The sequence below is a fragment of the Alteromonas aquimaris genome, assembly GCF_026183695.1.
GTDB lineage: Bacteria > Pseudomonadota > Gammaproteobacteria > Enterobacterales > Alteromonadaceae > Alteromonas > Alteromonas aquimaris.
The window spans coordinates 1-48,063 of record NZ_JAPFRD010000010.1; the positions used below are offsets into that span (position 1 = coordinate 1).

The 48,063-nt window shown below is 42.7% G+C and carries 47 protein-coding genes; 26 read left to right on the forward strand and 21 right to left on the reverse strand.

Translation table 11 applies throughout. The features are described 5' to 3' along the window. Window positions 1-48: 48 nt before the first annotated feature. Window positions 49-249, reverse strand: a complete 201-nt coding sequence (locus OPS25_RS07715) for a hypothetical protein (protein ID WP_265617099.1) — start codon at window positions 247-249, stop codon at window positions 49-51. Window positions 250-566: 317 nt separating this feature from the next. Here OPS25_RS07715 and OPS25_RS07720 point away from each other — a divergent pair, with 317 nt between their 5' ends. Together OPS25_RS07720 and OPS25_RS07725 are read left to right on the forward strand one after the other, a co-directional pair. Continuing rightward, entirely contained in the window at window positions 567-728 is a 162-nt protein-coding gene (locus OPS25_RS07720; RefSeq protein WP_265617100.1) for a hypothetical protein, read from the forward strand. A 470-nt stretch (window positions 729-1,198) separates the two neighbouring features. Then, window positions 1,199-1,474: a hypothetical protein gene (locus tag OPS25_RS07725; RefSeq protein WP_265617101.1), complete on the forward strand. Its 276-nt coding sequence runs from the start codon at window positions 1,199-1,201 to the stop codon at window positions 1,472-1,474. 270 nt (window positions 1,475-1,744) lie between these two features. Here the strand turns inward: OPS25_RS07725 and OPS25_RS07730 are convergent, their stop codons facing one another. Continuing rightward, window positions 1,745-2,083, reverse strand: coding sequence for a DUF4156 domain-containing protein (locus tag OPS25_RS07730; protein ID WP_265617102.1), 339 nt, complete (start codon window positions 2,081-2,083; stop codon window positions 1,745-1,747). Window positions 2,084-2,673: 590 nt separating this feature from the next. Here OPS25_RS07730 and OPS25_RS07735 point away from each other — a divergent pair. The 12 genes from OPS25_RS07735 to OPS25_RS07790 all read left to right on the forward strand — a co-directional run bounded on the left by OPS25_RS07735 (window position 2,674) and on the right by OPS25_RS07790 (window position 15,811). Continuing rightward, complete coding sequence (locus OPS25_RS07735; protein ID WP_265617103.1) at window positions 2,674-3,867, forward strand: hypothetical protein; 1,194 nt, start codon at window positions 2,674-2,676, stop codon at window positions 3,865-3,867. An 11-nt stretch (window positions 3,868-3,878) separates the two neighbouring features. Beyond that, window positions 3,879-4,301 carry an STAS-like domain-containing protein gene (locus OPS25_RS07740; protein WP_265617104.1) on the forward strand — a complete coding sequence of 141 codons (423 nt, stop codon included), beginning with the start codon at window positions 3,879-3,881 and terminating at the stop codon, window positions 4,299-4,301. A gap of 6 nt (window positions 4,302-4,307) precedes the next feature. Then, window positions 4,308-5,105 carry a hypothetical protein gene (locus OPS25_RS07745; protein WP_265617105.1) on the forward strand — a complete coding sequence of 266 codons (798 nt, stop codon included), beginning with the start codon at window positions 4,308-4,310 and terminating at the stop codon, window positions 5,103-5,105. A 254-nt stretch (window positions 5,106-5,359) separates the two neighbouring features. Beyond that, complete coding sequence (locus tag OPS25_RS07750; protein ID WP_265617106.1) at window positions 5,360-6,025, forward strand: hypothetical protein; 666 nt, start codon at window positions 5,360-5,362, stop codon at window positions 6,023-6,025. Between the two features lie 70 nt (window positions 6,026-6,095). Beyond that, complete coding sequence (locus OPS25_RS07755; protein ID WP_265617107.1) at window positions 6,096-6,743, forward strand: MarC family protein; 648 nt, start codon at window positions 6,096-6,098, stop codon at window positions 6,741-6,743. Window positions 6,744-6,807: 64 nt separating this feature from the next. Then, window positions 6,808-7,647, forward strand: a complete 840-nt coding sequence (locus OPS25_RS07760) for a sulfurtransferase (protein WP_265617108.1) — start codon at window positions 6,808-6,810, stop codon at window positions 7,645-7,647. Next, complete coding sequence (cobB, locus tag OPS25_RS07765) at window positions 7,640-8,362, forward strand: Sir2 family NAD+-dependent deacetylase (RefSeq protein WP_265617109.1); 723 nt, start codon at window positions 7,640-7,642, stop codon at window positions 8,360-8,362. The genes OPS25_RS07760 and cobB overlap by 8 nt, the downstream gene beginning before the upstream one ends. A 3-nt stretch (window positions 8,363-8,365) precedes the next feature. After that, window positions 8,366-9,004: a LysE family translocator gene (locus tag OPS25_RS07770; protein WP_265617110.1), complete on the forward strand. Its 639-nt coding sequence runs from the start codon at window positions 8,366-8,368 to the stop codon at window positions 9,002-9,004. Window positions 9,005-9,093: 89 nt separating this feature from the next. Further along, window positions 9,094-9,849 carry a hypothetical protein gene (locus OPS25_RS07775; RefSeq protein WP_265617111.1) on the forward strand — a complete coding sequence of 252 codons (756 nt, stop codon included), beginning with the start codon at window positions 9,094-9,096 and terminating at the stop codon, window positions 9,847-9,849. Continuing rightward, on the forward strand, window positions 9,842-10,633 hold the full coding sequence (locus tag OPS25_RS07780; protein WP_265617112.1) for a glucosaminidase domain-containing protein: 792 nt from the start codon (window positions 9,842-9,844) through the stop codon (window positions 10,631-10,633). Before OPS25_RS07775 ends, OPS25_RS07780 begins: the two co-directional genes overlap by 8 nt. Continuing rightward, window positions 10,630-11,265, forward strand: coding sequence for a DUF2987 domain-containing protein (locus OPS25_RS07785; RefSeq protein ID WP_265617113.1), 636 nt, complete (start codon window positions 10,630-10,632; stop codon window positions 11,263-11,265). The genes OPS25_RS07780 and OPS25_RS07785 overlap by 4 nt, the downstream gene beginning before the upstream one ends. A gap of 139 nt (window positions 11,266-11,404) precedes the next feature. Continuing rightward, entirely contained in the window at window positions 11,405-15,811 is a 4,407-nt protein-coding gene (locus OPS25_RS07790; protein ID WP_265617114.1) for a hypothetical protein, read from the forward strand. A gap of 25 nt (window positions 15,812-15,836) precedes the next feature. On the opposite strand, the gene rssA is transcribed toward OPS25_RS07790, so the two are convergent. The 10 genes from rssA to ccoN all read right to left on the reverse strand — a co-directional run bounded on the left by rssA (window position 15,837) and on the right by ccoN (window position 24,715). Next, on the reverse strand, window positions 15,837-16,733 hold the full coding sequence (gene rssA, locus OPS25_RS07795; protein WP_265617115.1) for a patatin-like phospholipase RssA: 897 nt from the start codon (window positions 16,731-16,733) through the stop codon (window positions 15,837-15,839). Between the two features lie 3 nt (window positions 16,734-16,736). Next, on the reverse strand, window positions 16,737-17,663 hold the full coding sequence (gene ttcA / locus OPS25_RS07800) for a tRNA 2-thiocytidine(32) synthetase TtcA (protein ID WP_265617116.1): 927 nt from the start codon (window positions 17,661-17,663) through the stop codon (window positions 16,737-16,739). An 80-nt stretch (window positions 17,664-17,743) separates the two neighbouring features. Next, window positions 17,744-18,409 (reverse strand): sulfite exporter TauE/SafE family protein, encoded by a 666-nt coding sequence (locus OPS25_RS07805; protein ID WP_265617117.1) that lies wholly within the window; start codon window positions 18,407-18,409, stop codon window positions 17,744-17,746. Next, window positions 18,402-18,593 (reverse strand): cbb3-type cytochrome oxidase assembly protein CcoS, encoded by a 192-nt coding sequence (gene ccoS, locus OPS25_RS07810; protein ID WP_265617118.1) that lies wholly within the window; start codon window positions 18,591-18,593, stop codon window positions 18,402-18,404. Before ccoS ends, OPS25_RS07805 begins: the two co-directional genes overlap by 8 nt. 9 nt (window positions 18,594-18,602) lie before the next feature. Then, window positions 18,603-20,969 (reverse strand): heavy metal translocating P-type ATPase, encoded by a 2,367-nt coding sequence (locus tag OPS25_RS07815; protein ID WP_265617119.1) that lies wholly within the window; start codon window positions 20,967-20,969, stop codon window positions 18,603-18,605. Between the two features lie 6 nt (window positions 20,970-20,975). Next, complete coding sequence (locus tag OPS25_RS07820; protein WP_265617120.1) at window positions 20,976-21,455, reverse strand: FixH family protein; 480 nt, start codon at window positions 21,453-21,455, stop codon at window positions 20,976-20,978. Between the two features lie 79 nt (window positions 21,456-21,534). Continuing rightward, window positions 21,535-22,485 (reverse strand): cytochrome-c oxidase, cbb3-type subunit III, encoded by a 951-nt coding sequence (ccoP, locus tag OPS25_RS07825; RefSeq protein ID WP_265617121.1) that lies wholly within the window; start codon window positions 22,483-22,485, stop codon window positions 21,535-21,537. A 4-nt stretch (window positions 22,486-22,489) separates the two neighbouring features. Next, a complete protein-coding gene (locus OPS25_RS07830) occupies window positions 22,490-22,663 on the reverse strand; it encodes a cbb3-type cytochrome oxidase subunit 3 (RefSeq protein WP_169211595.1) in 174 nt (57 codons plus the stop codon). A gap of 1 nt (window position 22,664) precedes the next feature. After that, window positions 22,665-23,270 carry a cytochrome-c oxidase, cbb3-type subunit II gene (gene ccoO, locus OPS25_RS07835; protein ID WP_265617122.1) on the reverse strand — a complete coding sequence of 202 codons (606 nt, stop codon included), beginning with the start codon at window positions 23,268-23,270 and terminating at the stop codon, window positions 22,665-22,667. 11 nt (window positions 23,271-23,281) lie between these two features. Next, complete coding sequence (gene ccoN / locus OPS25_RS07840) at window positions 23,282-24,715, reverse strand: cytochrome-c oxidase, cbb3-type subunit I (protein ID WP_265617123.1); 1,434 nt, start codon at window positions 24,713-24,715, stop codon at window positions 23,282-23,284. Between the two features lie 228 nt (window positions 24,716-24,943). Between ccoN and OPS25_RS07845 the strand changes: the two genes are divergently transcribed. Next, window positions 24,944-25,414: a hypothetical protein gene (locus tag OPS25_RS07845; RefSeq protein WP_265617124.1), complete on the forward strand. Its 471-nt coding sequence runs from the start codon at window positions 24,944-24,946 to the stop codon at window positions 25,412-25,414. On the opposite strand, the gene bfr (OPS25_RS07850) is transcribed toward OPS25_RS07845, so the two are convergent. From bfr (OPS25_RS07850) to OPS25_RS07860, 3 genes are all read right to left on the reverse strand, one after another. Beyond that, window positions 25,411-25,878: a bacterioferritin gene (bfr, locus tag OPS25_RS07850; protein WP_265617125.1), complete on the reverse strand. Its 468-nt coding sequence runs from the start codon at window positions 25,876-25,878 to the stop codon at window positions 25,411-25,413. The genes OPS25_RS07845 and bfr (OPS25_RS07850) overlap by 4 nt on opposite strands. After that, on the reverse strand, window positions 25,878-26,354 hold the full coding sequence (bfr, locus tag OPS25_RS07855) for a bacterioferritin (protein WP_265617126.1): 477 nt from the start codon (window positions 26,352-26,354) through the stop codon (window positions 25,878-25,880). Before bfr (OPS25_RS07855) ends, bfr (OPS25_RS07850) begins: the two co-directional genes overlap by 1 nt. Before the next feature lie 140 nt (window positions 26,355-26,494). Beyond that, window positions 26,495-28,078, reverse strand: coding sequence for a cation:proton antiporter family protein (locus OPS25_RS07860; RefSeq protein ID WP_265617127.1), 1,584 nt, complete (start codon window positions 28,076-28,078; stop codon window positions 26,495-26,497). A 302-nt stretch (window positions 28,079-28,380) separates the two neighbouring features. On the opposite strand from OPS25_RS07860, the gene OPS25_RS07865 reads away from it, so the two are divergent. Continuing rightward, the gene (locus OPS25_RS07865) at window positions 28,381-30,027 is read left to right on the forward strand and encodes an FMN-binding glutamate synthase family protein (RefSeq protein ID WP_265617128.1); all 1,647 of its coding nucleotides are present in this window, start codon (window positions 28,381-28,383) and stop codon (window positions 30,025-30,027) included. Between the two features lie 10 nt (window positions 30,028-30,037). On the opposite strand, the gene OPS25_RS07870 is transcribed toward OPS25_RS07865, so the two are convergent. Beyond that, a complete protein-coding gene (locus OPS25_RS07870) occupies window positions 30,038-31,276 on the reverse strand; it encodes a Zn-dependent hydrolase (protein WP_265617129.1) in 1,239 nt (412 codons plus the stop codon). Window positions 31,277-31,419: 143 nt separating this feature from the next. On the opposite strand from OPS25_RS07870, the gene OPS25_RS07875 reads away from it, so the two are divergent. From OPS25_RS07875 to OPS25_RS07895, 5 genes are all read left to right on the forward strand, one after another. Further along, a complete protein-coding gene (locus tag OPS25_RS07875; RefSeq protein WP_265617130.1) occupies window positions 31,420-31,848 on the forward strand; it encodes a hypothetical protein in 429 nt (142 codons plus the stop codon). Next, the gene (locus OPS25_RS07880; protein WP_265617131.1) at window positions 31,841-33,253 is read left to right on the forward strand and encodes a sodium:solute symporter family transporter; all 1,413 of its coding nucleotides are present in this window, start codon (window positions 31,841-31,843) and stop codon (window positions 33,251-33,253) included. The genes OPS25_RS07875 and OPS25_RS07880 overlap by 8 nt, the downstream gene beginning before the upstream one ends. A 119-nt stretch (window positions 33,254-33,372) precedes the next feature. Continuing rightward, a complete protein-coding gene (locus OPS25_RS07885) occupies window positions 33,373-34,446 on the forward strand; it encodes an aspartate/ornithine carbamoyltransferase family protein (protein WP_265617132.1) in 1,074 nt (357 codons plus the stop codon). 37 nt (window positions 34,447-34,483) lie between these two features. Beyond that, window positions 34,484-36,493 (forward strand): asparagine synthase (glutamine-hydrolyzing), encoded by a 2,010-nt coding sequence (asnB, locus tag OPS25_RS07890; protein ID WP_265617133.1) that lies wholly within the window; start codon window positions 34,484-34,486, stop codon window positions 36,491-36,493. A gap of 138 nt (window positions 36,494-36,631) precedes the next feature. Continuing rightward, entirely contained in the window at window positions 36,632-36,988 is a 357-nt protein-coding gene (locus tag OPS25_RS07895; RefSeq protein WP_265617134.1) for a diacylglycerol kinase, read from the forward strand. A 36-nt stretch (window positions 36,989-37,024) separates the two neighbouring features. Here OPS25_RS07895 and OPS25_RS07900 read toward each other — a convergent pair whose 3' ends face one another. Further along, complete coding sequence (locus tag OPS25_RS07900; RefSeq protein WP_265617135.1) at window positions 37,025-37,381, reverse strand: hypothetical protein; 357 nt, start codon at window positions 37,379-37,381, stop codon at window positions 37,025-37,027. Between the two features lie 245 nt (window positions 37,382-37,626). On the opposite strand from OPS25_RS07900, the gene egtB reads away from it, so the two are divergent. The 3 genes from egtB to OPS25_RS07915 all read left to right on the forward strand — a co-directional run bounded on the left by egtB (window position 37,627) and on the right by OPS25_RS07915 (window position 40,991). Next, on the forward strand, window positions 37,627-38,904 hold the full coding sequence (gene egtB, locus OPS25_RS07905) for an ergothioneine biosynthesis protein EgtB (protein ID WP_265617136.1): 1,278 nt from the start codon (window positions 37,627-37,629) through the stop codon (window positions 38,902-38,904). A gap of 24 nt (window positions 38,905-38,928) precedes the next feature. Further along, window positions 38,929-39,903: an L-histidine N(alpha)-methyltransferase gene (gene egtD / locus OPS25_RS07910; protein ID WP_265617137.1), complete on the forward strand. Its 975-nt coding sequence runs from the start codon at window positions 38,929-38,931 to the stop codon at window positions 39,901-39,903. A gap of 98 nt (window positions 39,904-40,001) precedes the next feature. Further along, window positions 40,002-40,991 carry a YihY/virulence factor BrkB family protein gene (locus tag OPS25_RS07915; RefSeq protein ID WP_265617138.1) on the forward strand — a complete coding sequence of 330 codons (990 nt, stop codon included), beginning with the start codon at window positions 40,002-40,004 and terminating at the stop codon, window positions 40,989-40,991. Window positions 40,992-41,027: 36 nt separating this feature from the next. Here OPS25_RS07915 and OPS25_RS07920 read toward each other — a convergent pair whose 3' ends face one another. The 3 genes from OPS25_RS07920 to OPS25_RS07930 form a co-directional block, all read right to left on the reverse strand. After that, window positions 41,028-42,746: an InlB B-repeat-containing protein gene (locus tag OPS25_RS07920; protein WP_265617139.1), complete on the reverse strand. Its 1,719-nt coding sequence runs from the start codon at window positions 42,744-42,746 to the stop codon at window positions 41,028-41,030. A 948-nt stretch (window positions 42,747-43,694) separates the two neighbouring features. Next, complete coding sequence (locus OPS25_RS07925) at window positions 43,695-44,144, reverse strand: cupin domain-containing protein (RefSeq protein ID WP_265617140.1); 450 nt, start codon at window positions 44,142-44,144, stop codon at window positions 43,695-43,697. 208 nt (window positions 44,145-44,352) lie between these two features. Beyond that, a complete protein-coding gene (locus OPS25_RS07930) occupies window positions 44,353-45,231 on the reverse strand; it encodes a DMT family transporter (RefSeq protein WP_265617141.1) in 879 nt (292 codons plus the stop codon). A 422-nt stretch (window positions 45,232-45,653) separates the two neighbouring features. On the opposite strand from OPS25_RS07930, the gene OPS25_RS07935 reads away from it, so the two are divergent. Further along, window positions 45,654-46,313, forward strand: coding sequence for a hypothetical protein (locus OPS25_RS07935; protein ID WP_265617142.1), 660 nt, complete (start codon window positions 45,654-45,656; stop codon window positions 46,311-46,313). Between the two features lie 356 nt (window positions 46,314-46,669). Continuing rightward, complete coding sequence (locus OPS25_RS07940; protein WP_265617143.1) at window positions 46,670-47,164, forward strand: hypothetical protein; 495 nt, start codon at window positions 46,670-46,672, stop codon at window positions 47,162-47,164. Between the two features lie 524 nt (window positions 47,165-47,688). Here the strand turns inward: OPS25_RS07940 and OPS25_RS07945 are convergent. Beyond that, window positions 47,689-47,979, reverse strand: coding sequence for a GGDEF domain-containing protein (locus OPS25_RS07945; protein WP_265617144.1), 291 nt, complete (start codon window positions 47,977-47,979; stop codon window positions 47,689-47,691). Between the last annotated feature and the right edge of the window lie 84 nt (window positions 47,980-48,063).

Below are 48,063 nucleotides of genomic sequence, written 5' to 3' on the forward strand. Positions count from 1 at the left end.
TGGGGAATACGTTACTCTCTTGTTCATTGGCTAATTCTCTCAAGATAATTAGCCTCCGACAAACCCGGTTTGATTCATATAGCCACCCTTTTGCAGCTTCAGCTTTTGCGTCTCAAGTGGCTCATACATATAGAACGGTAGCTGCTTATCCGGGATAAAGTGTGTGGCTTTCCAGTATAGGTCTTTTTGGTAGGTGACGGTTTGAACGTGGTTACCGTCTTTGAATATTTTAAGTTTCTTTTGCTTCATTGCTGTATGTTAATACAGTTGGATTTTATTCAACAAAGAAAAAACAATTTTGTCAGAAAAATGTAGCGAAATTTGGCTAGTAGAAAGGTGTGAGTTGGATACTCCTGACACTTCCCTCAAACCATTCCAGTAACTGCAATTTTGTAATTACCTATAAGGAGATAGGTGAAGCGCAAGTTAACTAATATGCCCATAAGCATTACGATAAGGGGAAGCTCTGAGCTAAAAAACAGTACTCTTATTCAGCTAAAAAGAACTGGTTTAGTGCTTTATCATTTAAGGTGAAATTTAGTATATGATTGGTATAAGGGGTAAGCATGGAAAATAGCAAAGTCGAACAGTCAGAAGTGCTTTTGACGAACCTGATTGCGCTGCAAGATATAAACAATGAGAAGTTTACTATTCCTCATGATGACGTTGTAGTTACACTCAAAACGGTGATCTCTTTACTCGTTGCGACTCAATCTGAAGTTATCTGATAAGGGCAAGATTAGGGCAAGGGCGATAAAAGGGCGAGGTTGTGAAATTTAGGTTCTTTTGCTCAATATCGATACGGGTAATTATCAGCGCAGCTTATACAGTGTGCGTGCGTTTTCAAGTCATAGTCAACAACAACGTTAATTTCCTCATGCCTTTTAACCATATAGCCAGCACGACACTAACATTGCAATGTACAGCGGTGAACAAGGTCAAGATTACATCAATGGTAGGTTGAGATTAGGGTAAGGATGGTTAGGAGTAGACACACATTAAGGGATATTTCGGGAAAAAAGGGGTATTGGTATAGCAAATTCTTTGTAAGATGAGTTTTTTAGTATTTCGCTAAAAGCTCTAAAACCACGTGAGTATAGATGAATAAACTATTGCTTTATCACGACTATTTTAGATAATATAAAGTTCATTGTTGTGCTACCCACTTATGAGAATAAGAATAAATTGTAGGTATAAAGTGAAAGTATCAAAAATAGAGATGGCGGCAAGTGTGATAGTTTTCGGTTTAGGTCTATTGAATCTCTTCAATGAGGGGATTGGGCCAGCAATGCTATTTTTTCTCGCGATGTATTGGGGGATAAAAGTTGTTACGCCGGAGCTTTTTTCTAAAAGAAGGAAGTGGCAGATTGCAAAAGAATTGCTTTCATATAAAGAGTTATTTGAAAAAGGAATTTTAACTGAAGCAGAATATGCGGAAAAGTCTAATACCTTGAAAGAAGAGCTTCTAAAATGATTTCTGGGACAGGTTAAAAGGAGCTAACTACTAGCGATGGCACAAAGTCCTTTGCGCTCTATCCTTACGGGGACATTGCATTGCAGAGTACAAATTGTGCGTTTTTCAGACGTTATATCAGTGACAACATCGATTATCGATTAACCTTCTCGGTATGCCCTAAAAGACATGCGTCTAGCTATTAAAAGGTTAGCCCAGGTCGAGAACACATCAATATTAGATAGGATTAATATAAGGGTGATAAGCGTTTTTAATCCTTATGGATGAATGTCACCTACAACGATAGGCTTTACCAACAACTGTTGTGTTTGTCGTTCCTAATGAGCCCCAAGCATTGGTATTACTCATATTTTGCACATGGACAACATTGCCTCCTAATTGATAGGCCTTATTCCGTAGTTCGTTTCTTGCTCCAATTATTAAATTTTCATTTGAAGTAAAATCACCTGTAAACCAGTTTCCCTGAGAGCCAACTATCTCCCCAAGGTATCTACAACGTGATTTATCTGGTACTTCATTAATTAGTTCAACGTAACTAGCTTGTGGTATCGCGCGATTTGCTGAACAAGCACTTAGAAGAATGATAAGTGGGATTATAGTCCGATTCATATCAAATTCCTTTTTGAAGTATTTTTTTATGATTTTTATAGTTTGTAAATTTAGTTAAATCAAATTATTGCATTATTTATATTCATTTAAACAAACTTTTGGGGGCAGCCATTTAGTCCCCGTGGTAGATCTACTCTTCACTTAGCAAAACTTAACAAAAGTAGGTACTTTTTAGAGCCCTGTACCTCAAAGGTAGTCAGCAAAGCTAGGGCTGGCCGTTAATCAATCTATTTTCAAGAATAGTTGTTTAGTTATCAAGCCAAATCATACACGATGAATAGATTCAAAACTTCTAACATGCCAACCTGACAAAACCTTACATGAGGAGGGGGGGGAATTTGGAGGTAATCAGTACTAGTGCCTCGGGATCAACTTTTATACGCCCCGCTACTTCAGAATTGAGTATTAGCATTACCTATTTTTAAACCAATCAGACATTGCGATTCTGGCTATATGTGTAAGCCTTGCTTTTCTAAATAAAAACATTATAAATGATGTGGTGAAAATACAACTACCATGGCAATCAGTTAGTGATGGAGAGTGTAGAACGTCCGTAGTCTGCCACTGGAAAATATATAATAAGAATAAAAATGAAGAAAAAATCAGAAGTAAAGCGTTTAAGAGATGTAAGAAGAACTTTAAGAGAGAGGTATAACAAAACCTCGAAAGTACGCGAGTTCAATACCGGCATTATAAAAAAAGAGACCAGCTCATTTGATTGGCTTGCTATAAACGAATGGGTCCAAGATGAGTGTAAAAAAGGGTTAATAATTTCGCATAGTCTAAATGGTAAGAAACTTAAACGAAACGGAATAGTCTTACAACTCCCCCCAAATATGAACTTTTCTAAAGATTATGACGGCACTGTCCAGTGTTTAACTGCTATAAGAAAACTTGCATCATTATTTGAAAATATCAAATCTAATCTACCTAAAAAGGCGCTTAAACTTGCTAGTGTGAATTTTGACAATCTTTGTAACATTTCAACATCAGCTGCGCTCGTGTTGACAGCTGAAGTTTCGAGATGGGACACAACCCTTAGAAAAAAATTGGTTCCAAATGTTAAAAGATGGAACGATGATATCTTTATACAATTTGAGCAGCTTGGATTTTTTGACTTATTTGAGAATAAACCAAAACATATAAGTTATTCTGGGGGCTCACAAAGTCAACTGGACTTTGTGAGGTACGTCAAAGGTTCATGCGGTAATTTAGAAGAAGGGAAAGAAAAAAAGAAACTATTAAAGAAAGAAATCATGAAACTTGTTGGGGATAAGATAGATAAATGGACAATTCTCCATAGTGGTCTCTCAGAAGCCGTTACAAATGTAACTCATCACGCTTATCCAGCCAATGATTCCTGTGAAGACAAATCTTGGTATTTGACCGGTTCGTATAACAAGCAATCTAAAGAAATGAAAATTGCATTTTTCGATCAAGGCGTCGGTATACCAAATTCTTTGCCTGTATCTCAAATTTGGGAAAAAGTTTTAGACCTCTTTTCAAAGTGGAATATCCCAAAAGCAGAGTTTGAAAAGCATGCTACTCTTCTTGAGGCAGCAGTAAAAATTGATAGAACTAGCACAGAACAAAATGATAGGGGTAAAGGTTTACAAGATTTGTTAGAATTCATCAGGGAACGAAAAGAAGGATATTTGTCCATATTCAGTTATCATGGGTTGTACAAGTGCTGGATCAAAGGTGGAAAAGAGTATTCTAAAGCTGAGAGCATGGAGAGACCATTATTTGGGACGCTAATAATTTGGAGTGTAAGTCTTAAGTGACGGAAGGGCAGATGCGTACATTGTACATTGGTAAAGATTTTTCAGACGATCCCTCTGGTCGTTTTTACACAGATGGTGACGGGAGTGGTGAAGAGTTTCGCGAAGAAATTCTTCGTCCCATAATTGCTAGTGGCAAAAAGTTTAAGTTAAATATTGATGAAAATGTAGAAGGCTACGGGTCATCATTTCTTGTTGAAGCTTTTGGTGGGCTAATTAAGTTCGGCTATTTTACTAAAGCTCAAGTTGAAGATTCTTTTGATATCGACTACGACGATCTTGACTTCGAGTTTTACGAAAAGAAAATCAACCAATATATAAACGAAGCTTTATATAATTCACAAAAATATGTTTCAACAAAAGACGAAGCTATTGCCGAAGGAAGATATAAAGAACTGATTGATAAAACGTTCGTTGAGGAGTTCTGCAAGGGATAAGCTGTGATGGAAGTAATTGATGTGGTCGAAAATGATGCTTCTGTTGGAGATAAGGAAGTTGTCAAGAGTTTACCTGCTTTAAAGCATAATATTCAAAATCATCGTTCGCTGAATGAGCAAATTGTTGACGAACCAAAAACGATGTCAACTTCCAATAAGGAATCTCAAGTCGTAGCGGAAAGTTATTCCGCGGATGAACGATTGATTCAGAGCCTAAATGAAATACGGGACGCTGCTATTGAGTTAAGAAAAGCCTATATTTCAAGTAACCCAAATTTGATAAACGGTGTCAGTACAATACCTGATGGCTCGTATGGTTTAGAAATAACAGCTGGCATCATTGGTGCGATTATTGCGGCGGTAGCAGTTTTTACATCCAATAATATTTATTTCAGCAGGGTCAATCGTCACAATAAGAAACCCCATTATGCTAGCATTGCCCTAAAGCTTTTAGAAAATTTTGAAGGGTTGGTGACAGAATATTGGATGACTGAGAGAATTCTGGATAAAAGAAGGAAAGATGAGAATTCTAACGATATGAAATTACAGGAAATTCGTATAAAGTCTGAGTTTGTCGTCCTCAGGAAGAGTGTTGATACTTTCTGCGAGCTATTGTCTAAAAATAATGAAAAAAGAGATAAGGACAATCTTTTAGTTAATATCGGTACTCTATATGATGTAGCTTTGGGGGGGGAATTTGAAAGTGATAATAAGAAGGTAGATGTTAATACTACTCAAAAGCTATCAAGACTAATTGCTAACTTGAAATTTCTTCTTATTAAGTATTCTCAACAAGTGAAGTGATTATTATTTTCATCTATACAAACTTACAATAAAGTTTTTTGTAACACTAGAAGTAACATTTCAATGTTTTCTGTATTGTCACTAGTCGATATTTCAGTAATATAAAGAACGAGTTAAAGTCCGGCCCCGGGCACCATTTACTTATACTCTCCTATACCCCAAACCCCTTCTCGATATTGACAAAAATTCAGGTTAGCGTAACGTTATACCGGATATTCGAATAAAAACATGTGCTTTATGTCGAAGGAATGTAAATGAGGTTTTTTGTACTATTGACAGCATTGTTGGTATGTTCCTGTTCACTCACTGAGTTTAAAGAGTGGGCCATTCCCGACAACAATGTTCCTGCGACTTCAACTGATGAGATAAAATCCGTAATTACGCCCCAGCCTTTGCCTGCAGTCGTTAACTTAGAATCAAGTGTCAAAGATAAGTATTCGTGCCCAATGAATGCCTCATCCGTCGAAGCAATCAACTTCATAAACAGGTTTAGTACGGCCACCTATCATGAGAAAAGTGCTTTAAATGAAAAACTTGTCAATCAACTTAATGAAGAGCTCATTCAGTTTGTTGATAGCGATTATGTGGAAAAGCACTACCTTTATAAGTCACTTTACGTGTTTCCTTTTTACGATAACGAATCTGTTACGCCGGAGGTGACTTGTGTCACCGAGGAAGGCAATCTGATTGCGGTGTACGTAGCACTCGATGATGCCGCCACTGATTCCGTGCAAGTGAGTAAGTTTATGTTACAACGGAAAAAACAGGGCGGCTTGAGTATTATCCCACAGCACCCTCCCATTGTGGTGCCCAAAGGGGCGTTCCCATCTAAGCAGGAACGTACAAACTGGTCACCAAGACTGTACCTGCAAGTGCCCGAAGTCGTCTATAAAGATAATCTGAGCGCTCAACTACAATAAATATTTCAGCTACTTAGCAGACCTGTTACACTTTCCGACAATTTTTGAATATCCGACGGCAGGCGTTGTCATGCAAGAGTTGTTGCCCTACGCATTACTGTGTTTTACCTCTTTTTTCACTTTAATTAATCCCTTGGGCGTAATGCCGATATTTATGACCCTCACCTCTGAACTGACGGCTCAACAACGCATTAAAACGGCGAGAAAGGCTTTGGTTGTTTCATTTATAACCATTTCCTGCTTCGCGCTGGGCGGGCAGTTATTGTTTGCATTTTTTCATATTTCAGTGGACAGCTTTCGAATCGTGGGGGGCATCATTTTCTTAATCATGGGCATGGACATGCTACAAGCTCGATTATCACGAGTGAAAGTAGGCAAAGACGAGGTTAAAAGTTACGTTGAAGATATTTCGGTGACGCCTCTTGCTATCCCAATGATTTGTGGCCCTGGGGCATTAACCAATGCAATAGTATTGATGGACGATGCGTTTGATTTGCAAAGACAGATAGTATTATTTTCCGTCGTCTTTTTGGTTTTATTTATTACCTACTGGGTTTTATATTTTGCCAGTGCGCTGATCAGGCTTTTAGGTGATACAGGTATCAAAGTAATGATGCGTTTAATGGGGTTGATTATTATGGTTATTGCTGTGGAATTTATTATTGCAGGGATTAAACCTATTATTTTTGATATATCGCAACAGCTAAACGCTACCTGACTCTATACAGTGGTATAAAGCCAATTGTATGATAAGTGAATCATAATAACATTTGAGTAATGTCATGGATCCCTATCTCATTGAACCCCCGCAGCTAAGCGATGAACTGTATTCCACCCGTGTAGTATTGTTACGGGCGGTGATGAAGCACCCTTTTCAGCATGAAAGCGACCAGGACAATCATGACTATCTTCCTCAGGCTCGCAATTTTGATTTGGAGGGGCAGGGCAGTGATAGCTTATCGTCATTGCCGCACACATTGCCCACAGTAGAAAAACTAAGTCACTATCTTGGCTCGCTAGGCATTGCCATTACTACACCTGTGGTGATTTATGATGATACCGGTATATTCAGTGCACCGCGTGTATGGTGGATGTTAAAATCGATCGGCCACGAAGCAGTGAGCGTGCTTAATGGCGGAATGCCAGCCTGGAAAAACGCAGGATTTACATTAAATGCCGAACCAGCATCACCTGGCCGAAACCGTTTGTATGAAGCCCAACCTCAAGCTGGCTGGTTTGTTGATAAATCAGCGGTTCTTGATGCGATATCCTCATCGGTTCAAATTATCGATGCTAGGAGCCCAGACAGGTTTGCTGGACGAGCAAGAGAACCCAGAGCTGGCGTGGTAAGTGGCCATGTTCCAGGCTCGAAAAACCTGCCTTTCGCTATCTTGCTTGAACAAAACAAATTTAAATCTGCCAGCGAACTTGCCACGCTATTTTCTCGCGCAGGCATTGATATAACGCAACCTATGATTGTGCTATGTGGCTCTGGTGTAACGGCGTGTATCGTTGGCATGGCAGCATTGATATGCGGCGCGAAACAGGTCAGCGTGTATGATGGATCTTGGTCGGAGTGGGGAAGCTGTGACGAATGTCCAGTGGAGACGCTGGGTGACTAGTCTGCCGAATATTGTTGTTCTCACTGGCGCTGGTATTTCCGCAGAATCAGGTCTTAAAACGTTTCGTGACAGTGGAGGTTTATGGGAAAATTTTCCTATAGAAGATGTCGCCACCCCAGAAGCATTTTCCACCAACCCCGACCTGGTCTACGAGTTTTACAATCTACGTCGAAGACAATTAAAACAGCAAACAGTGCAGCCGAATTTGGCCCATCTTGCGTTAGCCGAACTGGAAGGGTACTTGGGCGATAACTTTACGCTCATAACGCAAAATGTGGACGATTTGCACGAGCGTGCAGGTAGCCAACGGGTTCTTCATATGCATGGGACATTACGTTCGGCAAGGTGTTTAACCAGTGGAAAAGCGATACCGTGGGAGAATGACTTTGATGCACAAACCCTCTGTCAATGTTGTACGCCTAAGAGTGCAATGCGACCAGACATCGTCTGGTTTGGTGAATTGCCAATGCATATGGACGAAATCTATCAAAAATTGAGCCATGCGGATGTGTTTATTTCCGTTGGAACTTCGGGGCAAGTTTACCCTGCAGCAGGATTGGTTGAATTGGCTAACAACGTGGGTGCTGATACGATCGAATTGAATCTTGAAGCTGGTGATCAACATACCAATTTTAACCAGTCCATCTATGGGAAGGCATCGCAAGTGGTTCCCCAGTTTGTTCACACACTCTTAACTTCACTAAAGGATAAGTAGTTAATGCCATGGTTAGATGAATTTATCACCATCGCCCTGGTTCACTTAGTGGCGGTGGCCAGCCCAGGTCCCGACTTTGCGATTGTGGTTCGCAATAGCGTGGCGTTCGGTCGTCGTGTTGCCATGTGGACAAGCATCGGCATCGGTTTAGGGATATTGTTACACGTGGCTTATTCGTTAGTGGGGTTGAGTGTTGTCATTCAAACAACGCCATGGTTATTCGCCACCATCAGTTATTTAGCCGCTGCCTATTTACTTTATTTGGCGTATGGCGCCCTGCGTAGTGGTCCTGGAGGCGAAAGTCCGGTCATGCAGAACACGAAAACAGGAGAAAACGCCTGTGCTCGGTTAAGCGCTAAGAGGGCTTTATGGATGGGATTTTTGACCAACGGTCTTAATCCCAAAGCCACATTATTCTTTTTATCGTTGTTTACCGCCATAATTAGTGTGGACACTCCGCTTGCTGTCAAAACGTTTTACGGTGTGTATTTAGCGATTGCCACCGGCGCGTGGTTTTGTTTTTTGTCGTATTTATTGAGTACCAGTAAGGTAGCCAATTTGATTGGTACAAAAGGATACTGGCTGGATCGCATAATGGGAGTATTGTTGATCGGCTTAGCAGCGAAACTTGTTTGGATATAACTGATATAATTACGCCACGCTGGAACATTTACGCTTTCATCATGAGATAAGGTATACTGCGCGCGATTGAATGTAGTGAAGAGGTTCAGGTGTCAGCAAGTAACCCACAAGATAATAAACAAGATGGTCATAATGACCATATCACCCGATCGTTAGCGGGACAGTACAAATTTGATTTAACGGGCCTTATCAAACGTGCCTCTTCATTATGCAAAGAGCGTTTCTCTACGGTATTCAGATCTTGCTTAGTGCTCATCGCTGTTATCGCTTCACTGGTGTTCATCTTGCTCAATATTATTGGTATCGAGGCCGTACAAAACCTTTCCGCAATGCAACAATCTGTACTGGATATAGTGGGTATTTTCGTACTTACGCCGTTAATTGCAGGGTTGTGGATGATTTGCATTCGTTGTGTTCGTCGGCAAGCTGCTCAGCCTTCTCAGATCGTCAGCTACTTTTCATTAGGATTGGTACTGGGCTTAGCGCAATTAGTTATTTCAACCTTAGTACAGGTTGGCCTGGCACTTCTTATCTTGCCGGGTCTTTATGTATTTATTGCGAGTACGTTTACTCTACCGCTTATCGTCGACAAGAAAATGCGTATTGCAGATGCGCTCATATTGTCATGCAAAATGGTTAATCAGTACCTGACCGGTTTTTTAGCTCTATACGGAATATTTACCGTTCTTTTTTTCGCAAGCCTGCTTACTTTTGGCATTGCGTTAATACTGGTTATGCCATTTTACTATGTCACTCTGGCGTTGCTGTACGACGACCTATTCGGTTCCCCCTCTACTACCAGCATTGATATTGATAACGATCAGGAGGCAAGTTTTAATGCATAAATGGGAAACGCTAAAGATTGTCCTTATCGCGATTGGCGTATTGGTAATTGTTGTTTTCAATGCATGGTTATTTACTGACAAAGAGCCCGATTTGCTGGATGTTCCTGAGACTGAACAAGCGGAAAAACCTGTTCCTGATTTTTCGTCCTTTGAAAATGTGAACAAGCGTAAGGCCGCATTTTATCAGTATCTAAAACCCGAAATTGAAAAACAAAATGAATACTTACTGACGTTACGACATTACGTTCAAACTCTTAAGAGACAAGTAAGCAGCGGTCACGAAGTGGCGGCAAAAGATAGTGAGCGGTTAAGCTGGTTAGCCAAAGAATACAGGATAACTAAAGATCTTTCCCTTCCTCAGCAGCTTGATGCCTTGTTATTAAAAATCGATATTTTACCTGTAGATTTGGTAATGGCACAGGCAGCCAATGAGTCAGCGTGGGGTACGTCGCGCTTTGCCCAACAGGGTTATAACTTTTTTGGACTTTGGTGTTTCAAACGGGGGTGCGGGTTTGTACCTTCAGAACGTAATGATGGGGCAGCGCATGAAGTAGCTAAATTTCCCAACCTGTCTCGGGCAACCTACACTTATATGCGGAACCTTAATCGACATTACGCATATAAAGAACTTCGTCAGATCCGTGCCACTTTGCGAAACAATCAGATGCCAATAACTGGCTACGCACTGGCAGAGGGCTTGCTAAATTATTCGGAGCGCGGTGCTGCTTATGTGGAGGAATTACAATCTATGATCAATTTTAACCAGGAGTATATGACTGAATGAAAGCAGGCTTATTTTGTTTGTTGACGTGTTTGTCGTTCCCAGCCCTGGCAGAAACATTACAGGTTGAATACAGTCGATTTTATAGTCATATCCGCAAACTTAATTCAGATGATACCAATGCGTTACAGTTTGCATTTGGTTTCTTAAGAGTGGGTGAGCGCAGGTTATGTAACATCACAGACGCTAAAATTGTGACGCCTAAACAAGTCATGCCGTTAGTGGTGACAGCAGAAAACAGGTTTACTGTCCAATCCGAGAAAGCACTGAAATTAGCCGACGCGGTAGTAGAAATCTCCTTAAAAGAGCCAGCGAATGTTTGTGACATGTCGGTGCAGTTAGAAACCAAGCCTGAATATTTAAAGCAACGCTATACCCATGCAGATCTGGATATGTTACTGGATCAGTACACCGCATTCTTTAACGAGATGGGCAGCTTTTTATCCTTTATGATGCCATCTGTGCAGGGCTTGACCATACAGTTTGCCGACTCCACCCTCGACCATGTGCTTACCGACGAACTATATATTCAGAACGGAATGCTACAACTCAATAAAGAGTGGATCGAGAAAGGGCAGGGGCTCACGCTACCTCATACTCCACTGCGTATAACTGCCATAGCTTCAAAATCATAGATAAAGTGCTGATTCGGCACTTAGGCCATACGTCAACGTAGGGCAAGGCGCAATTCGTAAACATTAAATCCGTGGGAAAACATTGTGATTTAAGGATGCCCGACTATAGTTCCTAAATAGTCATTAGAAGGGCATCTAAATGACTCCAATTAAGAGACGGCTTTCCGCAATATTTTTATTTAGTTCTATTGTATTTGTCACCACCGGAATAATTTTCGCGGTGTACCTTCTTCACGTTCAGCAAAATGAGATTTATCAAAATCGGCTCTATTTCAGAGAGCTGATTGGATTGGAAAATACCTTCATCAATTTTACCAATCAGATAACCAAATCGCTGTCGTTTCCGGTAACCAAAAAAGAGAGTAATAAAGATGAGATAGCCTCTCATTTCAAGACGCGAGCACGAAAAAGTGCTGTATTTAAAAATATAGAAGAAATAGGTTGTGAACAATACAATAAAAATTTCTCGCCGTTTTCAATTTATTTTCACCCTGATAAAAGTACCTATTTTAAATTTAGCTTAAAAGAACAGGGCGAAAAATCAGACAAACTCAATAAGCTTAATGAATTTTGTTTCAAAATTCCCACCTCTAACCTTTTAGCTAATGGCGTAAAACTATTTCCCCAAGTTTATTTTGTCGATCTGAATGGAACCGTAATTACCAAAAAAGAAAATGATCGGTACCTTAATCATTCCGCTGCAATAAATTTGCATTCGTTTAATACAGTGTTCCAGGCAATAAAACAGACTAAAGATACCCACATTCCTAATGCCAATGGAAAACACAATACCTATTCTGGCATAGCAGGTAGCGTCGGGGGCGAGAGAAATAGTAATGGTGATACGCAAAATACTGGTCAAAGGGAAAGTATGCGAGATTTTACTTTCTCCAGCACAACATATGATGTCAATCTTCAGTCAAGAAACTATAAGGTGTTTGTTCAGCAAGTTTCCTTAGATGATGCATTTGAAAATAAATATGCCTCTAATGCATCCAAGGGATATTTGATAGGGGTGCTACCTCAAACTGAATTGAACATCAATAAATACACTCTCGCTCCTTCAACCATACGCTGGGCAATAATTATCTTCGTAGTCGCTATTGCCGCGATCCCCCTTATTAAAATTCGTTTTGTTAATCCGCGTTACGCATTTACAAAAGATGACGTCAGTCAGGTGTGCGTTGGACTTCTTGCCATTGGTGGAATCCTCGGAATTGGTGTGGCTGATCAATTTTTCTACAGTTACTACGTCGATACCAAGGAAGAGCAAGCTGAGAATATTTTTAAATCAATACAGAACGATTTCAAAACTGATTTAGAAAGATTATTGGACCGAGGGGAAAGCATTAAACGGAATTATATCAAGGGCGCGGTCAAAGGCTGGCCCCAGTTCAGTGAAAATAAAATGGGTAGGGGTAACCCTACGAATATTTTTAGTTACAGGGCGCTAGAAGAACTCACGATTAATAGTGACTCTGATGACGAAAATCTAATCTATATAGAAGGAGCAAGTGTCTTAGACAGTAGAGGTAAAATTGATGCTCTGTATCCGAGGTTATATATAAAAGAAAGCGTGGCAAATTTTAATCAAATCGATTTGAGCGGAAGGGAGTATTTTCAAAAAGCGATACAACTTGATGTCTGGGAGAGAAAAGGAAATATGGTGACGGATACGTCTGGAAGTCAGCTGAAAAGTTTATTTTATATTCAAAGTATTCGTAACTTAGAAGATGGGAGAAAGGCAACGCAAATTTCTCTACCCTTATTCGATAGCCTTGAAACACCATGGAATGAAAGAAATGTAATGGTATATAACACCTTTTTACCCTCCTTAAATCAACGCGTTTTACCACGTAATTTTGGTTTTGCAGTGATTGATCATTCGGGGAATGTGTTATATCACAGTGACAATCAAAAGGCGTTAAATGAAAACTTTTATGCGGAATCAGATGGCATTGAGTCATTTCGTTTAATAAACGAGAATTCGTCAAAAATTGTAGGCTCATTACCTATAAAGGCCAGTTACGGCGGGCAACAATTTCACATGCAGGCGGGGCCGCTAGGCGTAGAGCAACTATCAGAAGTTCCGTGGACACTGGTGGTGTTTTATAACGAATATGAGGCCGATATAAATAACCTGTTACTCATCTTTATTGCTACGTTTCTTTATTTTCTGGTTATCATCCCGATTTTTTTGATAGTTCGGTATTTAATCAAGCAACATTTCTGGTCTGATATTCTTTACTATAAAAATCAGAGGGATAAACAGTATAAATACTTAAGCTGGCTTAATGTCGGGGGATGTATCTTTCTTATCACGTCAGTTGGGGTATTTGAGTCAATATTATTCAGATTCGCGCTGTGGGCGGTAGTCTTACTGACTATTTTAGTTATGATTTGTCATGCGTTTAAAATTAACTATTACTCGGCGGGTTTCAAAGGTACCCCCATCTATATGGTGGGGGCCATTTGTATATTCTTTTTATTGTTAGCATTCATAAATAAAGAGCCTGGTTTACCTTCATTTAATATTAATTATTATATTTTTTCGTTTTCACTGATTTTATTCCTTGGAGGCATTAGTTATTTATACAAATTTCATTTTAGTAGCTCTGCAAAGGACGGTAGCGAAAGTATAGCCATGCAGGAGGCTGACCCTGTCCCCGCAAATCATACTGCCATATACGTTTCTAAAGATAGATATCCGCTAAGTTTCGTGTTGTTTATTTTTAGTTTATTGGCAGTAACTACTGTGAGTTTAGCCACCTTTGTTAGCAACAGTGCAAATAGCTATCTACTTCAGCGACAAGCTGAAATGCAAACATATGATTGGGAAAATGAAGTCAATAACTTTCAAAAAGCACGTACACAATTGCTGACCCCATTATTTTCCTCTGTTTCATTTCCCAAGGTACATAGCATTAATTGGAATAGCCCACAGAGAATCCAGCAAAGTTTTAGTCATGCACAAGTTCAATGGAAGGAGGGCACCAAGTATGGGGGAAGCGATATAGGCGATTTCTTCTTATTCGATGAGGGTGATAACGATTCTAATTTTGCCAGCGATTTTACGGATCCGGTCATCGACCACATTTTCCATGCGCTAAGGCTTGACGCATATTTTAGCGTTCGATTCGATTTTCTTGCCAATTTGGAATTGAGTAAGATCGCAAATCACGATACCCCCCCAATACAGTCGGATACTAAGGAGCCAACGCAGAACAATAGTGTCAGCTTTCATTATCGCCCAGATAAATTTTGGCTTTCCGCTATGAAAGAAAATCCCTGGATGCTGTTGCTTCCTGTTCTGTTTTGCCTGGTACTGGTTGCGTATCTTCTGGCAAAGCTGGTAATCAGACGGATGATGGGGGAACACGTAAATAATTCTTCCCTCTTAGCTTTGGATAACAAAAAGCATATATATGACCAACAGTACTGGATAGATATGGTGTCGCCTGTTGCGTCAGGTGGCTTGCGAAAACAGCTTATCGGTTGTTCGAGGCAACGCCTTTACGATGCATTATTTAAAGCAGATAGATTGTTAGACAACAAGTTCTACTCTGTATCCTCTCTAGGTGGAGTGAACGAAGAACTCAGTCATTTAGTCAAAAAAACAAACTCCACATCTTTAGAAAAATCGAAGATATTGGTGATAGAGGGATTTGAAGAAATTGCAGTTAGCCGCGAACAGCGTATATCAATATTAGAATTTTTAAAGACGATCTCTCATGTGAGGTGGCTAAACATTCTCATTGTATGTGACATCGCCCCAATGTATCGTCTAATTAAAATTAGCCAATATTCTGTGGATACAATAGATCCTGTGTGTCTGGATGAACAATTAGGATGGGCAAAGATTTTTAGTCAGTTCGAGAAAGAGTATGGTTGGCTCCCTAAGCCCAAAACAAAAATAAATGACCATGCTGATATTGACGAAATTCTCAATTATGAAAGCACCGGCTGGCGAGAATTGTCCGCAATAAAAACAAAGTTTAAAAACGAAATTAATGCCATGCCTTCAGACCAAAAGATCTATTGGAATGCCGACCAAATTATCGAATATTTTCTAGCACATTGCGGGGCGTTCTATAGAAAGCAGTGGGAGCTTTGTACGTTAGGAGAAAAATTAGCGCTTTATCAAATGGCGAATGGGGCGAGGATTAACCCAGAGAAAGATGATGTGATTGCTCATTTACAACGTAGGGGATATATATATCGTTGTAACGGATGGCACATTATAAATCATAGTTTTACAAAATTTATCAAAAACGCTGAGGCCGATGATGTTTTCCAGAAATGGACCCGCGATATCGATAACAGTACCTGGCAATTTATTCGATTGCCCCTTTTTACCATTTTAATCCTTCTTGGGGCAGCAGTCGCTGTGTCGAGTGGGCAATCACTGGATTCAGTATTAGGAATTTTTACCGCTACGCTGACGTTACTGCCATTATTATTTAAAAATATTCATTTGTTTAAAGGGGGAGGGAGTTCCTCCGCTCCCCCCACGGAGACTTTGCCATCGGGCAACTCCGACCAATAATATCTTTAAACATACGCTTAGCGGGTCACGACAACATTAATTGAAACTTGATTTGCTCCGCCAGACGTTCAATAGCGCGTTCACCCTTTTCACTCATTTCTGCGGCCCGATGAAATTCCATTAGTCCCACATCGTTCAAACGTGGTTCGATGAGAATATCAGGCGGTTCTCCGGCAAGTCGCGAGCGGGTAACCCGAGCCTGCAGTATCTCAAGAGAACTGCTGATAACGCTGAAAATACTTGGGGGTATTTGTTTATCAGACTTAAGATCAGGGGAAAACCATTGGCGAACGGCGTTTTGGCCTTTCATCAAAAAAGTATCTGTTTTACGTTGTGCCTTTTCGTGCTCTTCTACCTGTTTTTTTAATCGTTGAGGCCGAAAGTCTGAATCTAAGTTAATAGCAATGACAAAATCCGCGCCCATCTGACGGCACAAATTAACTGGAACAGGGTTTACCACAGCACCATCAACTAACCATCGATCTCCAAATGCAACCGGACTAAATAAACCAGGAATCGCGCAAGAGGCCTGAATGGAATTTCCTACATCTCCTCGCTTGAATACCACCTCTTGTCCCGAATATAAATCAGTAGCGACCACGGCGAGCGGCTTTTTCATTTCTTCAAAAGTTGGGGCACAAAACTCTTCACTCAGTTTTCTGAATACTTTATCACCAGTGGCGAGGCCACCACGCCCCCAGCCTACGCCCATCAGCGAGAGAACTTGCCACTCGGTTAACGAGCATGACCACTCTTTTAGTTCCTGTAATCGACCGCTGGTATAGGCTGCACCAACATATGCGCCTATGGAACACCCAGACACCACATCAATCTGAACACCTATTCTTTCCAGTGCCTCAATGATACCGATGTGGGTCCAACCCCTCGCTGCACCCGCACCTAGCGCTAAGCCAATCTTCATAATTTATTCCGTTAAATTCACAATCTGTACAATACTGTCTTCATCCGGTACGTCCATGGCAGGCAATTTGGGCGTATCAAACCCAATATCACCATCTGCAACAGGGCCCTCTGACGTAGTGATCCCCTTAAAGTCATACAGAGTGCCGTCTACCAAATGAGAAGGGGTAACATTTTGCATGGCCCTGAACATCGACTCTATACGACCAGGAAAGCGTCTATCCCAATCTTGTAACATCTGTTTTATATTTTGTCGTTGCAGGTTGTCTTGCGAGCCACACAAATTACACGGAATTATGGGGAATTCTGCAGCGCGCGCGTAACGCTCAATATCTTTTTCGGAACATAAGGCTAGAGGTCTTATAACAATATGCTTGCCATCGTCGGTAACTAGTTTTGGCGGCATAGCTTTTAACTTGCCGCCGTGAAACATATTCAAAAATAACGTTTCCAGCATATCGTCCCGGTGATGACCTAACGCAATTTTGGTGGCGCCAAGTTCAGTAGCAGTGCGGTACAAAATTCCGCGTCGTAACCGAGAGCATAGCGAACAGGTGGTTTTGCCTTCAGGGATCTTTTCTTTGACAATAGAATACGTGTCTTCTTCGACGATTTTATATTCCACTCCTAACGATGCAAGGTAATCAGGTAAAACGTGTTCGGGGAACCCCGGCTGTTTTTGATCCAGATTTACGGCGACTATGCTAAATTTGATTGGGGCAATCCGTTGCATATAAAGTAAAATATCTAATAGCGTGTAGCTATCCTTACCGCCCGAAAGACAAACCATGACTCTATCGCCATCTTCTATCATAGCGAATTGGTCAATGGCTTTTCCTACGTTTCTGCGTAGACGTTTTTGCAGCTTGTTAAAGCTGTATTTTGCTTTGCTTTGTGATGCTGCTGAATGAGTTGCAACTACTGTAGACATATCAACGGCGGACCTTATATAAATTTGGTGTGTATTATACTAAATCCCGGTTAAGCTCCAATAGCTCACCGGAAATATGATCAGAATTGTTGGCTCGCGTGGAAGAGCTGAAATACTCCAAAGGTCGCCAGACTAACTGCAATAATTTGTTTGAGTAGCGGGTGCCTGAAAGCTTTCATTAACCAATCTATTCCGATTGCAGCAGCGAACATAGTGGGTAAGGTGCCTAATCCGAAAAACAACATAATAGCTCCCCCGGTAACGGCAGATCCAGACGCGAGAGCCCAGGTAAGAGTTGAGTATACCAGACCACAGGGCAGCCAGCCCCAGATAAAACCGTAGGGCAGGGCATGTAATGGCGTCTTAAAGGGTAAAAATCGCTTTGACCAGGGCTGAACAACCTTCCATATCCTGCTACCGACTTTTTCTATAGCCAGCAGACCATTCCACCACTGCCCCAGATAACACGCCATAGCAATTAACATACATGCACTGAGAATAAAAAGAATCTGTTTAGATACGGGCAGTACGGCTATTGAAAGACTGCTCATTGCACCTGCGATTATCCCCGCCAAGGTGTAACTGGAAATACGTCCGATATTATAGGATAACGAATACCAGGCCATATTACCTGAGGCAGGGGTCAACATTTTAAAAGCCCCTACAATACCCCCACACATACCTAAACAATGGACGCCACCAGCCAACCCTATGAGAAAAGCAGAAGTCAGGCTAAGCTCACTCATTTCGCTTTTTTCTTTCGTCGGCTAACTTTTTCTCTTCAGCAGACAAGTCATCATCGAACAATATGTTGTAACCTTGGCGATCCAGGTCTTCAAACTGCTTTGATTTCACCGCCCAAAAAAACACAGCAATCGCAAGGGCGATGATAATTACAGCTAGCGGAATTAGAACGTAAATAATACTCATGTATCCAGGCTATTTTAAAATTCTAGTAGAATTGGTGACGACGATTATACTGCTTAATGACATGCCAATCACGGCCATCCAGGGGCTTAGTAAACCACTTACTGCAAAGGGTAAGATACACAGATTATAGCCCACTGCCCACATGATATTCTGACGTATGATCTTCCTGGTCTGTCTGGAGACCCGAAATAGTTGGGGCAAAAGATTAATTTTGTCTTTTAATAAAATTACGTCAGCGGTGGATTTTGCGACATCAGTGGCATTACCCACTGCCACTGAGACATGGGAACTTGCCAGCACTGGGGTATCATTTATACCGTCGCCTAACATCATTACCTTATGCCCTTGCTGCTGGAACGATTGTACCAGCTGGTATTTCTGCTCTGGAGTATGACCACCGTAATATTCAGTTATACCCACTTCGCGGGCCACATGCTGTACTTGCTTAAGTTGATCGCCACTTAAAATTATAAGGCGCTGATCAAGTAGTCTAAGTGTTTCCGCAACGTCGCTTTTAAGCTTGTCAGTTACTTCAAATGCTGCAATACATACGTCATTGCGCTGTAAAAAGACATTTGCTTGTTTGGGAAAACCGCAATGATGTGCAGAAGTAAATGTCGCGGACCCAATTTTGTAATGCTTACCATCAATATCACCGCTGACACCATAGCCTGGCGTGACCTTAAAATTATTAAGGGCAAGCAACTCCTCTGAAATAAAGGCGTTAGCAATGGGATGTTCTGAACGCGACTCTAACGTTGCCGCCACCCGGCACGCTTGTTCCAGACTCACGTCTTCGGTTATCCAAGTGTGATGTAAAATAAATTTACCTTCGGTTAGCGTACCTGTTTTATCAAGCGCTATCAGGTCGATTGAATTCACCTGTTCTAATGCTTCTGCGCGTTTAAGCAAAATTCCGTTTTTGTTCAGTTTAGCCATAGCGCAGGTGAGGGCCGAAGGGGTAGCGAGTCCCAATGCACACGGACATGTGGCAACTAATACCGCAATAGCTATCCAGAAGGCCTGTTCACTACCCTGTATAGTCCAATACAGGTAACTGCTCAACGCGATTAACAATACCGCGACAACAAAATATTGTGAGAATATATCTGCCATCTGGGCGGCTTTGGGTTTACCCGCCATCGCTGTAGTTTGAATGCGAATTATCTGATTGACTAATGCTTCTTTTAGCGTCTTTTCAACCTTTATTATGACGTTCCCCACACGATTTATCGTTCCACCGTATGCGGTGTCACCCACCTGCTTATTAACCGGTTCAAATTCTCCTGTAAGCATGGATTCGTCAATATCTGCAGCTCCTTCGATTATGATACCGTCCACGGGAATCGTCTCACCGGCCTTAACTAAAACGTGTTGTCCAGGCCGAAGTGACTTCGCCAGACCGCGGATTGGAGTATTGGTCTCATCAAGAATATTGGCGGTTACAGGCACAAATTGTTGTAAGTTGGCGGAGATCGTCGCCGCTCGGTGACGGCTGCTATGCTCTAAATAGCGGCTTAACAACAACAGAAAAATGAACATGCAGATGGATTCAAAATAGGCTTCACCCTGCGCCAAAACCGTGGATTTGACGCCAGCGAAGAATGTGGCTAACACGGCGATAGAAATAGGTACATCCATGTTGACGCTGCGCGCCGATAAAGCTTTGAGTGCGCCAATATAAAACACACTACCTGAATAAAATACCACTGGGGTAGTAAGGACCAATGACACCCAATAAAAATACTGTTTGGTGTCCTGGTCAATATTGCCGAACCAGTCAAAATAAAGTGCAGCCATTAACATCATGACTTGCATCGTCATAAGCCCGGCTAAACCCAGCCGTTTCAGGAAACGGTTATTTTCAGCTTTAAACGATTTTTCGTGCTCGTCCGGCTCGAACGGAAGGGCTTTGTAGCCGATTTTTTGCAGCGTCTTTAGTATTAGACTCAGCGTGATATTTGACGCCTGCCAGCTCACCAACGCGCGACGCTCGCCAACATTCACCGCAACTTGCTGTATACCTGATACTCTGGAAAGTTGCTTTTCGATAAGCCAACCGCAGGCCGCGCAGGTAATACCTTCAATGGTTAATTGAATCTGTTTAATATCATCCGTTTGGTAAACAAAATCTTCCTGTAACGCCGGATCGTCATACACGCTTAACGCATCCAGAGAGGCTAGTATTGACGCATCACCTTTGGCCGCTTTTTCCGTCCGAAATTGATAATAATCTTCAAGACCATTTTCTTTGATTGCAGTGGCTACAGCTTCGCACCCAGGACAACACAGTTCACGCCTTTCTCCCAAAAGCGTCACCGTGAAAGGGGTCTCAGCAGGATTTGCCTGACCACAATGAAAACAGGTCGTTGACATGATGCCCTATGGGTTAAAGACCAGTTTGCCAGAGTAAGGCAAGGTCACGGTTTGCTGTATCTTCCAACTTTCATCCATAGGCGTTAAAGTAATTTTCCACTTACCGTCCAAGGAAGATTCAGTAAATCCCCGATAAACACCATTGGCATCCTGACTCAACAGTAGCGAGACGTCTTTTTCTTCTAACGTAACGTGATAAAAACTTAATTTTAAAGCCTGTCCATCCTTCGGCATACCTGAAGTAAAAGCGACCGCAACAGCCCCATCTCGAATAGAGAGGTGGGTGCTAATATTTTGCCTACGAGCTTCTTCTATTTTATCCAGGCGCGCATTGATTACTTTTCCTTCTTTGTAGTAATCATCAACGACAAGGCTATCAGTGGTATTTGAGGCCAGATGGAGGATCAAAAATCCCATTGCGAATGAAGCAAGTGGAATAGCAATGAGGAACCAAGGCCAGAACTGTTTGTACCAAGGGGAATGCATGTTAACTATCCAGGTTGACTGACAACAATATTGTATATAAAAAAAGCCCCGTAACGAGGCTTTTTTTAATCCGCAAAGACTAATTTGACAGACTGTAGACGTAACTTGCTACTACATGGATCTTGTGTTCGCCTAGCGTATCTTTAAACGCTGGCATAACACCATTTCTACCATGCGTTAGCGTCTCTGTAACTGCGCGTTCACTGCCACCATATAACCAGATATTATCAGTGAGATCGGGGGCACCAAGTAATTGGTTACCCTTCCCATCCTGACCATGGCATGCAGCACACGCTGCAAAACGCGCTTTACCCGCCTTTCTAAGCGTCAGATCGGTATCACGGCCACTCAAGCTCAACACGTAAGCTACCGTTTCTTTGATACCTTGCTCACCCATTGCGTCAATCCACGCAGGCATCGCCGCCTTACGGCCATTCAGAAGGGTTTCTTTGATTTTTTCACCTGTGCCACCGTATAACCAATCATCGTCGGTCAGGTTTGGAAAACCTCCGTTTTGTCCGCGCGCATCGCTACCATGACACTGTGAACAATTTTGCGCAAACAGACGCTGGCCAACTTTCAGTGCGTCTGGGTCTTTTGCCAGTTCTTCCACCGGGATCTTCGCATATGCTTCGAAAATAGGGCTATATTTTTCTTCCGCAAATTTCATTTCACGATCGTATTTGACCAACGCGCCGGTTGCCTTCGCTTCCTGGCTCATTTGACGAGATTCTTCTAAAGACTGGATATTTTGGTTTGAGCTTTTCCAACCCAGCAAATTACCAAACTCACCAAGGCCCGGAAACAAGGCTAGATAAAAGAAACTCCAGACTATGCAAATGTAGAACAAATAGGTCCACCATTTAGGCAAAGGGTTATTCAACTCTTCAATGCCATCAAACTCGTGGCCCATCGATTCGCCTTCTGGTACCCCAGCATTATTTCTTAAGCACCAGCGCAGTATAAAATAGCAACCAATAATGGAACCCAGCGTGATAACTGAAATCCAGATTGTCCAAAACATGGTCATGAGCTCACGACTCCCGATTATCTTTTTTTATCTTATCTTGTTCTTCATCTGCAAAGGGTAGGTTAGCGGCTTCATCGTATTTCTTTTTATTACGACTACTAAACGCCCACAACACTACTCCAATAAAGCAAACAAAAACTACCAACGTAAAAATTGTACCTACTGTGCCCTGGTCCATATTATTTCAAATGTGTCCCAAGTGATTGCAAGTACGCAACCAAGGCTTGCATTTCGGTTTTACCGCTAACCGCCTCTTTCGCGCCTGCTATGTCCTCGTCGGTATAGGGCACGCCAAAACCTCTGAACACTTCCATCTTTTTAGCAGTGAGTTCGCCGGTAAGCACATTTTCTTCCAACCATGGGAAGCCCGGCATGTTCGATTCGGGAACGACATCACGCGGATTACGTAAATGCACAATGTGCCACTGGTCGCTGTAACGGCCACCTACGCGCGCCAGGTCAGGACCTGTTCGTTTAGAACCCCATAGGAACGGGTGCTCCCAAACGGACTCTCCAGCGACACTATAGTGACCATAACGTTCAGTTTCAGCGCGGAACGGACGTATCATCTGACTATGGCAGCCTACGCAACCTTCGCGAATATAAATGTCACGACCTTCAAGCTCCAGAGGCGTATAAGGACGCAAATCCTTGACCGGTTCCATTGTCTGCTGTTGAAACATCAGAGGCGTTATCTGCACCATCGCCCCTAAACTGATGGCAACGAAAATTAAAACGGTCAACAGACCAACATTTTTTTCGATTAACTCATGTGTATTTTTCATGTCCTGACTCCTTATGCTGCTTGAGTTGCAGGATCGGGTGCTAATGTCCCTTTAGGGGCACGCACTGTTTTGTAGGTGTTGTAGGCCATGACTAACATGCCTGTCACAACAAAACACCCACCGATGAAGCGTACAATATAGAACGGAATTGAAGCTTCCAATGACTCCACAAAGCTGTAGGTCAATGTTCCATCAGCGTTAACCGCGCGCCACATCAGGCCTTGAAGTACACCGGACATCCACATGGCAACAATATAAAGAACCACGCCTATGGTGGCTAACCAGAAATGAACATTAACCAGACGTGTGCTGTACATTCCTGGCTGACCAAACAGAATCGGGATAAGGTGGTACACAGAACCGATTGAAATCATGGCCACCCAGCCTAATGCGCCTGAATGCACGTGTCCAATGGTCCAGTCGGTGTAGTGAGACAATGCATTAACTGTTTTGATGGCCATCATCGGGCCTTCAAAGGTAGACATTCCGTAAAATGACAGTGAAACAATTAAGAAGCGCAGAACCGGATCAGTTCGTAATTTGTGCCAAGCACCGGACAGCGTCATGATACCGTTAATCATGCCACCCCAGGACGGAACGAATAGAATGATTGACATCACCATGCCAAGCGACTGGGTCCAGTCGGGTAGGGCAGTATAGTGTAAATGGTGAGGACCCGCCCAAATATAAAGGGAAATTAACGCCCAGAAGTGGACAATGGATAAGCGGTATGAGTAAACAGGGCGACCAGCTTGTTTAGGTACAAAATAATACATCATCCCTAAAAACCCTGCTGTTAAGAAGAAGCCTACCGCATTGTGTCCGTACCACCACTGCATCATGGCATCCACTGCGCCCGCGTAAAGCGAATATGATTTGGTAAACGATACCGGAATGGCCATACTGTTACCGATATGCAATACCAGTACGGTGAGCATAAACGCACCAAGAAACCAGTTGGCAACATATATGTGCGATACTTTACGAATAATTAAGGTGCCGAAGAAGTTGATAACATACGCTAGCCAAACCAACCCAATTAAAATATCAATTGGCCATTCCAGCTCAGCATATTCTTTAGAAGAGGTCATGCCGAAAGGAAGCGTACATATTGCCGCTACGATGACCGCTTGCCAGCCCCAAAACGTAAAGGCGGCGAGCTTGTCGCTGAACAAGCGAACCTGACAGGTGCGCTGAACAATATAATATGACGTTGCAAAGAGGGCGCAGCCCCCAAACGCAAAAATAACAGCGTTAGTATGCAAAGGGCGCAGACGCGAAAACGTCAACCATGGAGTATCAAAGTTGAGCACCGGGGCAAATAATTGCGCTGCAATAAACACTCCAATGCCCATACCAACAATACCCCATACAATGGTCATGATGGTAAATTGCCTAACCACTTTATAATTGTAGTTTGGCTGTGCTTGGCTAATTTCACTCATTTTTATGAATCTTCCACTTCAGCAATAAGATGGTTTCCGAATGTAAAGCCTTGTTGTTTGGTGTAAAGTAAACGATGCTTAAAACCTTATGAATAAGCCGCAAAAAAGCATCGCTAACGGACTTTTCGGAACGCGGATGATAAAGTTTTTGCCTCTAAAAAGAAACCTTAAAAGTCATGTGGATACTTTAAAAATTAAAGTGTAACGAGCCATTTACGAAAAAGCCCAATGAAACACCTTAAGTTAACAAAACAATTACAAACAGCCGGGGTGATTGTACTTATTTTGGCAATCACAATTTTCTTTCTCATCCATAAATCGGAGCGTCAGGGAAAAATATTGCACCAACCGCTCTCTAACGGTCTAGGCAATCAGTGCCAATTTGTCAATTCCGAATGCACCATAAAACTTGAAAATCAGATTTTTCAAGTCTCACTGTCGCGCCCGCCTATCGTTGAAGAACGAATAGACATTACTATTGCGTCAACAGAATCATTTGAGCTGGAGGGCGCCGTAATTGAAGGGGTTAATATGTATATGGGAAGACTTCCTGTGGTTTTGTCACCAGCAGAAAAGAATGAATGGAGAGGGTGGTTTATGCTAGGTGCTTGCAGCGAAGCTAAAATGCGCTGGCAAATGATTATTAAAATAAAAGGCCAGCGTCAGCCAGCCCTTATTCTATTTACAACAGAAAGCTAGATTTGCGATTGCAGGTAATTTTCTAAACCAATCCGTTTGATTAAGCCAAGCTGCTTTTCAAGCCAATAAGCATGGTCCATTTCCGTATCATCCAGCAGGGTAACTAACATATCGCGGGTAACGTAGTCTTTTTCGGTTTCGCATACCGCGATAACGTCGCGCAGCTTTTTGTCTACTTCATATTCAACGCGCAAATCACTTTCCAGCATTTCAGGTACATCTTTACCCACTTTAAAACCTGTACGATTTTGCATGTCCGGGGTACCTTCAAGGAAAAGGATACGCTGGATCAACTTGGTAGCATGACCCCGTTCGTCATCAAACTCATGATTGATGCGTTGATAAAGTTTATGAAGTCCCCAATCTTCGTACATTTCTGAATGAACAAAATACTGATCCATCGCTGCTAATTCATACGCAAGTAATTCATTCAACGCGTTTATGATTTGTTTATTGCCCTTCATTATTCGTCTCCCGATACTTGTGCTTGCAGGTAATTTTCAATGCCCATTTTCTCAATTTGATATTCCTGGGTTTCTAACCAGTCTAAATGCGCTTCCTCGTATTCCAGAAGATCTTCAAGTAAATCGCGACTGACATAATCTTGCTGCAACTCACACAGCGCGATAGCATCTTTAAGTTGTGGGATCTGCTCGGACTGAAATTTGATATCACATTTTAGCATTTCTTCTGTTTCTTCACCGATGTACAACTTACCCAGCGCTTGCAAATTAGGAAGACCTTCAAGAAACAAAATACGCTCGATCAACTCATCAGCTTGTTTCATATCTTTGATCGATTTTTTGTAATTCTTTTCATTCAGCACGTTCAGGCCCCAGTTCTTGAACATGCGAGCGTGCAGAAAGTACTGATTTATAGACGTTAATTCACTGGTAAGCACTTCATTTAATTTGGCTACCACCTGTTTGTCGCCTTTCATAACTGTCCTATTTGATGAGAGTAAACGAGAGTATAGTAGTCAAGTCAGCAAAAGTCAAAATATGCTTTAAAAACATATACATACAAACGTTAATGGTTATCAATTAAGCCTTTGTTCCCATTTAAAATATTAAGCTGGAGTTAAGCCAATGCACGTGACTCTTCACCAATGTAAGCAAGACTTTCTTCAGCGAAACCAAGACCTGCTTCTGTAAAGAAGTTAAAGACTTTATCCACGCCATGATTCAACAGGTATTCCACTTCATCTTCGTAACGCGCGATGGCTGCAATTTTTCCTTTATAGCCGGCATTGTTCAGCTGCTTGGTAATATTGAGGATATCTTCAATAGAGGGGAGGGCAAGTAACACCAATTTCACTGAGCTAATATCCAGGTTATCCCACAAATCAATATCTTCCCCATCGCCGCAGATGACATTTAATCCTTCTTCACAAAGCTTTTGGACCTTCGTTCGATCCGAGTCCATCCCCACCACATTTGCATGGACCAATTTATCCAAAGATTGAAATGCACCTGAGCCGACCCGGCCCATACCCACCACCAAAAATCGAGCCTGGTCAATCACAGGATAAATATCTGTATCGAGGCGCTCATCTTTTTCGAAACGCTTTATCACATCCTTGTATTGATGATACTGAGAATGGGATGAGCGATACATGATACTGGTAAATACAAAAGAAAGAGAAACGGCGATCGCGATGATGACCAGCCATTCTGCGGCAAGCAAGTTTAGAGATACCGCCATCGCCCCTACAATTAAGCCAAATTCACTGAAATTACTCAGTACTAAAGTGGTGAGGTAGCTTGTTCTGGCACGTAACTTAAGCAGGGTAAAGAGCCAGAAAAACAGCCCTGCTTTAATTGGAATGAGTAAACAAAGGCCGAATGCCAAGACTAACATGGGTATATCAGGCAGGGCGGTTAATCCGATTGTCAAAAAGAAGCCAATTAAGAACAGATCTTTGAAACTTAACAGCGATTTTGCCATTTCTGTTGCTTTAGGGTGTTGAGCAATGAGCAAACCGGCAACCAAAGCGCCCAAATCCCCTTTTATGTTAACCAGTTCAAATAAGTGGTAGCCGCCCAGCGCTAATACAAAACCGGTCAAAGGTAGCAACTCACCATGCCCTGATTGATTAATCACCCTGCTAATCAGGGGCAGAGCGGGAATAACGCCCAATAAAGCGAGGGCCCAAAGGGAAGGGACTTTGCCCGTGGCCACCACCAAGAATATCACTGCAAACACATCTTGCATTACCAACACGCCTACTGCCAGCCGGCCGTGACGCGTTTTACTTTCACCACTTTCTTCCAACACTTTAATTACACATACGGTACTGCTAAAACTCAGTGCAAAGGCGATTAACGCAGCGCTTTGCCAATCCAGCGCCCCTATATATGCGGTAAGTAAAATACTGATAAAGAAAAGCACCACACCTATAATTGCCGACCATACAAGCGTATGGGCGGCACTGGTAACCCATACTTCCCGTCGGCTTAAATCTTTTATATTCAGCTTCAAGCCGATGGTAAACAGCATGATCGTAATACCGAGATTGGCAATGGCAGTGAGTTCTTCAGAAAGGGTATAACCTGCGAAATTAAGTAAAAAACCGGCTGCGAGGTAACCTACGAGCGGCGGAATACCGATAAGCTTTACTGTTAAACCACATATAAATGCAAACAATAAAAACGTGTATTCCATGGATAAAGACGTTCCGCTGATGATTTAGAAAAGTACTGCAAGAATGCGATAACTTGGCGGTAATGTAAAACCACTTTGTGTCACTTTTATGAATCTTCATACTTTTCGGTTAAAAAGTACGCCAAATTGCACGGGCTGTTCACGAAGCATGCTTATTCTGGTTACGCGTAATGGGTGGTCGCCTCTTCTTTTATCCATTTTCATCATTTTGCCCACACCGTACACAGTCGATTCCGAGTGCAGGTCTGATCTAACTTTTCGCCGAAACCATACTGATTCAAAAGGTTCAACTGGAATTAAATGTGCGATTACGAATTCTCACTTTTCTGATTCTGCTCGTTGTAGTCAACATAGGCGCAGGCTATTTGTGGGCTCCAGCGTGGATACTGCTCTTTTTAACCGGCTTTCTGTTATTAACTGCGGTGTTTGACAGTATTCAAAAAGAACATACCGTATTACGCAACTTTCCTCTTATTGGTCGCGTCAGATGGACTATCGAAGGTCTACGCCCTTATATTCAACAATACTTGATTGAAGACAATACTTCAGGCAAACCGATCAGCAGAATGATGCGATCAATAGTTTATCAGCGTGCTAAAGAAGACCGCGAAACTGTTCCGTTCGGTACCCAGATGGATACCTACCGTGATGGTTACGAGTGGATTGGTCACTCGCTCTCGGCTATGGGACTGGAGGAAATGGAAAAAGATCCGCGTGTGGTCATTGGCGGACCTGACTGCAAACAACCTTATAGCGCCAGTATTTTAAACATTTCGGCGATGAGTTTTGGCAGTTTGAGTAAAAATGCCATATTAGCGTTAAATCGCGGCGCTAAAAAAGGAAACTTTTATCACAATACCGGAGAAGGTGGAATTTCGCCCTACCACTTAAGTGGAGAAGGCGATTTAGTTTGGCAAATTGGCACCGGCTATTTTGGTTGCCGGGCGGAAAATGGCACCTTCAGTGCCGAAAAGTTTAAAGAAAAAGCCACGCTTCCCAACGTGAAAATGATTGAAATCAAATTATCCCAGGGCGCAAAGCCTGGGCATGGGGGCATTTTACCTGCCAATAAAAATACACCTGAGATAGCCAGAATCAGAGGCGTCGAACCTTACACGCAGGTTGACTCACCTGCGCGCCATTCTGCTTTTACGACCCCTTTGGAGCTGCTGCATTTTATACAACAACTCCGTGAGTTGTCGGAAGGAAAGCCTGTTGGAATCAAATTAGCTCTAGGTCGTAAAAGTGAGTTTATCGCCATATGCAAAGCAATGCATCAGTCCGGTATAAAACCCGATTTTATTACCATTGATGGCGGCGAGGGAGGGACAGGCGCAGCCCCGCTGGAGTATACCAATTCTATTGGTTTTCCGTTGCGCGAAGCCCTTGCGTTCGTGGAAGATTGTCTGGTTGGTTTTGATTTGCGCAACGATATCAAGATCATCGCCTCTGGAAAAATTATTACCGCTTTTCATATCGTAAAAAACTTAAGTCTTGGGGCGGATATATGTAACAGTGCTCGAGGGATGATGCTGGCCTTAGGGTGTATCCATTCTTTGTCATGTAATACTAATCAATGCCCCTCTGGGGTCGCAACGCAAGATCCTTTACTGGCCCAAGGTTTGAATGTGGAGGATAAGTACGAACGTGTTTACCAGTTTCATAGACGAACCATGCACGCTCTGATGGATATCTTATCTTCCACCGGCCATCCGTCGGTGGAACAGCTTAATCGTACCCACATTTTCAGGCGTGTCGACCAAGCGAATGTCAAACGTTACGATGAACTTTTTCCCTTGATTCACAAGGGGAGTTTGTTAAGCGACAATGTTCCAAAATCGTATGCTATACATGTGAAAGAAGCCAGTGCCGAATCATTTATGCCCGTTAGCCATTTGGCCGAAGTAGAGGAAGAAACGAAAGCGGTGACGAAACATGGCGAGCACTAACATGGTCAGCCTAGCTAGCAAGAGTAAGCAAAGAGCGCAACAGCAGGTTGGCTCCTTTTTCAATATCCTGCCAGTGGGTCCATTCGTCAGGCGCATGGCTGACACCGCCGATTGAAGGCACAAATATCATGCCTGCGTCTGTGACTTTTGCCATGTGTTGGGCGTCATGACCAGCACCGCTTGGCATCACCTCAAAAGGCAGATCAAGATGCTGCGCTTCGGTTTGAATAAGGTTAATAATGTTGTTGGACATAGGTTGAGGATCCAGCCAACTCATTTGTTCAAATTCAAACATCAGTTTATGTTTTCGGGCAATTGCAGAGAGTACTTTTCGGCAACTGTCCGCTAAAGCGTGCATGATATCAGCATCCACATCACGGCCTACCAAAGTGAACTCCACTTCCCCTGGTACGGTATGCGCGTGACCGGGTTTTAAATCAACTTTACCTACTGTCAGGCGGCTTTTGTCAGAGCCTTCTTCATCGATAATGCGGGGGATCTCGTTAGCAAAATTTGCCAGGCCCATAAAAGCATCACTGCGCATATTCATCGGTGCAGTCCCTGCGTGGTTTGACTTGCCGATTAAACGTACGATCCATTTGAAGACGCCCGAAATCGAAGTCACCACACCGATAGGCTTTTTCAGCGTATCTAAAACAGGGCCTTGTTCGATATGCAGTTCGATAAAGCTTTTGAAATAGTCGGGATCGACACGCGCATCCAACACACTAAGCGGATCTATGCCACTATTTTTTAATGCATCTTCTAACATCACACCATTTACATCATGGGCTTTAAGTATCCACTCTGGTGTAAGCTCGCCAATCAGTGCCTGTACTCCCATCATACCGCCAAAGCGTCCCTCTTCTTCAGCAAATGCAAACACTTCCAGCGGTGTCTTCAGGTTCAATTTATTTTCTTTTATCACCCGCAATACTTCTAATCCCGCTAGCACGCCTAAGGCGCCGTCGAACATACCACCTGAAATAACTGTATCAATATGTGAACCTGTGGCCACCACCTGTTGAACAGATTCATCTGAAATGCGGCCACGTACGTTCCCTGCATGGTCAATTCGCGCGCAAAACCCTTCGATCTCAAATCTATTTATCAGCCATTCTTTGGCGTCGTTATCGGCTTGCGTAAAGCCGAGTCGAGTCACACCTTTGGTTTGAGGGTCGTAACCAATTTCAAATAGTGATAGCAGGTCTTTACGTAGTCTTTCAAGATTAATGGCAGGTAATGACATATTGATCCTATTAGGGAATATGAAGTAACAAAAATACTCGTCACGAAAACTTAACGTTCAACGAATACCTTTGAAGGTAGATTGACTTTGATTCCAGTGCAAATAATTAGTAGGCTAATTTAAAGTGTTGGAAAGGGATACGAATGCAGTCAGACAATCTGTACCTTACTCACAACGTTTTTATCCTTCTGGTAGGGATGTTTGTGTCTGCACCGGCATTAGACGCTGCCGAGCAGCCCCCTGTCTATGCATCAAACGATGGCGTGAAGACAATTTCATGGCAGCCTGACTACGAGACATTTAATCAACTCCTAATCCTTAATACCAATGGTAGTGTGCAGGCTTCCTATCCTGTTATATCAGGCCAAGGGTGGGTGGTCAGTGGATTATCTGATGGCCGCTACACACTGCAGCTTACCAAGCAAAACCAAGAACGTGTGATCGGTACGCTGGAGGTTGAACATTATTCTTTGAAAAGTGCCGTGACATTGTTCGGAATGGGGGCCTTGATGTTCGCCTATTTACTTTACACTTTATTCACACCCCGGAGCACTTTACCAAAGCATGACTGACTTTACTTTGGCATCGTCTGACGCATTGGTGATCTTAATCGTATTTGGGGTCGCCTGGATTTTATGGGGCTGGTACCTGGGTAGAAATAATCGCACCCTCGATGATTATGCACTAGCAGGGAGAAACGTGGGGTTTGCGCTGGCAACAGCCACCGCCATGGCCACCTGGATCACCAGTAATACTACCCTTGTTGCGCCACAGTTAACCTACCAGTTCGGGGTGTGGGGAATGCTTGGCTATAGCATGGCAGCGCTGGGCTTAATTTTGTTTGCACCACTAGCAGCAAAAATAAAACAGCTGCTTCCAAATGGATTTACCAGTGGCGATTTTATTTATCAGCGCTACGGAAAAGCTGCGTGGATGGCATTCATAGTCATATCACTTTGTTACGCTCTGGGCTGGCTGGTTAGCTTAGGCATGGCAGGGGGGTTATTGCTGTCATCCTTAAGTGAATTGGGTTACGTGACGGGCATGAGTGCAATCTTAGTAATCTGCGTGATTTATACGTTGCTGGGGGGGCTGAAGGCGGTTATTGCGACAGATTTCGTGCAGTCAATTGTGATCATAAGCGGAGTAGTTTTCATTGCGTGGGTGTGTATCGACGAAGTAGGCTTCAGTACTATCCACACGAATTTAAGCGCCAGCCAGCCCGAACTTCTCAATTTACTGTTTCCCGCTGCCATCATGTTTTTTTTCAATAATGTTTTTTTTGGTATCGGCGAAATTTTCCATTCGAATGTTTGGTGGTCACGCGCTTTTGCCTTTGCTCCCTCGGTAGGAAAACGATCTTATTTGACTGCCGGTTTACTCTGGCTGCCCATTCCCATTGTAACCGGATTTATCGCCTTGGCTGCGGGCAGTTTACAATTATCTCCACCCAGTGCCGACATGGTGGGGCCCATGGTTGCTGCCGCGCTGTTGGGGAAAATAGGGGCCGTGTTCATTTTTATCGTGGTATTTTCCGCCTTGGCGTCAAGTATGGACTCGTTATTGGCGGCAACATCTGACTTACTCACCCAGGACATTGTTAAACGGGTTTTAATACCAGACGCCTCGCCAAATAGACTATTAAAGGTGAACCGGCTGGTCATTGTCGGGTTGGGGCTTTTAACCTGGTGTGTGGCAGCATTGAAACTTGCAACGTTAGGGGCTTTATTAAATTTCACTGGGGCCTTCGTGGCGTCCACTATCTGGCCTATAGTTTATGGTATTTATCAGCCAAAATTAACCGGAGGCTTTGCGGCAGGGGCAATGATAGCAGGAACTGTAGCAGGCTTGATTGGCTATTTTATGATTGGGTTTTACGTAGCGGCAATTATCTCGTGTGCATTGTCGCTACTAATATGCCAGATAGGTATACGGCATAGCCAGACGTTCTTCACGTGGCATAGTCTGAAGGAGTAATGCATGTATTTATCAGAAATTATGCTTACTGTTTTAGTTTATGCTTGTTTGATCACTAGTTGTATAAGTCCGTTACTGCTTTTGTACTGGCTTATCAAGGATATAAAGGGTAAATCGATATGGTAAAAGCCGACTTAGAAGCGGTGGTTAAGTTTAACCGGGAGCGTCCAGATGTGTACGGTAACGCGCATCCGAAAAACTTGCTGCGGGCAATCCAGGAAGACGGCGATCATTTAAGTAGACTAAGCAGCAGGCATATTTATTCCATCGATCAGTTTGAGCCTGAATCTTTGTTCCAGCTGTTTCGTCTGGCGGCAAAGTATGAGGCGAATCCCGATCGATTCGGCACCTCGTTGCAAGGCAAAATACTTATATCTGCATTTTATGAACCAAGTACGCGTACTCGATTATCATTTGAAAGCGCCTGGCATCGACTCGGTGGCGATATTATGTCGATTACTGACCGTTCTACTACCGGTATTGCTAAAGGGGAAAGTCTTGCTGATGTAGGCGAAATGTTTAACAACTATGGCGACTGCGTAGTTTTGCGAGATACAAATGCAAATTCGGTGCGCGAGATGATGAGTGCGCTTCGCATCCCCATTATTAATGCGGGCAATGGCACCGACGAGCATCCTACCCAGGCAATGGCAGACCTCTATACCATTTTTAAATGGAAGCCGTCATTGATCACCTCGATGGGGGAGGAAAAGATCAATCTGTGTGTGGTGGGATTACCTTCTAAAATGCGTACAGTACGCAGTTTACTTAAATTAGTGGCGCTATTCCCCCAGTGCTTTAATCAGGTCACTATTGTCAATGATCAGACACGCGAAGACATGTTTGATGAGGGGCAGGCCACTCAGTTAACTGAGGCAGGAATAAACTTGCACACCTGTGATTGTCTTGACGATGTGTTACCTGAGGCTGATGTGGTGTATATAAACGCGATCGCGTGGGAAGGTAACTCGTTTAATCAATACGGGAAGCAATTTCACATTACCAGTGCATCCCCCCTTAAGAAAAATGCGATTATTTTACACCCACTGGCACGTGGAGCGGAACTTTGCAGTAGCTTGGATAACACCGACCACAACTGGTATTTTGCGCAGGCCAGAGGAGCCGTATTTTTACGTCAAGCATTATTAACCTGCCTTGTTCAACGCGCTGAACGCGTGCTGGATATCGTTTAGTTTATTTTTACTTTTCACGAAGGAGAATCAAGCAACTATGTGTGGCATTGCTGGAATTTTTACTGCATCCAAAGAGCAGGTTATAGACTCACAAACGCTGGTGAATATGGCGGCAATAATGCATCATCGCGGCCCTGATAGCTATGGCTATTGCAACCCCGCCGATATGGGCATAGGGATGAGTCATGCGCGTCTCTCCATAATCGACCTCGATGAAAACCGCGGCAGGCAACCATTTTGGTTACACGGTGGGCAAACGATGTGTGTTCACAATGGCGAATTTTATGATTACCAGCGATTGCGCACCGATTTGCTTGCCCGAGGAAAACCCTTCACCAGCAAAAGTGACTCTGAAGTATTGCCCGCGTTATACGAATGTTTTGGTATGGATGAAACACTGGCCAAACTACGCGGCGAGTTTGCATTTGCCTTATATGATGAGCATGAAGATTGTTTATATTTGGTGAGAGATCGTTTTGGGATCAAGCCTCTTTATTGGACACAAACGGAAGATTCGCTTGTATTTGGCTCCGAAGTGAAAGTGATATTGGCTCACCCGGATGTTCAAGCTGAACTCGATTCAGAAGGGCTTTTTCATCAGTTAATTCAGGTTATGGTGCCTGGCACTACCGCATTCAAAGGCATCCAGCAGGTAGAGCCCGGGCATATGTTAAAAGTGACACGAAGCAAAGGTAAGCTGCAAATTGAGACGAGCAAATATTGGGACGTGGAGTTTCCCGCTATAGGCGAACGAGAAGCGCATCCAGATGAATATTATATTGAAGGCGTACGTAGAGAATTGCTCGATGCAGTGCAGTTGCGGTTAAACGCAGATGTGCCTGTAGGCTGTTATCTTTCCGGAGGAATTGACTCGTGTGCCATCCTGGGGCTGGCCTCAGGCTACGCTCAGTATCCTCTCAAAGCCTTCACTATAAGCTTTGATAATGTCGATTATGACGAAGCAGAAATAGCCACCGAAATGGCCGAGTCAGTGGAAGCTGATCAGGAAATTCTTAAGCTCAACGCTGAATTGCTCTACAACAACTTTGCCCGAACGATATGGCACACCGAACGTACCATCTATAACACGTTAGCCGTGGCTAAATTGATGATGAGTCAACAGGTTCGCCACGTGAATTATAAAGTAGTACTAACCGGAGAAGGGTCTGATGAATTATTCGCCGGCTACCCCGCATTTCGCAAAGACATGTTTTTACATGGAATGGAAGGACTGGATGCTGACCAGGCGAAAGAATGGCGCAAATCGTTAGAAACCTCTAATGAATTATTTAAAGGGGCGATGCTACCCAAAGACGAATACACGTCTGAGTATTTGGACAAGGTTATCGGTTTTACCCCCAGCTGCCTGCAGCCCTGGCTGGGCTGTTCTGAGCATGCAAGGAAACTTATTCATCCAGCACATCGGGAGAATATTCAAAATTATGAGCCAGGCGCCGCCATTGCAAAAAAATTAGATCCGTCTCTGTTAGCTAATAGGCATCCATTGGATAAAGCCCAATATGTTTGGATCAAGACCATGTTGGAAGGTCAAATTTTGACGTGGGGTGGGGATCGGGTAGATATGGCCAATTCGATGGAAGCGCGGCCGCCTTTTCTTGATCACAAGCTGGCAGAATTTGCGGTAACCATTCCCCCACAGATGCGTATTAAAGGCAGTAAAGAGAAATACGTGCTACGTGAAGCAATGAAAGGGGTACTCCCCCAAACCTTATACGAACGCGAAAAATTTGCTTTCATGGCCCCACCGGCCCACACAGATATAGCAAAATGGAAGAAACTAAAGAGCCTGCTGGAAGAATATGCAAACCGGGAGAAAGTGGAGGCAGCGGGTTTGTTAGATGCTGATTATCTGGAATCGTTGATTGCCAAACAGGAATCAGATGACACGCCTGTTTCAGATAAAGTGCAGATTGATGCCATTCTCAATCATGCGTTGGGCGTAATGTTGTTGCATCATTATTTCGTAGCCAGAGACGTTCCCAAATATGCCTACGATCAAGCACAATCTTTGGGATGGGTAGTTTAAAATGATTTTTGGGGCCGGGTATTCGGCCTCCGCTGGGTCAGTATTCCATCACGGAGAGTTGACCCGTTGTTATAGCAAAGATTAAAGTAAGAGACGCTCAATTCACTAAACAACACGAAAGCGGTTCACTTTAATCTTATGACTTCAAAGCATACTGGTTTTCCACGATTATACTTTGCCACGATTTTTTCGTTAAAGGGTTTAAAAGCCGCATTTCAGAGCGAGTCTGCGTTTCGCCAGGAGCTGGCCGCGATGGTTATTCTTATACCAATCGCCTGTTATGTCGATATCAGCTTAGTCGAACGATTAATGTTGATCATGAGCTTGTTTATTGTACTGATTACAGAACTGCTTAACAGTGCAGTGGAAGCATTAGCGGACAGAGTCAGCAGCGAAATTCATGTGTTAATAGCGAAAGCGAAAGACATCGGCTCAGCGGCCGTATTTGTGAGCTTGATTTTGGCCGCTATTGTATGGGGCTCCATCTTGTTATAAGTGTGAGCTTGGCTATGTTGGCCCCAGCGCTGTGGGCTAAAACGATGCCACTTTTTCACCTTCGGGCAGTTTGGCATTTAACATATCCGCAACGGAACTGGAAATAAGTTTAAAGTGTGAGTTGTGCACACGAGTTTCTACTGGCTCTTCAAAACTGATATGAGTAAAAACCATATCTTCACCACTTGACGTGACTTTAACTGAAAGTTGCTTATCTTTGCCTACCACCGGAATTTCTATACACAAAGGTTCATTATGTGTTTCAACATAATCTAACGCATCTCGACTCGAACTAAAAGCCGGCTTTTTTTCAGGGTGCAATTTCCAGTTGCTAGTTTGCTCCATTACCGCAATCAGGGTTTTGGCATGCTGTTCAGATATTTTAGCGGACATGTAAACTCCTTCGCTTTTATCAAATGCGAATTCATACGCACAGTAACCACGAACGGTTCGAGTGGCGTCTTTAAATTAGTCTAAAATAAACATTCCATGCAGGATTAATTTGCAAGTTCTCGATATTGCACCATCCTTAGAAGACGTGCGTGTCGGTTAGCAGTGACGGCGTTTCACAGGGTACAAAAAGTAATGACCTGAAGTTGTGATACTAAAAACAAACTTAGAATTAAGACAACATTAGCATGAACGAAACCCTTTCTTCATCTGGAGAGACTGTTAAGCAAACCCTTACCAAGCGCTATCAACGGGTAAGGGAGATGACTTTGTGGCTGTGTAAGCCATTATTAATTGAAGATTACGGCTTACAAGCTGAAGCAGCTGTCTCACCACCGAAATGGCATTTGGCGCATACCACATGGTTTTTCGAAACCTTCGTACTGAAAAAGTACGATACTAAATATAGCGTCTATCACCCTGAATTTGAGTTTCTTTTTAATTCTTATTATCAAGGAGTCGGCCCTCAATATTTAAGGCCAAACAGAGGGTTATTGTCTCGCCCCACGCTGGAGCAGGTTGAAGAGTACCGCCAGATAGTGGATGAAAGTATGCTTCGTTTATTGGAAAACTGTGACGCGTCTGAGATCAGTGCGCTAGTGGAACTGGGCATTAATCATGAGCAACAACATCAGGAACTGCTGCTTACCGATATTAAATACAGTTTTTCGTTCAATCCCCTGTTTCCAGTTTATGCAGACTTTCCTCTAGCTTCAAAGTATGAATCAGTGCCTTCGTTAAGATGGCAGGCATTTGAACAATCGCTTTTTAGGCAGGGATTCTCTGGCCAGGGCTTCCACTTTGATAACGAAACGCCTGCTCATGAGGTGGTAGTCCAGCCCTTTCAAATGGCTAACCGGTTAATCACCAATCAGGAGTTTTTGCTGTTCATAGAAGATGGGGGCTATAGCAACCCACTTCTGTGGTTATCCGATGGTTGGCAAGTAGTGCAACAGTATAACTGGTCAGCACCCCTTTATTGGAGGTGTATCGATGGTCAATGGTTTGAATATACCCTGCACGGACTTTCTGCCCTTATTGATGAACTGCCTGTAACACATGTCAGTTACTATGAAGCAGATGCTTTCGCCAGGTGGGCAGGGAAAATGCTGCCAACTGAGGCTCAGTGGGAATTCGCTCAATTTACTGTAAAGAACAGACAGCATCATTTACTTCTCCATACCGCTGAACCTGTCTTTCACCCGCAGGCAGCAAACTTATCTGACTCACTATCCCAACTGCTCGGAAGTTGTTGGGAATGGACGCATTCGGCGTATTTACCTTATCCAGGTTATCGCCCCTTACCTGGCGCAGTAGGGGAGTACAACGGTAAATTTATGTGTAATCAGATGGTATTGAAAGGAGGCTCGTGTGTCACCCCAAGGGATCACATTCGCACGAGTTACCGCAACTTTTTTTATCCTAAAGATCGATGGCAATTTAGTGGTATCCGCCTCGTCGAATAACATGTTACCTAATGTGAGAAGCCTATGAAATCACAAGCAATGCTACCCGAGCCCACTATTGAGTTTTACGATCTGCATCCTTCGATGGGCGATATCCGCGCCGACGTCATTGCCGCCTTATCCTCATCTCCCAAAGTATTATCACCTAAATATTTTTACGATCAGAGAGGATCGCAACTGTTTGACCAGATATGTGAGTTACCCGAATACTATGTCACTCGCACAGAGATTGGATTACTTGAACAACATGGAGAAGAAATTGCAGGATTGATCGGAAAAAATGCAATCTTATTAGAATTAGGCAGTGGTAGCAGCATTAAAATACGTACATTACTAAATGCTTTAAAACCAAAGGCTTATGTAGCGTTAGATATTTCAAAAGAGCATTTAATTAATGCAGCAACCCTTTTAGCTGAAGATTTTGATTGGCTCGATGTCCACGCGGTTTGTGTAGATTTCTCCACGCCATGGCAGCTTCCCATCCCACTTGAGGGAAAACGCACCGCGTTTTTTCCCGGTTCCAGCATTGGCAATTTCACGCCTGATGAAGCGGCGCGTATTCTAACGCAACTTGGCCATTTAATAGGTAAAGGCGGTGATTTACTCATCGGTATTGATTTAAAAAAAGATGTGTCCACGTTGGAATCTGCTTACAACGATGCGCAAGGTATTACGGCGGCATTTAATAAAAATTTGCTAAGCCGTTTGAATCGCGAACTCGATGCTAATTTTGATTTAGGAGCGTTTCATCACGAATCGATTTGGAACGATGCTGAAAGCCGAATTGAAATGCATTTGTTTAGTGACACTGAGCAAATTGTGAGTGTCGATGGAGAATTATTTCGCTTCAGGGCAGGGGAGTCTATCCATACAGAAAATTCCTACAAATACACAGTAACGGACTTTTCGGATTTGGCTGCTAGTGCAGGCTTTAAATCGGTCAAGGTATGGCTGGATGATAACCAGTTATTTAGTATTCATCTGCTCAGGTTTAGGTAAACAGCGCGAAAAGTTAATTCCAACACGATTTTTGAAGCTTTTTAAATATAAGTACCGTAACGACTTGATATCAACAGATTTTAACAGTGGAAAGTATTATGAGTACAAAGTCAGGTAGTAATGCTAATTCAGCGGCCGAGTTTTCACCTAAGGCGTGGTGGCGGATAGGTAAGCGAACATACCAAAAGATGCAGGAAGATAATTTATCTTTGATTGCTGCCGGAGTCGGTTTTTACTTTCTATTAGCCATATTTCCTTTTCTGGCGGGCTTGATCTCACTTTATGGGCTGGTCGTTACCCCCGATCAACTCGATCAGCATATGACCTATTTAATAAATTTTGTTCCCCAACAAAGTAGGTATATTCTTGAAGAACAGTTATCTCATCTGATCGCAAACTCATCTCAGGCATTAGGGACCGGCGCCGTGGTAAGCTTCATTCTTACAATATGGAGCAGCAGTAAGGGAGCCAATGCACTAATTACCGCGTGCAACATTACTTATTCTGAAAGTGAAGGGCGCAGTTTTATTGGCTCTATCATTGCGAGAATGGTGTTGACGGTTGCCATTATTATTGCAGTGATTGTCGCGCTCATCTGTATTACGGTTTTACCAAAGTTGATCACTATTATTTCCGGGTACTCGTTATCAAGCCAGGGCGCAAACTGGATCACCTGGCCTATTTTACTAATACTATTTAATACTGGGTTGGCAGCCTTATACCGTTATAGCCCACATAGAGCTAACCCCAAATGGCGCTGGGTCACTCCTGGTTCGGTAGTCGCGACCGTTTTTTGGATTATCTTTTCTTTTGCTTTCTCATATTACCTACGGGAATTCGCGTCTTATAACAAAACGTACGGATCGGTAGGTGGCATAATTATTTTACTAATGTGGTTTTATCTAAGCGCGTACATCATTCTGTTAGGGGCAGAATTGAATGCAGCGATGGAATACCAAACAGAAAAAGACAGCACTACGGGAAAACCTGCACCAAAAGGAGAGCGGGGGGCCTATGTTGCCGATCATTCACCCACCGATAAAGAAGTTCCCCCTACCGAGGATACCAAAATACATAATGCTCAGTAATTAAAAAGGGGCGCTTTAGTCGCCCCTTTACCGTTTTTATGGATGGTCATCATCGTAAACAAGATTGGGATAGGTGTTGACGAGTACATCTAGTTCACTTTCCGCTGCAGCCGTAAACTCGTTTTGTAATAAGTCAATTGTTGCCAGCGTATTACTGATACTGGAAAGTCCATTAGGTACCGCGGTTAAGTTATTGTTGGATAAAAGCAACGTAGAAAGCCCTGAATTGTTAGACACATCTATCGCATTTAGTAGGTTATCCTTAATACTTAGGTAGTTCAGCTGTGTGTTAGTGGCTACATCGATAGCCGTTAACCCGTTGCCGTCAAGAGTTAGCGTAGTAAGTGCAGCATTGGCACTGACGTCAACGTTGGTAAAGCTGTTGTCTTTCAGATTAAGTACCGTAAGTGCGGTATTTGCCGATGTATCAAGCGCAGAAAAATTATTGTCAGGCAAATCAAGCGTGGTTAACGCCGTATTACTTCGCAAATCGATGTTGTTTAGCCTATTTCCAGAAAGTTTGAGTTCGACCAATTTAAGATTATTTGATACATCAACCGTAGCGCCTGCATCACCGAGATTGTTGGTACTGGCACTTAAACTTCTCAAATCCGTGTTATTGGATACATCCAAACTGCTTAGATTATTCCCCGATAAATAGAGTGTTTTAAGTGACGTATTGGTAGATAAATCTATCTCTGACAGGTTGTTGGCACCCGCGTGGAGAAAGGTGAGGGCAGTATGAGGCGTAATATCCAAGACACTTAAATTGTTGTTTGAGACGGATAAATCGATAAGGTTTTCGTTACGCGTAAGCTCAATTTCAGCTAAATTGTTGTAGCTTAAATTAAGTACTTCAAGGCGAATATTTGAAGCTAAATCAATACTGGGTAGTTGGTTTTCATAGGCTTTTAAACTTTTCAGAGTATGCACGCGCGAAACATTGAGAGAGGTGAGGGCGTTTGACCACGCATTGACACTTTGCAACCGACGGTTATTCGATAAGTCTAAGGAGGTTAACGAATTCGATTCAATATTTAGTTCTACTAGTGATGAAAACGCGGCAATTCCGGTTACATCCTCTATTTGTCTACCTGAACAGTTTATGACTGTTACATCCTGCGCGTAAGTTTCTTCAATCGTTTCCTCCAGGCACAGTTTAAATCTGAAATCAGCCACGGCCTCAATCGCTGCTGCAGTGGTAAGTTTATCTTCACAGGTCACGATGACATTAGAGATATCTTCTACAGCCTTTTGTTCGCCGTTTTCAATAGTGCAGTTTTGACTGTCAGGTTGAGATGTAATTGTAATTTTAAAATCGGAATACTGGTTAACAGCGAACTCAAATTCGCCGTCTTCGGTAAGCTTTTCTGTTTTGCTATCTAGCTTTAACGCAATTTCACCGTCTAATCCAGTAACCGTTCCGGAAACCCTAATTTGAACAGGGTCAAATCGAGCTGTTACTGTGCAGGCACTTCTTATCGGACCCGTTGTAAATTGGGAACCATCCAGAGTGCCACCACAACCATTAACACTTTTAATTAAAAAGCCGTCCTCAGGCGTGACGGTAAAGGTAGTGGATGCGCCGGTAAGAACGTTAGCTGTGCCTGGAGAAATTGTACCGCCTTCTGATGCGGTGGCCGTGACTGTAAAGTTTGTGGGTTCTGGCTCAGGTTCAGGTGCATCAGAACCGCCGCCTCCGCACGCTGTGAGTAAAAGAGAAGATGGTATTAAAAAGAGTAGATTGCGTTCCATGAACATAAGGCTCCAAGTTATTAGAGTAATAGCTTACTAACGATGGTTACTCATCTTGAATAATTCTGGATTACATTTATTTGTGTATAGCGTATCTGCAACCACAGTGAAGAAATAACAGATAGCAGAGTTAGAAGATGAACGTTATCAGCAATACGACAGCCAGATAACTGACCGCCACGAAATAATTAATATCAGCCATTAACTTCCTAAGTTCAATAACCACCAAAAAAAGGCCAATGGATAACCATAAGTCAGGTGTTGCAAGTAGAGCGATCCAATCAAACTTCTCAGTGCGGTTAGGACGTGAAACTGCCAAACATCACGAGAGGTAGAGATACTCTTATACTAATTTTACAACGCCCATCAGTCAGGATACTTTAATAAAATAGTCTATTTAACATAATATACATTATGCGCAATTAACTATAAGGTAGATGAGGCCGCTCTTGTGGCCGATTGCAATACTATATAGCCCCGACATTTGCACACAGTTCGTCATCAGACGGTTCCAGCTCTATTTAAACCGTTGGCGTTGGATGTTTTTTGACTTTTAAATACCGTTTATGAATTTCAGAGGAATTCGTACATAGCTCTGCTATATAGAATCTTAACTTGTGGCGTGTGCTATGGTTGACTGACCCTTTCAGTCATTACTGAGGTTCTTATAAAGTTTTGTCGTGCACAATCTCAAACCGAATCGGCAGTTGTCTTCTAGATAAATCTCAATAGACCCTGATTCTAATTTGTAAGTCTCGTGAAGTGAAATCCGAGCCTTCAACAATGAATGCGTTTATATTTAAATACGCGTCCTGTATTCGAATATGCCACTTCTGGCTTCATTCCGTATCGAATAAACCTTTCGTCTATTGCTCGCCTTTACGTGGTTAGACTTCGCTTTCTGCTATGTATCATCATCACCGTTCCTTTATAAGCTTGCCTAAAATGCTATTTCTCGGTGGCAGTAAAAATTGGCATGGCGTCCAATGGTGCTACGAATCCTATATATAAAACACATTGCTCACCTTTATGACAATATGCTGAATGAGGTAATTTAGCTGGTCCATATACATATTCGCCAGCGTTTACGGTTAGTTTTTCGTGATTGTCATATTTCACTTCTAACGTACCTGCCACCAATACCATCCTCTCCTGAGATGTATGTAAATGACGAGGTATTTTAAAATCGCCAGGAACTTTAAAGTAAATGTCTAAATTAGGTGCAGTCGGTTTCCCACGTAGTATGGAGATTTCACATCCTTCTGGTATAAAATCAGGACAAGGCATCCATTCGAGTGCTTTATTTTCATGAGCGATAACTAATGGCTTTTCGCTAGCATTAACGTATCCACAGAGGAATAAGATAGCTAAGGTTAAGTTTAATGAAATATTTCGCATTTTATATATATCTCTTTTTTGGCGGACAAACTGAATTTTAATTTTTACAAAGTCTGACTAATAAGAGTGTCAAATGCAGAGGGACAATTTTATCTGAATTGGGCATGACTGTGTGTTTACTGATTTTAGTGCAGTATGCTGTTTTCGCCAATTTTAAACTACGGATGTCTTTCAAAAATTCTTCAAAAATTTTCAGAAGTAGCAGTTTTCATTTTTGTTGTGACCCTGAATTTATATTGAGATACGTAGCGGTTAATAGGATCAGTAAAATTCCTGTTAGCTGTACAATGGTCAATTCTTCTTTAAAGATAACCACACTAAATATGGTTGCGATAATAGGTTCAATCATCGCAATTATTGAGGCATTAAGAGGCTTGGTATTCTTGAGACCTGAAAAGTATAAAATAAACGACAATCCACCACCGATCACGCCTAGCAAGATGAAAAGGTGTAACGATGAAGCGCTCCAGACTGACTGCAAATTCTGGGCATCCACCATGAACCAAAGTATGCCTATCAATATACCAAAAGCGATGAGTAAAATGGGAGTTGCTGAGCCTGATTGCGACGCGTATTTGAAGCCGAATATAAAGATGGCGTATGATACGCCGGCCGCTAAGCCGGCTGACAGTCCTATAATACTGAATTTACTAGCATCAAGTTGGTAACTCTGGGTGAGCAAAACGATTCCAGCTATTATCAGTAGCAGAGCAAACCATTTTCCCAGTGTGCTTCGTTCAATGCCAATAGCTATTGAGATTACAAAGACAAAAACGGGAGCGCAGTACATTAATGTGGCAGCTATTGCGACATTAGTTTCAGCAATGCTAATAAAATAAAAGGTGAAATTTCCAGCTACACCTAAGCCTGCAATGAAGGAGCCCACTAATACTTTTCGGTCTAACCAAGTATGGCCAGTTGGATTAAAAAACAAACAAAACAGGATCAAGGCAAAACCGATGGCTCCTCGGTAGAATGCTATTAGATAAGGATCCCATCCTTCACTCAATAGGATTGAGCTGATGCCCCCCGATATCCCCCACCCTATGGCGGCTAAAAGAACGAAGAGTACTCCTTTAAACCTCATATGTATCACCGGCAGTGCTTGGTAAGAAGGTAAGTGATGTGTATGTATAAGCACTGCTGCTCTGTCAGATCATTTTGACTCACCAGTAATTCTAACCTTCAGAATAGGATCTGGACGCGCGTGGTATTAGTATACAAGCTGAGGATTGGGCTTAATTTGCAATTTATTGGGTGGCTATATCTTTGACGAGCCCTATCGTTTATTTTGCTGGCGCAACCTGCGCTTGTTTCTGCCTGCATGATGGCTTAGATAGGTCGAGTCTTTATTTATCTATTTATGAGTTTCCCCTCCCCTTTTCTAAAAGCCTATGCACACTCTTATCACTGGGGAATAGAAGGATATGGAAGCGATCTAATTATCCACATGGCTAATATAAAGCTGTAATCGCATATAAAATTTTTCTTTTGAAAGAGGATTTATTTATGATGGGTTTAGGAACAAAGAGTTTAGTGGCATATCAACTTTTCAGAATGCTTAAACAAAAAACGCGTAAAGTGGAACAAGCGGTTGCCTCAGAGCCGCTATCGGTTGCCACTCAGCCCCCCTCTTTAACGGCTTTGACGGCCACGGCCTATTCTGTTTCAAAGTTAACGAAGTACGAGCAACTACAACGTTTTCTGTTTAAGGCGACGATCAGCACAGCAATAGCAGGTTTGATTAGTTCAAGTATTCAAGCACTTACAAACCGAAAGCGGGATGACGATGATCGTGTTATTGATGCCGCCAATGAAGTGGTAGACGGCCCGGCCGACAATGCAGCCGCTATCGCTGCGGTAAGTGGGACTATTCCTAACGCCTCAGGCCCATTATTAGCTGCATCAGCTGCTGGTTATGCAGCGTCAGCAATACTGGATAAGTCAAAAAAACGTAGAGGCTCCAGCCGGCTGTCAAAAGTATTAATCGGCGGATGTATTGGCTTTGCTGCTGCTCATCTTGTGAAAAAACTAGAGTCTCCCGTGAGTCAACAGCTTGATAATCGCCCCCAAGAAGATGTTGATGACTTTAACCCGGACAAACCCTATATACCCAAAAAGATGGAACCGATATTAGATAGCTGGGGAGGTCCTTCTCAAGGTCATTAGTCTTAGCCAGCACTGGGGCAACGCGCCCCATCTTATCGGCAAGGGGCGATCGGTAAGTGAGGTCGTAGCAACTTCAACCCTTTTGTTTACAATTGTGTTTAAGGATCTGTTTCCTCGCTGTTCGAAACCATTCTAGCAAAGTGTGTGTATATTTTGCTTTTTTGCTGAGCAAAAAATTTACATTTAAGACGATGTTTTTCCACCATTTTTACAATAGTCTGAGTACGTATAACTTTGTTGCACGGCAGATACCATCCGCGAACTCTTCTTGATTGTTTTTTGCCCACCCACGCTTATAATGCGCGCCACATTTCCTGAGTTGTTCACTTTTTATTCTTAATTGTTGAGGTTTTACCATGAAAGCTATTTTAGCGGTTGCGTTACTTGCGGGTTCTTCACTTTCTTTTAGTTCATTGGCAAGTGAAAAAGTTAACTTATTTCTTAAAGATAAGTCGTTAGAGTCTCGCGTTTGCTTAACTGCAGCTGCCCAAGGTTTAGACGCCGCGGCACAGATAATCAGTGAATCGGGTAAGTCGTTTAAACGTTTTACTAGACACCTTGAATGTAATGGTTTGTCAGTTACTGCTTTTGCAGATCGTTATAGTGGTGCGACCGTTATTGCACAACATGCATTCAACGCTGCACCAGCGAAAAAAAGCGTAGTGTTAGTAGCTAGAAATAACAAAGAATCAAAAGTGTGTGCGGATGCTGCGGTTGTCGGCGTTAAGCGCGCTGCCGATACACATGGCATGAATGCAATTCAGGCAAGAAATATCGTATGTAACGATGCGCCAATTTCTAAATTCGTAAACGAATTTAAAAAGAAAGACGTTCAGGTTAGTGCTGAATAAATAAAGATTGCTAAAGCCAGCGTGTGCGAAGGAACGCGCTGGCCTATATAAAGAGTTATTCAAATCAAATTCAGCCCATCTACTTCCACATAGAAACTGCAAATTAACAAGATCCCCCTCCTGTCCACTTCCCCTAAACTGAGACAGATTTAATTGGAGTTTTCTGTAATGATTAATGCAGGAGACGACAATGAAAAAATCACGCTTTACTGAATCACAGATCATCGCAATTCTTAAAAAAATTCACGAGTTCATATAAGACACCCACCTAAAACAAACGGAACTGAACGAAAAATAATTGCCGTGTAACGAGTTTCTTCACAACGAGTGATTGTGAACATAACGCTATTACATCTGTTATTGGAAAACGCTGGTTAGTGGGTAGCTCGATTTTTTGATAGCGGAGACAGATTCCGGCGGCGTTCCGCCTGTACAGATAATTTGAAGTTTCTGAAGCGAAAGTGGCAATTTGATTTTTCTCGAAATATCATTGTTTAATCAACAAATACACGCCATAGATCTGGTTAGATCTTAACTTTAGAACGTCGATAGTGTAGTTCTTGCTGTGTGGCTGCTTTTACTTGATTTCGTCCTGCCGCTTTAACCTTATATAGCGCCTCGTCAGCTACGTTTATCATGGTTTCTAAATCATCTTCAAGTAATGGGGCCTGGCCAAATTTACCGGCTACCGTACCGCATACTCCAAAACTGGCAGTAAACTTAATAGGTCCTGCCGCACTTACTACCACAGATTTTTCGATTTTTTCGCGAAGCCTTTCTGCGTGTTGAACAGCCTGTGATTCAGAAGTCTCCATTCTTTCTCATGGACATCCACCTTTTGAAGTTTACCCTCTACATGAATGTTGAGAATCCTTTTGCTGGCACCAACACTCCGTTGT

Excerpts from the sequence above, each read along its gene's own strand:
- OPS25_RS07785 (WP_265617113.1), top strand. The coding sequence starts at position 10,630 with ATGAAAGCAGGCTTATTTTGTTTGTTGACGTGTTTGTCGTTCCCAGCC.
- OPS25_RS07830 (WP_169211595.1), bottom strand. The coding sequence starts at position 22,663 with ATGGACCAGGGCACAGTAGGTACAATTTTTACGTTGGTAGTTTTTGTT.
- ttcA (WP_265617116.1), bottom strand. The coding sequence starts at position 17,663 with ATGTCTACAGTAGTTGCAACTCATTCAGCAGCATCACAAAGCAAAGCA.
- OPS25_RS07945 (WP_265617144.1), bottom strand. The coding sequence starts at position 47,979 with ATGGAGACTTCTGAATCACAGGCTGTTCAACACGCAGAAAGGCTTCGC.
- OPS25_RS07740 (WP_265617104.1), top strand. The coding sequence starts at position 3,879 with ATGCGTACATTGTACATTGGTAAAGATTTTTCAGACGATCCCTCTGGT.
- ccoS (WP_265617118.1), bottom strand. The coding sequence starts at position 18,593 with ATGAGTATTATTTACGTTCTAATTCCGCTAGCTGTAATTATCATCGCC.
- OPS25_RS07745 (WP_265617105.1), top strand. The coding sequence starts at position 4,308 with ATGGAAGTAATTGATGTGGTCGAAAATGATGCTTCTGTTGGAGATAAG.
- OPS25_RS07875 (WP_265617130.1), top strand. The coding sequence starts at position 31,420 with ATGCAGTCAGACAATCTGTACCTTACTCACAACGTTTTTATCCTTCTG.
- OPS25_RS07750 (WP_265617106.1), top strand. The coding sequence starts at position 5,360 with ATGAGGTTTTTTGTACTATTGACAGCATTGTTGGTATGTTCCTGTTCA.
- OPS25_RS07845 (WP_265617124.1), top strand. The coding sequence starts at position 24,944 with ATGAAACACCTTAAGTTAACAAAACAATTACAAACAGCCGGGGTGATT.
- OPS25_RS07770 (WP_265617110.1), top strand. The coding sequence starts at position 8,366 with ATGCCATGGTTAGATGAATTTATCACCATCGCCCTGGTTCACTTAGTG.
- OPS25_RS07920 (WP_265617139.1), bottom strand. The coding sequence starts at position 42,746 with ATGGAACGCAATCTACTCTTTTTAATACCATCTTCTCTTTTACTCACA.
- OPS25_RS07885 (WP_265617132.1), top strand. The coding sequence starts at position 33,373 with ATGGTAAAAGCCGACTTAGAAGCGGTGGTTAAGTTTAACCGGGAGCGT.
- OPS25_RS07880 (WP_265617131.1), top strand. The coding sequence starts at position 31,841 with ATGACTGACTTTACTTTGGCATCGTCTGACGCATTGGTGATCTTAATC.
- OPS25_RS07900 (WP_265617135.1), bottom strand. The coding sequence starts at position 37,381 with ATGTCCGCTAAAATATCTGAACAGCATGCCAAAACCCTGATTGCGGTA.
- OPS25_RS07720 (WP_265617100.1), top strand. The coding sequence starts at position 567 with ATGGAAAATAGCAAAGTCGAACAGTCAGAAGTGCTTTTGACGAACCTG.
- OPS25_RS07780 (WP_265617112.1), top strand. The coding sequence starts at position 9,842 with ATGCATAAATGGGAAACGCTAAAGATTGTCCTTATCGCGATTGGCGTA.
- egtD (WP_265617137.1), top strand. The coding sequence starts at position 38,929 with ATGAAATCACAAGCAATGCTACCCGAGCCCACTATTGAGTTTTACGAT.
- rssA (WP_265617115.1), bottom strand. The coding sequence starts at position 16,733 with ATGAAGATTGGCTTAGCGCTAGGTGCGGGTGCAGCGAGGGGTTGGACC.
- OPS25_RS07935 (WP_265617142.1), top strand. The coding sequence starts at position 45,654 with ATGATGGGTTTAGGAACAAAGAGTTTAGTGGCATATCAACTTTTCAGA.
- OPS25_RS07860 (WP_265617127.1), bottom strand. The coding sequence starts at position 28,078 with ATGGAATACACGTTTTTATTGTTTGCATTTATATGTGGTTTAACAGTA.
- OPS25_RS07735 (WP_265617103.1), top strand. The coding sequence starts at position 2,674 with ATGAAGAAAAAATCAGAAGTAAAGCGTTTAAGAGATGTAAGAAGAACT.
- OPS25_RS07925 (WP_265617140.1), bottom strand. The coding sequence starts at position 44,144 with ATGCGAAATATTTCATTAAACTTAACCTTAGCTATCTTATTCCTCTGT.
- bfr (WP_265617125.1), bottom strand. The coding sequence starts at position 25,878 with ATGAAGGGCAATAAACAAATCATAAACGCGTTGAATGAATTACTTGCG.
- OPS25_RS07895 (WP_265617134.1), top strand. The coding sequence starts at position 36,632 with ATGACTTCAAAGCATACTGGTTTTCCACGATTATACTTTGCCACGATT.
- OPS25_RS07870 (WP_265617129.1), bottom strand. The coding sequence starts at position 31,276 with ATGTCATTACCTGCCATTAATCTTGAAAGACTACGTAAAGACCTGCTA.
- OPS25_RS07820 (WP_265617120.1), bottom strand. The coding sequence starts at position 21,455 with ATGCATTCCCCTTGGTACAAACAGTTCTGGCCTTGGTTCCTCATTGCT.
- OPS25_RS07940 (WP_265617143.1), top strand. The coding sequence starts at position 46,670 with ATGAAAGCTATTTTAGCGGTTGCGTTACTTGCGGGTTCTTCACTTTCT.
- OPS25_RS07715 (WP_265617099.1), bottom strand. The coding sequence starts at position 249 with ATGAAGCAAAAGAAACTTAAAATATTCAAAGACGGTAACCACGTTCAA.
- ccoO (WP_265617122.1), bottom strand. The coding sequence starts at position 23,270 with ATGAAAAATACACATGAGTTAATCGAAAAAAATGTTGGTCTGTTGACC.
- ccoN (WP_265617123.1), bottom strand. The coding sequence starts at position 24,715 with ATGAGTGAAATTAGCCAAGCACAGCCAAACTACAATTATAAAGTGGTT.
- OPS25_RS07730 (WP_265617102.1), bottom strand. The coding sequence starts at position 2,083 with ATGAATCGGACTATAATCCCACTTATCATTCTTCTAAGTGCTTGTTCA.
- ccoP (WP_265617121.1), bottom strand. The coding sequence starts at position 22,485 with ATGACCATGTTTTGGACAATCTGGATTTCAGTTATCACGCTGGGTTCC.
- asnB (WP_265617133.1), top strand. The coding sequence starts at position 34,484 with ATGTGTGGCATTGCTGGAATTTTTACTGCATCCAAAGAGCAGGTTATA.
- OPS25_RS07790 (WP_265617114.1), top strand. The coding sequence starts at position 11,405 with ATGACTCCAATTAAGAGACGGCTTTCCGCAATATTTTTATTTAGTTCT.
- OPS25_RS07915 (WP_265617138.1), top strand. The coding sequence starts at position 40,002 with ATGAGTACAAAGTCAGGTAGTAATGCTAATTCAGCGGCCGAGTTTTCA.
- OPS25_RS07930 (WP_265617141.1), bottom strand. The coding sequence starts at position 45,231 with ATGAGGTTTAAAGGAGTACTCTTCGTTCTTTTAGCCGCCATAGGGTGG.
- OPS25_RS07815 (WP_265617119.1), bottom strand. The coding sequence starts at position 20,969 with ATGTCAACGACCTGTTTTCATTGTGGTCAGGCAAATCCTGCTGAGACC.
- bfr (WP_265617126.1), bottom strand. The coding sequence starts at position 26,354 with ATGAAAGGCGACAAACAGGTGGTAGCCAAATTAAATGAAGTGCTTACC.
- OPS25_RS07755 (WP_265617107.1), top strand. The coding sequence starts at position 6,096 with ATGCAAGAGTTGTTGCCCTACGCATTACTGTGTTTTACCTCTTTTTTC.
- OPS25_RS07760 (WP_265617108.1), top strand. The coding sequence starts at position 6,808 with ATGGATCCCTATCTCATTGAACCCCCGCAGCTAAGCGATGAACTGTAT.
- egtB (WP_265617136.1), top strand. The coding sequence starts at position 37,627 with ATGAACGAAACCCTTTCTTCATCTGGAGAGACTGTTAAGCAAACCCTT.
- OPS25_RS07805 (WP_265617117.1), bottom strand. The coding sequence starts at position 18,409 with ATGAGTGAGCTTAGCCTGACTTCTGCTTTTCTCATAGGGTTGGCTGGT.